The organism is Streptomyces sp. NPDC057280, from assembly GCF_042668605.1.
Lineage (GTDB): Bacteria > Actinomycetota > Actinomycetes > Streptomycetales > Streptomycetaceae > Streptomyces.
In genome coordinates this window covers 370,878-426,952 of record NZ_JBHUYR010000006.1, presented here as the reverse complement: position 1 = coordinate 426,952, position 56,075 = coordinate 370,878, and the positions used below count along the sequence as shown (strand labels likewise).

Genomic DNA, 56,075 nt, shown 5'->3' with positions numbered 1-56,075 from the left:
CCGGCGACTGGCACCGGTGCGCGTCACCCGCGTGCTGGAGGCGGTCCTGCTGAAGCAGCTGAGCAGGTCACGTCCCGCGCAGGCCCCGGTGCCCGACAAGCAGACCTAGGGGCAGCCCGCGGTGTCGGACGCGCCGTCGGGCCTTGCCGCGGACCGACAGGGCCGTTGTCCGGCACATCCGGGACTGACGGCCCTTCGCGCACGGCATCCGTTCGCCAACCATGGACGGACGACGTGCGGCGCACGCCTGCCGCTTCCGGCGAAAGACGGTCTGGCCATGTATCCCAACGACGGTTTCCGTGAACTCCCACGGCAGGAATGCCTGCGACTGCTGGCCGAGGTGCCCGTGGGCCGGATCGTCCACACGCGCCAGGCGCTGCCCGCGGTCCTGCCGGTCAACTTCACTCTGGACAGTGACGGCGCAGTGCTGCTGCGTACCGCGGCCGCGTCGGAGCTGGTGCGCGCCATCGACGGCACGATCGTGGCCTTCGAGGCCGACCAGGTCGACGCCGTCACGCACTCCGGCTGGAGCGTCGTCGTCACCGGCGCCGCCTCGGTCGTCACCGACCCGGCCGAGCACGAGCGTTTGATCCGCACCGGGCCGAGCTCCTGGGCGCCCTCGCCCGAGGAGGTCTTCGTCCGGATCGAGGCCGACCTGGTGACCGGCCGCGCACTCGTCGGCGGGCGCACGCTCTACGGCGTCCACCTCGCGGACTGACACCGGTCCCGCCGGTCGGTCCGTACGGCCCTGCGAAAGGGGCCGTCCGGCGCTCCACCGGGTGCGCGTGGCCCCTGCCGGAGGCATTGCGGGCGGACCAGCATCGGGAGCACAGAGCAGAGGAGGAGAGGACATGACTCCCCAGCAAGTAGTCGTGGGAACGGACGGATCACTGATCGCCGTACGGGCGCTGGACTGGGCCTCGGACGAGGCAGTGCGGCGCGGTGCCGAGCTGCGGATCGTCTATGCCGTGCCCGACCGCGACGAGGCCGGTCCCGTCCTCGACTCGGCCGTCGCACGCGTGCGGGAACGTCACCCGGACCTGACGGTCACCTCCCGGGCCGTCGCGGGCAGCCCCGTACGGGCGCTCGCACAGGAAAGCGAGGGCGCGGCCCTCACGGTCGTGGGCACCCGCGGCCACAACGGTGTCAGCGGCCTCATGGCCGGTTCCGTGAGCATGCGGCTGGCCGCACGGGTGCGGGGCCCGCTGCTCGTCGTGCGCGGTGACCACCCGTGCGACGGCGAACGGGAGGTGCTGCTGGGCCTGCACGACGACGCCGACGCCGAGGCCGCCGCCTACGCCTTCGACGAGGCGGAGCGGCGCGCCGTCCGGCTGCGCGTCCTGCACGCCCGCACTCACCGGCACATCACCCCCGAGCTGCCCTCGCCGATCCCCGCCACCAGCCCCGGGCAGCGGCGGCTGGACCGGGAGGACCGGGCGGAGGAGGCCGTACCGCGCTTCAGCCTGGCCCGGCTGGCGGAGCAGCACCCCGGCGTCGGCGTGGAGGCCCGCACCGTACGCACCGGACCGGCGCACGCCCTGCTGGCGGCCACGGGCGACTCGGCCGTCGTCGTCATCGGCGCCCACCGTCGCGCCAGCCGCCTCGGCCCCCAGCTCGGCCCGGTGGCCCACACCCTGCTGCACCGTTCGCACTGCCCGGTGGTGCTGGTGCCGACGGCCGGATGACCGCCTGGACGAAGTGAAGGGGGGTGAGGCCGGACCGGCCTCACCCCCCTTCACGCGCGTCGTTCAGCCGTCGGTCTCCGTGCCCGGCCCGCCGCGCCACGGCGGCGGCGTCGCCGCCTTGCGCGTCTCGTCGCCGCGATGGGCCACGCGGTCGGCGCGTCCGCGCAGCCGGTCCTGCAACCGGTCGGCCAGCTCGTGCGCGCTCGCCTCCTGCGCGTGTACGACCACGAGGGCGTCGCCCACCCGGATCTCGGCCGCCGCCGACCAGGGCTGCGCCACATGCTGTGCCGCCGCGTGGGCGATCCGCACCTCGCCGCTGACGGCCGGGAGCCCGGGCCGCTCGAAGGCCGCCGCGACCTTCGCCCGGACGTATCCGAGCGCCTCGGCGTCGACGTCGCCCGTCGCCCGCACCTGGATGCCGCTGAAAGCCATGTGCCCCATCTCCCTCTGATCCTCTGCCGACGCCTCCACCCTCCCGCCCCGCGGGCACCAGCTCCCAGGGCCGGGTGGCCCGGACCTCGTCCCCGTACGGCCCCTGCCGCGGCGGGCGCCCGGGCCGGAGGCTGGCAGTGCACCGCAACCACCGGACACCGATCGGGAGGACCACGGACATGAGCGTGCGCGTGGGCATCAACGGATTCGGCCGCATCGGCCGCAACTACCTGCGCCTCGTGCTGGAGCGCGCGGAGCAGGCGGCCGGTACGCCGGTGGAGGTCGTGGCGGTCAACGACATCACCTCGCCGGCGGCGCTGGCGCACCTGCTGGCGTACGACTCGACATACGGCCGGATCGGCCGCACCGTCGAACACGACGAGGACTCCCTCACGGTGGACGGGCAGCGGATCGCGGTGACCGCCGAGCGGGACCCGGCCGCGCTGGCCTGGGGCGACCTGGGCGTCGACATCGTCATCGAGTCCACCGGACGCTTCCGCACCCGGGAGGACGCCGGACTGCACCTGAAGTCGGGCGCCCGCAAGGTGCTGCTCTCCGTACCGGGCAAGGGCGTCGACGCCACCGTCGTCATGGGCGTCAACGAGGGGACGTACGACCCCGAGCGCGACCACGTCGTCTCCAACGCCTCCTGCACCACCAACTGCGTGGCCCCCATGGTGAAGGTGCTGGACGAGTCCTTCGGCATCGACAAGGGACTCATGACGACCATCCACGGCTACACCAACGACCAGGTCGTCCTCGACGGACCGCACAAGGACCTGCGTCGCGGCCGCAGCGCCGCCGTCAACATCATCCCGACCAGCACCGGGGCCGCCCGCGCCGTCGGCCTGGTGCTGCCGGAGCTGGCGGGCACCCTGGACGGCATCGCCGTGCGCGTGCCGGTGGAGGACGGCTCCCTGACCGACCTGGCCGTGGTGCTGGAGCGGCCGGTGACCGCGGACGAGGTCAACGCGGCGTTCCGGGAGGCAGCCGACGGGGCGCTGAAGGGCGTGCTGAGGGTCTCCGACGCGCCGATCGTGTCCCGCGACATCGTCGGCGATCCGGCCTCCTGCGTCCTGGACGCCCCGCTCACCCAGGCCCACGGTGAGCTGGTCAAGGTCTTCGGCTGGTACGACAACGAGTGGGGTTACACCAACCGCCTCCTGGACCTCACCGAGTACGTCGCCGCACGACTGCGGCGCGACTGACGGAGCTCCCCGGCCCACCTGCTCGGATCCTGTATCACTCCTCGCCCGGGACCATTACCGTGGCATTTGACCGCGATGGTCGGCCTGAACGTGCCGAGGAGACGTGGAGGAGCACGAGTGGGAAGCCATGAGCGGGCCGGGGAGGCCCGCGTCCGGCTGCCGCAGCTCAAGCTCGACGAGTTGCTGGAAGAGCTGCAGGCCCGGCTGGACGCGGCCCGTGGCACGCGCGACCGGGTGCACAGCCTCCTGGAGGCGGTGCTCTCGGTCGGCCGGGAGCTCGACCTCGAACAGGCGCTGCACAGCATCGTGGAGGCCGCCGCGGTGCTGGTGGACGCGCGGTACGCGGCGCTGGGTGTGATCGGCTCGGACGGCAAGCGGTTGTCGGCCTTCCACACGGTCGGCGTGGACGAGGAGCAGATCGCCCGGATCGGGCCGTATCCGGAAGGGCACGGCATCCTCGGTGAGCTCATCACCAATCCGGAGCCGCTGCGGCTGGTGAAGCTCTCCTCGCATCCTTCCTCCTACGGGTTCCCGGCCCACCATCCGCCGATGAACACGTTTCTCGGCGTCCCCATCCGGGTGCGCGACCAGGTGTTCGGCAACCTGTACCTGACGGAGAAGCGAGGCGGGGTGCAGTTCGACGAGGAGGACGAGTCGGTCCTGTCGACGCTCGCCGTCGCCGCCGGTGTCGCCATCGACAACGCCCGGCTCTACGAGGAGTCCCGGCTCAGGGAGCGCTGGCTGCGGGCCACCGCGGAGATCACCCAGAGCCTGATGTCCGGCAGCGAGCGCGGCGCGGCCCTCGCCCTGATCGCCGAGAGCGCCCGGGAGATCACCGGCGCGGCCCTGGCCGTGATCGCCATGCCCCTGGAAGGCACCGGCTCACTGCGGGTGGAACTGGCCGTCGGGACGGGCGCCGAGGCGCATCACGGGCTCGTCCTGCCCGTGGACGACAGTCTGATCGGTCAGGCCTTCGCCGACGGCTCCCCGGTGACCAGCCCGGACGTGTCCCGCGACGAGCGGGTGCCGAACGCCGAGCCGCGCTTCTCCGGTCTCGGCGCGGCCGTGGCCGTGCCCATCGGCACGGGGGAGGGGCTGCGAGGTGTGCTGCTGCTGGTGCGGGAGACGGGCCGGCCGGCGTTCTCCGAGAAGGAGACGGAACCCCTGCACGGTTTCGCCGCGCAGGCCGCGATCGCCCTGGAGCTGGCCGAGCGCCGGAAGGACGCCGAGCAGATCGCCTTGCTGAAGGACCGCGACCGGATCGCGCGTGACCTGCACGACCTCGCCATCCAGCGGCTCTTCGCCACCGGTATGACCCTGCAGAGCGCGGGCCGGTTCATCGATCACCGGGAGGCCTCCGAGCGGGTGGTCCGGGCCGTCGACGACCTGGACGAGACCATCAAGATCATCCGGTCGACCATCTTCGGCCTGCGGGCCCGTGACGGCGCCTCGGGCACCGGCCTGCGGGCCCGTGTCGTCCGGGCGGCGGGCGAAGCCGCCACCGTGCTGGGCTTCGCGCCCAGCGTCCGCATGGTCGGACTCGTCGACACCGACGTGCCGCGCGAGATCGCCGACCAGGTCGCGGCCGTCCTGACCGAGGCCCTGACCAACGTCGCCCGGCACGCCCACGCCGACCGTGCGGAGGTGTCGCTGGAGACCGACGGGCGCGAGGTGCGGCTGACGGTCACCGACAACGGGGTCGGTGTCCCGGCCGGCGGACGGCGCAGCGGCCTCGACAACATGGCCGAGAGGGCCCGGCAACTGGGCGGCGCGTTCGAGATCCGCACGCCGGAGGGCGGGGGGACCAGGCTGGAGTGGCGGGTGCCGGTGCCGAGCGAGGACGCGTAGGCCGCCCGCATGCCACGGCCTCATTCCTCCGGCACCATCTCCATGGACCCGGAAGGGCACTCCGCCACACACAGCCCGCACCCTTTGCAGTAGTCCAGGTCGATCGCGAACCCCTTCCCCGGGCCCAGCTTCGTGATCGCGTTGTCCGGGCAGACGCCGTAGCAGTTGTCGCACTCGAAGCAGTTCCCGCACGACATGCAGCGGCGCGCCTCGAAGAGCGCCGTGGACTCGTCGAGTCCCTGGACCACCTCGTCGAACGTCGATACGCGGCGGGCGAGTTCGAGCCGCGGGCGCACGGCGGCGGGGGCGTCGGAGTAGTACCAGGTGTTGAGCCGGTCGAAGGCGGCCGGACCGTGTTTCGGGCCCGGGCGGTACGACGTCCCGCGCAGGTAGGCGTCGATGTGCCGGGCCGCCTTCTTGCCGTGCCCCACGGCCACGGTCGCGGTGCGCTCGGCGGGCACCATGTCACCCCCGGCGAAGATGCCCGGTCGGCCCGTCATCAGTCCGTCGTGGACCTCGACCGTGCCGTGGTCCACGGTGAGGTCCGGGACGTCTTCCACCAGGGACAGGTCGGAGTCCTGGCCGAGGGCGAGCACCACCGTGTCGGCGTCCAGTTCCTCGAACTCGCCCGTGGGCTGCGGGAATCCGGTCTCGTCCAGCGTCATCCGCTCGATGGTGATCCGGCTGCCGTCGGCATGCTTGATGGTCGACAGCCACTTCATCCGCACGCCCTCCTCCAGGGCCTCCGTCACCTCCTCGTCGTGCGCCGGCATCCGGTCACGGGTGCGCCGGTAGACCACCACGGCGTCGGTCGCGCCGAGTCTGCGGGCGGTACGGGCCGCGTCCATCGCCGTGTTGCCGCCGCCGTAGACGGCGACCCTGCGGCCCAGCAGCGGCGGGCCTTCGTCCTCCATGCCGCCCAGCAGTGTCACGGCGTCGAGGATGCGGGCGCTGTCGCCCGCCGGAATGTAGGCGCGACGGCCGATGCCGGCGCCCACGGCCAGGAACACGGCGTCGAAACCGCCGTCTTGCTGCGCCGCGAGGACATCGTCCACGCGCGTGCCGAGTTCCAGGGTGATGCCGAGCGCCAGGACGCGGTCGGTCTCCGCGTCCAGCACCTCGCGCGGCAGGCGGTAGCGCGGGATGCCGTAGCGCATCATGCCGCCGGGCCGGTCCTGGGCCTCACGGATCGTCACCTCGTGGCCGAACAGGCGCAGATGGTAGGCGGCGGAGAGTCCGGCGGGGCCGGAGCCGACGACGAGGACACGCTTTCCGGAGGCGGCAGGCGGAGCCTCGACCGTCCAGCCGTGCCGGATCGCCTCGTCGCCCAGGAAGCGTTCGACGGCGTTGATGCCGACCGCGTCGTCGACCTGGACGCGGTTGCAGGCGGTCTCGCACGGGTGGTAGCAGATCCGGCCCATCACGGCGGGCAGCGGGTTGTCCCGCATCAACTCCCGCCACGCGGACTCGTAGTCGCCGCGCTCCGCGTGGAACAGCCACTGCTGGATGTTCTCGCCGGCCGGGCAGGCCCCGTTGCAGGGCGGCAACCGGTGGACGTACTCCGGGCGTTCGGTGCGCCAGGCGCCGGTCCGGTTGGCCAGACTGGAGCCCACGTCCAGGGTGATCGCGAACGGTTTCTCCTTCACGACACGACCTCCTCGGCCAGGTCGAAGCGCGCGATGTTGCAGTCGGCGGCCCGCTGGAGGCGGGCGATGACATCCGTGCGGACCTCCGGGGTGAAGAGGTGTCCGTACCGCTTCTGCGGGCGCAGGTACTCCTCGACCGGCACCCGCCGACGGATCTTCGTCACCTCGGTGACCTCACCGTCGACGGCCTCGAACACCGGGAACAGACCGCTCTGTTCGGCCAGCCGCGCGATCCGGACGGTGTCGCAGGACGCCGTGCCCCAGCCGAGCGGGCAGGGCACCAGGACGTGCAGATAGCGGGCGCCCCGCAGGCCCATCGCCCGGTGCACCTTGGCCTCCAGGTCGCGCAGCCCCGCGACGGTCGCCGTGGCGACGTACGGGATCTCGTGCGCCATCGCGATCAGCGGCAGGCTCTTGCCCTGGCCGAACGGGGCGCCGGGCGCCTCGCCGACCGCCTGGGTGGTCGCCGTGCGCGCGGCCGGGGGAGTGGCCCCGGAGCGCTGCACGCCCGTGTTCATGTACGCCTCGTTGTCGTAACACACGTACAGCACATCGTCGTTGCGCTCGAACATCCCGGACAGACAGCCCAGGCCGATGTCGACCGTGCCGCCGTCCCCGCCCTGCCCGACCACCCGGACGTCCGTCCGGCCCTTGGCGCGCAGTGCCGCCGCGACACCGGAGGCGACGGCCGGGGCGTTGCCGAACAGGGAGTGCAGCCAGGGCAGTTGCCAGGAGGTCTCCGGGTACGGCGTCGAGAACACTTCCAGGCAGCCGGTCGCGTTGACGGCGATCACCTTGCCGCCGCTCGCCCGCTGTGCCGCGTCCAGGACGTACCGGGCGCCCAGCGCCTCGCCGCAGCCCTGGCAGGCGCGGTGGCCGCAGGTGAGCGCGTTGGAACGGGCCGGGTCGGCCTGGTCGGAGCGCAACTCCGGGTCCAGCAGCCGGTTTCCGGCGGCGAGACTGCCCACCTGGTAGAACTTCACCTGCTGAGCGGCGTTCATCGGTTGCTCCCCACATCGCGCAGGATGTTCTCCGCCGACGGCCCCGACCTGCGGGACTGTGCCATCCGCGCCAACTCCCGCTCCACCAGGCCGGTGTCGAGGTCCAGGAACTCCAGATGGCCGAGCCGCCCCGCCACCGCGTCGGCGAACAGCCGGTGCAGCGACTCCTTGGTGATCGGGCGCCCGCCCAGCCCGGCGACCACCGTGTGCCCGTCGAGCCGGATACCGGACAGCGCGGTGCGCACGTTCTGCGAGACGATTCCGCCGACACCGACGGCGAGCGCGCGCTCCAGGACGACCACCCGGCGGGCATGGCCCAGCACCGTCCGTACCGCCTCCAGCGGGAACGGCCGGAAGGAGGTGATCCCCAGCGCCCCGATCCGCACCCCGTCCGCCCGCATCTCGTCGACCACGTCGCAGACCGTGCCCAGCACCGAGCCGAGGGCCACGACGATCGTGTCCGCGAACTCGCACGCGTACGGATGGATCAGCCCCCCGGAATCCCGGCCGAACGCCTGCCGGAACTCCCGCGCGATGTCCGGGATCGCCTCCAGCGCCTGCATCTGCTTGGCATGCGCGAGATACCTGACCTCGGTGAACGCCTCCGGGCCGACCATCGCGCCGATCGACACCGGCTCGTCGGGGTCAAGCACCTGACGGGGCTCGTACGGCGCCAGGAACGCGTCGACCTGCGCCTGCTCCGGCACCTCGATCCGCTCCCAGGCGTGCGTCAGCACGAAGCCGTCCATGCACACCATGACCGGCAGCGACAGCTCCTCCGCCAGCCGGAAGGCCTGCGGATGCAGATCGGCGGCCTCCTGGTTGTCGCGGGCGTACAGCTGGATCCAGCCGGAGTCGCGCTGGGACATGGAGTCGCTGTGGTCGTTCCAGATGTTGATGGGCGCGCCGATCGCCCGGTTGGCGACCGTCATCACGATCGGCAGCCCGAGCCCGGCGGCGTTGTAGAGGGCCTCCACCATGTACAACAGGCCCTGGCTCGCCGTCGCCGTGTAGGTGCGGGCGCCGGCCGCCGAGGCGCCGATGCACAGCGACATCGCCGCGAACTCCGACTCGACGTTGACGTACTCGCACGGCTTCAGCGCACCGGACTTCACCAGGCGGCTGAGCTCCTCGACGATGTGGGTCTGCGGGGAGATCGGGTAGGCGGCGATCACTTCCGGGCGGCAGTGCGCGACGGTCTCGGCGACCGCGCGCGAGCCCTCAGTCTGCTTCAGCATGAGCGCGCTCCTTGCACAGCACCTCGACGTAGTCGTACGCCTCACGCGCGGCGGCGGCGTTGTTCGTGCCCAGCACGCCCGGGAACCGGTCCCGGATCGCGGCCTCCAGCGAGTCGACGGTCACGCAGCCCGTCAGCGCGGCCAGCCCGCCGAGCAGGACGGCGCTCGGCACCGGGCGCCCGACGTGGCGCAGGGCGAGCGCGGTGGCGGGGACGGTGAGGACCGGGCCGGTGAGGGTCTCCAGGCCCAGAGCGTCCGCCCCGCGCGGGGAGTTGACCAGGACCGGGCCGCCGGGGCGCAGCCCCTCGAAGACGTTGACCTGGTGCAGCAGGGTCGCGTCCTGGATGACCAGGGCGTCGGGCCGGGTGACCGGCTCACGGACCCGGATCGGCCGGTCGTCGATCCGGCAGAACGCCATGACCGGCGCCCCCGTCCGCTCCGATCCGAAACTCGGGAAGGCCTGCGCGTGGCGGCCCTCGACGAACGCCGCGACCGACAGCAACTCCGCCGCCGTGACGGCTCCCTGGCCGCCTCGGCCGTGGATACGTACCTGGAACACGGCACCCTCCTCACGTACGGGCCTGAGATCCGTCGTAGCGCTCGAGCGGGTGGTCCTCGGAGGGGCCGAACGTCCCTCGGGCGAGGCCGAGGGGCTCCGGGAGCGGTCCTTCCGGTGCGGAGTGCGCTGGGCCGGGGGCGGCCCTTCGGGTGCGGACCCGGCCGCCGCGGGTGCTGTCTTTCCCGGTCCGGCCTCCTGCTGTCGGACCGGGAAGGACGGTCTCAGCCCCCTCGTGACTCACGCGTGGGGCACGACGGCGACCGGGCAGCGGACGTGGTGCATCACCGCGTGCGCCACGGGCCCGGTGTGCGTACCGATGCGGGCCGGCCGGACCTTGCGGCCGACGACCAGCAGACCGGCGTCCGCGGCAGCCTGCGTCAGCTGCACGGCCGGACGGCCTTCCAGCACCAGCTCGTGCACCACCACGGTGGGGAACTTCCCCCGCCACGGCTCCAGCACCGTCCGCAGAGCGTGCTCCGCATCTCGGCCCACGGCCTTGCGGGCCTTGGCCTCGGCCGCGGCGGGCATGTACGGCAGCCGCCAGGTGCACACCGCCCGCAGCGGGGCGGCACGCATCATCGCGCTCTCGAAGGCGAAGGCGAGCAACTCCTCACAGCGGTGCGCGGGATCGACGCCGACCATCACCTCGCGGTACGGCGTGCCGACCGAGGGCCGGCCGTCGGCGTCCGGCAAGTGCTCGGACTCCAGGCGCTGATGGGCCCGTACGAGCACCACCGGCCGGGTCGCCCTGGCCACCGTCGCCAGTGCCGCCGAGCCGGCCATGAAACCGCCGAAACCGCTGAAAGCGCGGCTGCCCAGCACCAGCAGCTCGGCCTCGTCGGCCGCTGCGACCAAGGCGTCGGGCGCCGAGTTCGGCACCTGATCGGCGCTCAGCCGCACCTGCGGATAGCTTTCGCCCAGCCGGTCCAGGCCACCGCGGAGAATCCGCTGTGACCAGTAGCGCGGCGCCGCCAGCTCGGGCAACCCCGGCTCGCCGGCCGAGGTCCCGCCCTCCCACGCATGCACCAGACGCAACGTCAGGCCGCGCCGCAGTGCTTCCCGGGCCGCCCAGTCGGCGGCGGCGAGACTCTCGCGCGATCCGTCCAGTCCTACGACAACGGGGCGAGGCACGGACCTCACCTCCCCGCATCAGTGTCCGCGCGCCGGTGCGCGGAGCCCTTCGTCACCAGCGTCGCCGGGCAGGCCCGGTGCGGGCAGGGGCTGACCCGGCCCGGCAGGGGGCCGAACGGCCCCTGTGGCAGTACCGGAGCGGCCACGCCGGGGAGATTGCCCTGTCGGGGCCCTTGACGAGGGCCGGTCGGCCCAAGCCCGCGGCGGGTCGCTCGCCCCAGTCTGGAGACAGACGCCGTCCCCGCGACGACGGCCGAGCACCGCCGGAGGCCCCCATGCACAGCACCCCCCGCCTCGTGAGCGACGTGATGACCCGCACCGTCGTCGCCCTCGGGAGCACCGCGACGTTCAAGGACATCGTGAAGGCCATGCGGCGCTGGCAGATCAGCGCGCTGCCCGTGGTGGACGACGAGCACCGGGTCGTGGGCGTGGTCTCCGAGGCCGACCTGCTGCCCAAGGAGGAGTTCCGTGCGCACGACCCCGACGCGGACGTCCGCCTGCGCCGTCCCGAAGCCCTCGCGCGGGCCCAGGCGCGCACCGCGGGCGAACTCATGACGGCACCGGCCGTCACCGTCGACGCCGACGCGAGCCTCGCCCGGGCCGCCCGGATCATGGCGCGGCACCAGGTGAAACGCCTGCCGGTCGTCGACGACACCGGTGTCCTGACGGGCATCGTCAGCCGCACCGACCTGCTCAAGGTCTTTCTGCGCACGGACGCGGACATCGTGGAGGAAGTGCGCCGCGAGGTCGTCGAGCCGCTCTTCCCCGACCCGCTGGAACCGGTCCGGGTGGACGTGCGCGACGGGGTCGTCACCCTGACCGGCCGCGTCTGGGACACCTGGCTCGTCCCTATCGCCGTACGGCTCGCCAGGGCTGTGGAGGGCGTGGTGGACGTGGACAGCGCGCTCATGGGCCCGCCGCGGCGGCCGGTCCTCGACCCGGATCTCGTGGAGGAGACCTGAGCACGACGAGGTGCAGAACACCGGAGCACGACAGAGCGGAAAGGACCCACCCGCTTCTCGCGGATCCAGATTGCGCGGTGCACGGCTCCGAGCCGCTTCCCCGCGTCCGTGTCGGGTCCTTTCCGTACCTCCAGCAGAGCACACCGCCCGGAGAGTCACCAGGGCCGATCGGCCCCAGTCCCGAAGGAGAGCGACCTCATGATCACCGTGGTGGCAGGACCGGAGGAGAACACCGCGACCCGCTCGCGGCCGGCGCTGCTGACGTTCCTGGGCGGAGTGGGAACGGTCACCGGCAGCAAGTTCCTGGTCGAGAGCGACCACGCCCGGGTTCTCGTCGACTGCGGGCTCTTCCAGGGCCTGGCCGATCTGCGCCGGCGCAACTGGCGCGAGCTGCCCTGCGACGGTGCCGACATCGAGGCGGTTGTCGTCACCCACGCCCACCTGGACCACTGCGGCTACCTGCCGCGGCTGGCCCGGCACGGCTTCCGCGGCCGGATCGTGACGACGGAGTTCACCGCCCGCCTGATGGAGATCGTGCTGCGCGACAGCGCCAAACTCCAGCTGGAGGCCGCGCACCACGCGAATGAGCACGGCTGGTCCAAGCACCACCCCGCGCAGCCCCTGTACGACGACTCGGACGTGGACCGCACGCTGAAGCTGATCGAGCCCGTCCCCGTGCACACCCCGGTCGACATCGCCACCGGCACTCGGCTGACCCTGCACCCCGCCGGGCACATCCTCGGCTCGGCCTGGGCCCACCTCACCCTGGAGGACGGGCACACCCTCGCCGTCAGTGGCGACCTCGGCCGTCCCGGCCATCCGCTGCTGCTGCCGCCGGAGCCGTTCTACGGGGCGGACGTCCTGCTCATGGAATCCACCTACGGCAACCGGTGGCACGAGGAGGAGGCGGGCCGGACGCGCTTCGCCGAGGTGCTGGGCCGCACCCTGGCCCGCGGCGGGACCGTCGTCATCCCGGCGTTCGCCCTGGACCGCACCGAGGTGCTCCTGCACGAACTCGCCGAGCTGCGACGGGCCGGGGCACTCCCGAGCGCCGTGCCGGTCTACGTTGACAGCCCGATGGCCCTGGCCGCCCTCGACGTCTACCGGGACGCCGTCCTCGCCAAGGCGCCCGAGCTCCGCCCCGAGGTGATCCTGGCGGGCGCGGCGGCGCTCGGCCCCGAGCCGTTCCGTCCGGTCCGCTCCCTCCAGGAATCCGTCGAGCTCAGCCGCACGGGCGGACCGGCCGTGATCGTCTCCGCGTCCGGTATGGCCACCGGCGGGCGGGTGCTGCACCATCTGCGGCGGCTGCTGCCCGACCCGCGCAACGCGGTCGTCGTGGTGGGCTTCGCCGCGCAGGGCACCCGGGCCAGAGACCTCGTCGAGGGCGCTCAGGTGCTGAAGATGTTCGGAGAGTACGTTCCGGTGCGGGCCCAGGTCGCGAACCTGCCGCATTTCTCGGCGCACGCCGATGCCGGGCAGATCGTCGACTGGCTGCGGGACGCTCCCGCACCCCACGCCACCTACCTGGTGCACGGGGAGCCGGACGCGGCCGCCGCCCTGCGGGACCGGATCGACCGGATGCTGGGCTGGACGGCGGTCGTACCCCGGTCGGGGGAGCGGGTGCTCGTCCGCTGACCCCGGGGGGCCTTCAGTAGGGCATGGGGCGCCCGGAGGGGGTGCGCAGGTCCTGCGGCTCCGGCCGGCGCGGAGTCCGGGGGCGCCTGGCCTCTTGTATCCGCTTCATGACCGTCGCCTCCTGGGACGTCATCCGCGATGTCCCGGCTGCGCCGGCACCGCGCGTACCAGGAATCCTCGTCGTCCTCCGGTGCGGGGACCATGAGGCCACCGACCCCCGCTCAGGGGCCGGGCGGTACCGGACGCAAGGGGCCGAACGGCCTTTCGGCACGCATCGTCCGGGAGCAAGGGACGCGCAGACCCCGGGTCCGGGCCGGTCGGCTCATGTGCCCGCTGTCGTGCCGGAGTTTGCTGGAGGCGTGAGGGATACGACGCCGACCGAGGAGGGGGCGAGGACAGTGGGTACGAGTCTGACACCGGAGTTCTGGGAGAGGTTCGCCCTGTTGCTGTTCGCGGCGATGGGCCTGACGTTCGCCCTCGCCGCGCTCTTGGACGAGCTGGCGCTGCGCTGGATCAAGCGCCACACGCACCGCCCGCCGACGGCGCCGCGGCCGACCCCGTCACGTACCGGCACGGACCACCGCACCTCAGTTTCCTGCTGAGCTACCGGGGCGCCGCACCCGCCTCGGCCCTCGCGGCCCCACTCAACGCCACTGCTCGGGGATGTTCGCCAGTTGGCTCAGCAGGTCCCAGCCCCGGCTCTTGTGCCGGCGTTCCGCGCTCGGACTGGCCCACGGGGCGCCCTGCCCGACCCAGTAACCGCGGTAGTTGCGCAGCCCCATGACGCTTTCGTCACCGACATCCGACTCGTTGCCGCAGCAGGAGCAGATCTCCGCCGTCGGCCGGCCGTCCGCCCAGAAGACGTCATCGTCGTCGTATCCGCACACCCTGCAGACGGTCTCCCAGGTCTCGGTGTTGTCCATGCCGGCGAGTCTATGGATCGGCCCGGGAGGCGACGAACGTATTTACGCCGCCCCGATGGCCCGTAGCCCCGGTTGCACGTCGGCGGCAGGGACGGCCACCACGGGGACGGTGGCGCCCCTCAGGCACGCACGGCCGATCGGCCCCGGTACGGGCCGCCCGTGCGCGGCGTCCCCCCGGTGGCCGATCGCGAGCAGGAGTGCTCCGCGTGCCTGCTCCAGCAGCACGCGCGCGGGCTGCCCTTCCACGACGACGGCACGCACCCGGTCCCCGATCCGCGGGCCGAACACCGTGCGCAACGCCGAGGCCAGCACCTGTGCGGCCTGCACCCGCTGCTCCGCAGGTGTCGGCCGGGCCGCCGGGGGAGCGTAGGGCGCGCGCCCGGCAGCGACCGGTTCCCAGGCGTGGACGGCGACGACGACCGCGTGCAGCGCCCGGGCCTGCCCGGCGGCCCAGCGCAGCGCGGCCATGGACGCGTCCGATCCGTCGACGCCCACGACGATGCTCTTCTCCGCGGCGCGTTCCGTCATGGCTGCCTCCCTCGGCGTTCCGTGTCTCCAGCGTGCCGGGAAGCCGGCACGCCCACGTTGAGCCGAGGGGGGCGGCACGGGTGCCCAACGGTCCCTTGCCGGGCTGCCGTGGGGCGGTCCCCCGCACAGCCGTCGGTGGTCACGCGTGGTAGTTGTGGTGGTCGTCGTGGTTGCCCATGTAGCGCCGCTCGACGACCGTTTCCCGATCGCCCGGGCGCCTGACCGCGCCCGGCGTGGACATGAAGGCCGTGAGGCCGATGAGGCCGGCGAGCATCAGAATCAGGCCGACGATGACGGAGCTGTAGCCGAAGACCATGCCCGCGCCCAGTACGACCGCGCCGATCAGGATGAGCGGAATCATGACCGTCCCCCTTGATGACCCGGACGAGTCTCCTCCCCCAGTGGAGAGCCTCTGGTCCGGTTCTCACTTGCAGTTTCTCGGGCCGGCGAAGCCCCGCCCAGGGGCCGATCGGCCCCGGCCAGGGCCGTTCCACCCCTGCTGTCGTGCGCCCGCGCATGGCACGGTGAGAGTGGAGTTCCGCGCTGCAACGGCGCGGCCCGACACAAGGCGGTGGAAGCCATGGAGCTGCCCCTGGTCGTGGGCGTCGACGGGTCGGAATCGAGTCTGCTGGCGGTCGACTGGGCCGTGGACGAGGCGGCCCGGCACGGCCTGCCGCTGCGCCTGGTCTACGCCTCCCTGTGGGAGCGCTACGAGGGCGCCCTGCCGTCGACGAGCCCGGACCGGCCGTCCGAACAGGTGATGGCCGACAACATCGTCGCCGGCGCGGCGGAGCGGGCCGGCCGACGCCACCCCGAGGTCAAGGTGTCCACCGAGGTGATCGCCGACGAGGCCGTCGAAGCGCTGCTGCGCGAGGGCTACGGCGCCTCCGCCCTGGTGACGGGCACCCGTGGCCGCGGCGAGCTCCAGGGCCTGCTCCTCGGCTCGGTCGGGCTGACCGTGGCGGCCCGCGCCCACTGCCCGGTGATCGTCGTTCGCGGCGACCGCGCGGGGCGGGAGGGCACCCACGAGCGGATCCTCCTCGGCGCCGGTGAACCCGCCACGTCCGGCGAGGCCGTCCGCTTCGCCTTCCGCGAGGCCGAGGCTCGCCGGTGCACCCTGGACGTCGTGCGTGCCTGGCGCTGCCCCGAGCACGAGACGGCCGACCACCCGCTGCTGGCCGGACACACGGCCCACGAGCACACCGAGCAGGCCTCCGCCCTGCTGGACGCGGTGCTCCACGATGCCGCCGCCGATCATCCGAAAGTCCCCGTGCGCAGGGCCACCGTGGAAGGGCCGGCCCGCAAGGTGCTGCTGAACCGTTCGGCCGCCGCGGATCTGGTGATCATCGGGGCGCGCCGCAGGACCGGTCACTTCGGACTCCAGCTGGGCCGTGTCGGGCATGCGTTGCTGCACCACGCGGACTGCCCCGTCGCCATCGTCCCGCAGCAGGTCTGACCGTGCGCCGCCCCGGCACCCCCGCGGACCTCGGCGAGGAACTCGCGCCCGCCCTGCGTGACATCCGGGCCGTCGTCTTCGACACCGACGGCGTGATCACCGACTCGGCCCGGGTGCACGCCGCGGCGTGGAAGACGGCCTTCGACGCCTTCCTGCGCGCCCACCCGCCCGAGGACCCCGCCCAGCGCCGCCCGTTCGACGGCCGCGACGACTACCTCCGTCACGTGGACGGAAAGTCCCGCCTGGACGGCGCCGCCGCGTTCCTCGCCTCCCGCGGCCTCGACACCTCGGACGACACCGTGCGGGCCGTCGCCGCCGACAAGGAGCGCCTGTTCACCGAGCGGCTGCGCGCGCACGGCGTCGACGCCTACCCGGGCACGGTCCGCCTGGTGCGCGCCCTGCGCCGGGCGGAGGTGCCGGTCGCGGCTGCCTCCGCGTCCCGTCACGCCGGTGAACTGCTCGACCACGCCGGGGTGTCGGACCTCTTCGACGTCCTCGTGGACGGCGGCGAGGCCGCGCGGCTCCGGCTGCCCGGCAAACCGCGGCCCGACCTGTTCCTGGAGGCGGTACGACGCCTCGGCGTCCCCGCCGCGCGCGCCGCCGTCGTGGAGGACGCCCTGGCCGGTGTGTCGGCGGGCCGCAACGGCGGATTCGCCCTCGTGGTCGGTGTGGACCGCGCCGCCACGGGGGACTCGGGGGACCGGCTGCTGCACAGCGGTGCCGACATCGTCGTACGGGATCTCGCGGAGCTGGTCGTGGCGGGGGAGCCGACGTGACGGGCTGGACCTGGGAGTACGAGGGCTACGCGCCCGCCGACGAACGGCTCCGCGAGTCGCTGTGCACGCTCGGCAACGGCTACTTCGCCACCCGGGGAGCGCTGCCGGAGTGCGCGGCGGACGACGTGCACTACCCGGGCACGTATGTCGCGGGCTGCTACAACCGGCTCACCTCCGAGGTGGCGGGCCGCAGCGTCGAGAACGAGGACATGGTCAACGTCCCCAACTGGCTTGTGCTGCGCTTCCGTCTCCCCGGCGGGCCATGGCTCACCCCGGACACCACGAAGGTGCTCGACCACCGGCTCACCCTGCATCCGGACTCCGGCATGTTGGAGCGGCGCACCCGTTACGACCTGGGCGGGGAACGGGAATTGATGGTGCGCCAGCAGCGGATCGTGCACATGGCCGATCCTCATCTGGCCGCCCTGCGCACCGAGTTCACGGCCGAGGGCTTCGCCGGGTCGCTGGAGGTCGAGGCCGGGCTCGACGGGGGCGTCACCAACGCGGGCGTGCCGCGCTACCGCGACCTGGACGGCCGCCATCTCACCCACGTGCACACGGGTACCGCCGCCCCCGACACGGTGTGGCTGCGCTGCCGCACCCGCACCTCCGACATCCGCATCGGCATGGCGGCCCGGCTGACCGCCGGCGCGCCCGTCGCCGTACGGCACGAATCGCCGTATGCCATCCAGCAGTTGAGCCTCGATCTGGAGGCCGGCCGGACCGCGACCGTCGACAAGACCGTCGCCCTGCACACCTCACGCGACCCGGCGATCAGCGACCCCCTCTACGCCGCGCTCGACCGGGTGGGCCGGGCCCCGGACTTCGACGAACTGCTGGAGTCACACCTCACGGCCTGGGACCAGTTGTGGCGCCGGGCCGCCCTGGACGTGGCGGGCGAGGCCGGCCGCATCCTGCGGCTGCACCTCTTCCACGTCCTGCAGACCCTCTCCCCGCACACCGCCGACCTCGACGTCGGCGTACCCGCCCGCGGGCTGCACGGCGAGGCCTACCGCGGCCATGTCTTCTGGGACGAGCTGTTCGTCCTGCCCTACCTCAACCTGCACTTCCCCGAGGTCTCCCGCGCTCTGCTGCGCTACCGCCACCGCCGCCTGGAACAGGCCTGCACGACCGCGCGGCAGGCGGGCCGCAAGGGGGCGATGTACCCCTGGCAGAGCGGCAGCGACGGACGCGAGGAGACCCAGCAGCTCCACCTCAACCCGCGCTCCGGGCGCTGGCTGTCCGACCACTCCCGGCTCCAGCACCACGTCGGCTCGGCCGTCGCCTACAACGTCTGGCAGTACTGCGAGGCCAGTGGCGACATGGAGTTCCTGCACACCAAGGGCGCCGAGATGCTGCTCCAGATCGCCCGCTTCTGGGCCGACTCGGCGGTCTACGACGACAGCCTCGGCCGGCACCGCATCAAGGGCGTGGTCGGCCCCGACGAGTACCACGAGGCCTACCCCGGCGCGAGCACACCCGGCCTCGACGACAACGCCTACACCAACGTCACCGCCGCCTGGGTCCTCACCCGCACCCTGGAACTGGTGCGTGCCCTGCCCGAACCCCGCCGCCGCGAACTCGTCGAGCGCACCGGCCTGGACGAGGGCGAGCTGGAGCTGTGGGAGGACGTCTCGCGCACCCTGCACGTGCCCTTCCACGCCGGTGTCATCAGCCAGTTCGAGGGCTACGGCGACCTCGCCGAGCTGGACTGGGACGGCTACCGCGGGCGCTACGGCGACATCCGGCGCCTGGACCGCATCCTGGAGGCGGAGGGCGACAGCGTCAACCGCTACCAGGCCTCCAAGCAGGCCGACGTGCTGATGCTCGGCTACCTCTTCTCGCCGGCCGAACTGCGCGGCCTGTTCGACCGGTTGGGGCTGCGGCTCGACGACGAGACATGGCGCCGTACCGTCGACCACTACCTGCACCGCACCAGCCACGGCTCCACCCTCAGCGGCCTGGTGCACGGCTGGGTGCTGGCCCGCGCGCGGCGGGCGGAGGCCTGGAAGTACTGCCAGGAGGCCCTCCAGGGCGACATCGCCGACATCCAGGGCGGCACCACCGGCGAGGGCATCCACCTCGGCGCGATGGCGGGCACCCTCGACCTGGTCCAGCGCGGCCTGACCGGCCTGGAGACGCGGGCCGGGGCCCTGTGGCTCGACCCGGTGCCGCTGCCGGAACTCTCCTCGTACGGGTTCAACCTGCGCTACCAGGGCCACTGGGGCGTACGGCTCCACCTGGAGCGGGGGCGGCTGGAGATCTCGGTGCCCTCGTCCGACGCCACGCCCATCGACGTACGGCTGCCGGACCGTGTGGTGCGTCTGGCGCCGGGGGAGACGGGGCAGTTGGACCTGCCGGGCTGAACATCCGCCGACCGGCACTGGGTGCGGGACGCTCGGCCTCTCCGGGCCGGTGGCGGTGGCGCGCAGACTGGAGACAGGAACGAGACGTGGCCCGCTCGCCCACTGGTCCACGGGGACCGACAGGGCAGTGGACGAGCCCGTTGGGGGCGCTCGGCGGCCTTGTGCCGTCGGCGTCGGTGCGCGAGAGCCGTCCTGCGGGAGCGTCCCTCGCGCGGGTGCCGTCCGGTCCTGACCGGACGTGCGGATGGCGGGAGCCGCAGTGTCGGCGCTGCGGCTCCCCTGGGTGTGTCGGGCTTCACGAGGCGATCCGGATACCGGAGATGAGCTGCGTCTCGAGGTCGGACCGGACCAGCAGCCGCATGTGGTGGACCTGGTTCCCGGCGTCCTCCCAGGTGAGTGTGACCCTGGTCCAGCAGTGGCCCATCCCGCTGTCGCTGCAGACGACCTTCCAGGCGGCCGGCACGCCCTTGGCGCGCAGGACGCCGTCCGTGTGGTGCGCCTTCTCCCAACGGGCGAGGTCGGCGCGGAGCCGCGCGGTCAGATAGTGCTCGCGCAGGGAATCGGCCAGCCGGCCGCGACCCGAGTCGTACAGCACGTCGATGTAGGCGCCGTAGAAGTCGGCCACCCGGTCGACCGTGGACCTCGGACTGCCGTCCCGGACCGGGGCGTTGACGGTCGAGACACTGGCCGTGTTGTGGGTGCGGACGCCGGTCGCGGACGTCGGCAGCGCGGCCCCGACGGCCGGCACCGCACCGATGAGCGCGATCCGCCGCAGTGTGCGTGACGTTGCCATGCCATGACTCCCTCCTGAGGGAGGAACCGCGTGTTCCCCAACTCCAGTACAGCGCGGGGCGGTTGACCGCCTCGGGGGCCGGCCGGCCCCAAGTGCGGGGCCGGTCGGGGGTCAACTGCCGGAGCTCGCCACGAGCCTGCGGCGCAGGGCCAGGGAGGCCAGCGTGACGAGCGCGACGGCGAAGCCGGCCAGGACGGTGAGGTCGCCCAGAATGGCGGGCAGGTTCCCGTCGCGGGACAGCAGTGTCGTCCACGCGTCGACGGCCCACGCCTGCGGCACCGCGTGTCCGGCGGTGCGCAGCCAGTCCGGCACCAGTGCCAGCGGCCACATGCAGCCGCCCAGCATGCCCATCCCGATACCGACGGCGGGACCGATGGCGTGCACCTGCTCCGGCGTGCGGAACAGGGCCCCGGCCAGCACCCCCGCCCCGGTGCCCACCAGCGCCCACACGGCGATCAGGACACCGGCGGCCAGCGGGTCGCCCCACGCGACGTCGAAGGCCAGTGCCCCGATCCCGACGATCAGCAGGGACTGCAGGACGGCCAGCAGGAAGTAGGCCAGCGTCTCGCCTAGAACGAGCGTGCGAGCGGGGACGGGCGCCGCCAGGGCCCGCGCGTACACGCCCGTGCGACGGGTCGCCACGATGGCCGCGCCGCCCGCCAGCGCGTTGATGAACACGAACAGCACCAGCATGGTCGGCGTGCTGTAGCTGTAGCCGAGCGGCAGGTAGTCGCTCTCCCCGTTGACGGTCTGCGTCCGTACGACGAGGGGCGAGGACGCCCGCTCGGCGCCGCGGGCCAGCGCGAGGTTCTCGTCGAAGGTCCCGCCCGCCTGATCGCCGGCGAAGGCGGCGGCCTGGAGCCGCGCCCCGTGCTCCGCCACCACGGCCGACACCGAGGACACGGCGCCGTGCCCGGCGCTCCCGGTCGGCTCCACCAGCACCCGCACGCCGACGGTGCGCCCGGCCCGCACTTCGGCGTCGAGACCCGCCGGCACCAGCACGACCGCGTCCAGTTCGGCGCGCCGCAGCGCGGTTCGGGCGTCCTGGGCGGACTCGTACGTACGGGTCCGCAGGCCGGGCGCGCTCCGGAGTTCCGTGGCCAGCTCCTGGGCCACGGGGCCGGTGCGGGCGGCGGGGACCAGCCCGATCCGGAACCGGTCGAAGCCACTGACGGTCACCCCGATGACGACGATGATGGCCACCGGCAGCAGCACCATGAAGAACAGGGCGGTCCGGTCGCGCAGGACGCGGGTCAGCGTCGCCCGGGTCACCGCGAGTGCGGTCATGGCGTCCTCCTGAGCCGGAGAAGCAGAGCGGTCACCGCGGCCACGGCCGCCGAGAACGCGGCGATGCCCAGCAGCGGGGCGCCGACCGCCGCCCACCCGCGCACCCCGGTGCCCAGGTCGGTGAAGCCGCGCAGGGCCCAGCCGTTGGGCGTGAACAGGGCGAGGCGGCGGATCAGCGGCGTGGTGCCGGAGGCGAAGACGAAGTTGCCGCCGAGCAGCACCAGCGCGAAGACCAGGATCGAGGCGAGCCCCTGCGCCTGCTGCTCCGTCCGCACCAGCGCGACGACCAGCGCGGTCAGACACACCACGCACACCGCCATGGCCACACTGAGCGCCGCCACGCCGAGCGGGTCCGCCCAGCTCGCCCCGAACGCCAGCCACGACACCAGCGTGACGGTGGCGAGCCCGGCCAGGCTGTACACGAACGTCGACACCGACTTGCCGAGCAGCAGCGCACCCCGCCCGACCGGTGCCGCCGCGATCCGGTCGAGGGTGCCCTGCTGCTGTTCGATGAAGTAGCCGCGGGCGCCGAAACCGACCGTGAACAACACGAAGAACATGCCCATGCTCGGCCCGAAGTAGCTGATCACCTTCAGCGCGTCGTCGGGCAGTCCCTCCGCTCGCACCTCTTCGGGCAGCCGCAACAAGGCCGCCTTGGCGGCGAGTTCAGGGACGTCCCGCTGCGGGGCGCCCGCGGCGACGGCCGTGGCGACGGACAGCCGGTCGGCGTTGACCTGGGCGACGTAGGACTCGGTGACCGCCCGGGCGAGCTGGGCCTGCAGTCCGAAGTCGACGCTGTCCAGGACCTTCACGGGCGCGGTGGTGCCACCGTGCAGGGCCTGGGTGAACCCCTTCGGCACGACGATCGCGGCGTGCACACTCCCGGCGTCCACCGCCCGGCGCGCGGCGCTCTCGTCGTCGTAGGACCGCACATGGACGGTGCCTTCGAGTTCCGGGCTCTTGAGTACCTGCGTCAGCCCGGTGGCGGCCGGGCCGTGGTCCAGGTCGACGACGCCGATGTCCGCCCGGAACTCGGAGTTGTTGTTGAACGCCAGGGCCATCAGTGCGGAGATGAGGACCGGCGCCAGGAACACGATCACCCAGGCCGACCGGTCCCGCAGCCGCTGCCGCAGGTCCTTGGCGGCGATGGCGAGAACGACACCCACGGCTCCTCACTCCCTCAGCGCGGTGCCGGTCAGATGGAGGAAGACCGCCTCCAGGTCGGGTTCGTCGATCTCCACGCTGCGGATGTCGACCTGCTGTTCGTGGGCGAGGTCGAGGAGGTCGGGCAACAGGCTGCGCGCGTCCTTGACGACCAGTTCCACCACCTCGTCGTGGTCGCCGGTGCGGGCCGCGCCCTCGACGCGGGCCAGGTTCCGGCAGGTCTCCGCGTACGCGGTCAGGTTGCCGGCGGCGGACAGGCGGATCCGGTCGCGTTCGGCGACCAGCGCCACGAGTTCGCGCGGGCTGCCCTCGGCGACGAGTCGGCCGCGGTCGATGATGCCGACCCGGTCGCAGAGCCGCTCGGCCTCCTCCATGTAGTGCGTGGTGTAGAGGACGGCCATGCCCTCCTCGCCGAACCGTGTGACGCTCTCCAGGATCGCGTGCCGGCTCTGCGGATCGACGCCGACGGTCGGCTCGTCCAGCACCAGCAGCGTCGGTGAATGCACAAGGCCGGCGCCGATGTTGAGGCGTCGGCGCATCCCGCCGGACAGCGAGTCCACCCGGTCGCCGGCGCGGTCGCGGAGTTCGATGAGGTCGAGGACCTCGTCGACGCGGCGCTCCAGGGCGCGGCGGGAGAGCCGGTACAGGCGGCCGAAGAAGCGCAGGTTCTCCCGGACGCTGAGGTCCGGGTAGAGGGCCACGTCCTGCGGGACGAAGCCGATGAGCTTCTTGGCCGGTCCGGCGGCCGTGGTCACCGCCAGGCCCGCGACGCGCACCGCCCCGGCGTCGGGGCGCAGCAGCCCGCAGGCCATCCTGATCGTCGTCGTCTTCCCCGCGCCGTTGGGGCCGAGCAGGCCGTACGTCTCGCCCGGCGCGATGCGCAGACTCACGTCGTCGACGGCGGTGCGGTCGCCGAACCGCCGCACCAGGTGCGCGCAGTCGAGCACGGCGTCCGGGGTGCCCACAGGGGCGTCCATGGCATCACCTCAGGGAGAGGGCGGAATGGGTCAGGGGGCGAGGGAGAAGTAGTTCTCCTCCTCTTGTTTGAAGTGCAGGCGCAGCACGGTGTGCAGGCCGTACAGACAGGCCCGCAGGTCGCCCAGCTGCTCCGGCGTCAGGCAGCCGTCGGGTTCCGCCAGGGCAAGATGCGTGGCGATGCGGTGGGCGAGGCGGTCGATCTCGGCGTGGGCACGGCTCATCGGGGCTATGACCTCCGGGCCGCCGAGCGTCGGTGCGAGCGCCGGGTAGAGCTGGTGCTCCTCGGCGTGCTCGTGCGGCAGCAGGCGCTCGGTGAGCAGCCGGTGCACCTCGGCCACCGGGGCCAGGGCCTGGGGGTCCGGGCCGTCGGAGAGACGGTCGGCGGCGGTGCGTACGGCCTCCAGCACGTCCTGGAGGTCGTCGTGTTCGGCGGCGAAGCGGTGGATGAGCGACTCCGCGGACGGGGTGAGCGCCGGCCCGGCCGACCTGTCGTCGCGCAGGGCGCGCAGCGCGTTGAGGATCACCACGGCGTCGATGCCCTCCTGGAGCAGCGCGCCGACGGCCGGCGCCAGCAGCCCGGCCGCGGCCGCGGCCATCGCGGCGAGCGACAGCAGCATGCCGCCGAGGGCGCTCTGCACGGCGATGCGCCGTGACCGTACGGCGATGGCGACCGCGTCGGCCAGCCGGTCGACCCGGTCCGTGGTCAGCACGATGTCCGCCGCCTCGGAGGACGCCGTGGAGCCGTACGCGCCCATGGCCACGCCGATGTCCGCGGCGGCCAGGGCGGGGGCGTCGTTGGCGCCGTCGCCGACCATCACGGTGACCGCGCGGCGGCGTTCGGCACGCACCGCGTCGACCTTGTCGGCCGGGGAGAGCCCGGCCCGCACGTCGTCGAGCCCGAGGACGGCACCGACCTCGCGGGCGGGCTCGGCACGGTCACCGGTGAGCATCACCAGCCGCCCGATGCCCGCGGCCCGCAGCCGGCGCAGGGTGCGCGGCGCGTCGTGGCGGAGCGGGTCGCGCAGCAGAACGGCGCCGACCGGACGGGAGTCGACGGTGAGCCAGACGACGGTCGCACCGTCGAGGAGGGCCCGGTTGTCGGCAGCGCGCGCCCAACCGGGCTGGTCGGCACGGCCGTCCAGCCGGCCCACGTTCATCCGCCGGCCCGCGACCGTGCCGACGGCGCCGCGGCCCGGCTCCTCCGACACGTCCGCAGGCACCGACAGCCGCAGCCCTCGCTCGCGGGCGGCGTCCACGACGGCCCGGGCGAGGACGTGCGGCGAGTACTGGTCGAGCGAGGCCGCGAGCCGCAGCACCTGGGACGGCTGCCAGCCGGGCGCCGCCACCACGTCGAGCACCCGCGGACGGCCCACGGTGAGGGTGCCGGTCTTGTCGAGCAGCAGGGTGCGGGCACGTCCGAGGTTCTCCAGCGCGCCGCCGTCGCGGACCACCACGCCGAGCCGGGAGGCCCGCGACAGCCCGGAGACGACGGCCACCGGCGCGGCCAGCAGCAGCGGACACGGCGTGGCGACCACCAGGACCGCCACCGCCCGCACCGCGGAACCGCTCACCAGCCACGCCAGCGCGGCCACCGCCAGCGTCAGCGGCAGGAAATAGGCCGCGTACCGGTCGGCCAGCCGCACCACGGGCGCCGACTCCGCCCCGGCGTGCCGGGCCAGCCGGACGATCTCGGCGTACGTGCTGTCCTGTGCGGTCGCCGTGGCGCGCAGTTCGAAGGCGCCGCCCGCGTTCACGACACCGCTGCGCACCGGATCGCCCGACGGCCGCTGCACCGTCAGGGGCTCGCCGGTGAGCATCGACTCGTCGAGCTCCGCCACGCCGCCCACCACACGTCCGTCCACGGGGACGACCTCACCGGGACCCACGACCAGCAGATCACCGACGGCGACCTCGGCGAGCTCCACCGTCCGCACGTCCGTGCCGGTGCGGAGCCGGGCGGTGCGCGGCGCATGCTCCAGCAGGGCGCGCAGATCGCGCGACGCCCGCTGCCGCGCCGCGGCCTCCAGGGTGCGGCCGGTGGCCAGCATCAGGGCGATCAGAGCACCGGCCAGGTACTCGCCCACGGCCAGGGTGCCGCCCAGGGCCAGCACCGCGATCAGGTCCACGCCCGCCCGGCCGCGACGCAGCGTCTCCAGGACCCAGCCCACCGCCGGCACGACGGCGACCACCGTGCCCAGCGCCCAGCACAGGTCGGCGAGTCGGTCGGCGCCCGCCAGCCGGAAGATCCCGCCGACCGTCAGCGCCACGGCCGTGTCGGCGAGCAGCATCGCCTCGACTGCCGGCACACGGGACAGGGCCGTTCGTAGCCGGAGCAGCCGGTCGCGCCAAGGGGTGCGGTCCATGACGGTCCTCCCCGAGTCCATCGGAGCTCAGTCGTGCGGCACCACGGCGACCGGGCACGGCATGTGGTGCAGGGCCGCGTGGGCGACGGGCCCGAGCTTCCACGGCAGGCGGGACGGGTGCCGACGTCGGCCCACCACCGTCAACCGGCTGCGGGCGGAGGCGGCGAGCAGCACCTGGGCCGGGGCACCCCGGGCGACCCGCTGCTCAAGCGTCACGTCCGGGAACTTCTCCCGCCACGGGGCGAGTTCGGCGGCGAGCCGGCCGTGCTCCGCCGCCTGCCAGGCCTCGTCGCCCGGTTCGGTCAGCGCGTGCGGATGCGTCATCAGCGAGGACATCGGCAGTGCCCGTGCCGCGAGCACGCGTGCTCCGTGGAGCTGGGCGGTGGTGAGGGCGAACTCCAGCAGGGGAGCGATGGTCGGTCCGTTGTGCTGCACCCCGACGACGATGTCGCCCCGGACGTCCACCGGTGGCCGCCATCCCTCGGGGACGGCGGGGTCACCGGCGCGGACGACCACGGTGGGGCACCGGGCCAGCCCCAGGACGTGCAGGCTGATCGAGCCGAGCAGGAAACTGGCCACCGAGCCGTGGCCGCGGGAGCCCAGCACCAGCAAGGACGCCGTCTCTCCGACGTCCAGCAGGGCCTGGGCCGCCGGCTCGGACACCAGCTCCGTGGTGACGGTGAGTCCGGGGTGGCGATGCAGCAGCTCCGCCTCCATGCGCTGCAGCACCAGACCGCCGTAGCGCTGCTTGCTCAACGCCTCCTGCGCGACGGGCACGTTCAGCGGCTGGGTGGTCCAGGAGTGGAGCAGCAGCAGCGGGAGGCGCCGGTCCACGGCCTCGCGGGCGGCCCACCACGCGGCGGTCACGCTCGCGGGCGATCCGTCCAGCCCTACGACGACAGGTCCGGTCATGACACACCTCCGGTTGTCGGCGCGGCGCCCCGTGCCGACGCTGCCGCGCGCGTGCTCCCCCTCCTCTCAGCGTCCGAGCACGGCACCGGGCGGGCGAGGGCCGGATGGGGCGCTCCGGAGGCCCGGACGGCCCTGTGCCCGGTGCGGGCCGCGGGACCAGCCTGGAAGCCGGACACGAGGCGAGGACCGCCCGGCGGTCACGGCCGGATGCCCGGCCGTGCGGTGCTGCCCGCGCCGGAGACTGCGCAGAGCACGGAGGAGGGAGCACGATGAACGGTCCTGTCGTGGTCGGCGTGGACGGTTCACCGTCCGGCCTGGCGGCCGTCGCGGTCGCGGCACGCGAGGCCGCGCTGCGCGGCGTGGGGCTCCGGCTGGTGCATGCCTTCGGCTGGCCCTCGGCCCATGTGCCGCCCGCCGTGGCGCCCTGGGACCCGGCTCCCGCCGGCGTGCGCGCGCTGGTCGACGGCACGCTCACCGAGGCCGAGCGCCGGGCCCGCAAGGCCGCGCCCGGGATCGACGTGCGGCGCGAAGTCGTCGTCGGCGAACCGGTGATGGTCCTGGAGAGCGAGTCCCGCACGGCGTCGCTGGCCGTCGTCGGCAGCCGGGGCCACAGCCGTTTGGGCAGCCTGCTCCTCGGCTCCACCGCGGGGCATCTCGCCGCGCACGCCGCCTGCCCCGTGCTGGTGGTGCGCGGCCGGCCCGAGCCGGCCGCGCCGGTCCTCCTCGCCGTCGACGGTTCCCCCGCGTCCCGCGGCGCCGTCGAGTTCGCCTTCGCGCAGGCCGCCCTGCACGGCGTCGACATGATCGCCCTGCACGTGTGGAACACGCACACCGAACGCGCCTACGACGGCTGCGGCGACCCGCCCTTCGTGACGTACGACGAGGACCGGCTCCGCGACGAGGAGCAGCGGGTGCTCGCCGAGGCCCTGGGCGGGCTGCGGGAGAAGTACCCCGACGTCGCCGTCCACCCCAGGCTGGTGCGCGGCCGGGTCCGGCACAGCCTCATCGAGGCGAGTGCGGAGGCGGGGCTCGTCGTGCTCGGTGCGCGGGGCCGCGGCGGCTTCGCCGGGCTGCTCCTCGGCTCGGTCAGCCAGGCCCTGCTCCACCACGCCGACTGCCCGGTCGCCGTCGTCCGAGGGGCGGAGGAGCGGCCGTGAGCGCCCCCTCGACCGTCCCGGCCCTTCCCGAGGTCCACCGACTGGACGCCGTGGAAGCGGCCGCCCGCCTGGGCGTGGACACGGCGAGGGGCCTGAGCACGCCGGAGGCAGCCGAACGCGCGGCCGTCTTCGGGCCGAACCGGCTGGCCGAACCGGCCCGGCGGCCCGAATGGCTGAAGTTCCTCGACCAGTTCCGCAACTGGCTCATCGGCATCCTGCTCATCGCCGCCGTCGTCGCCGGAGCCATCGGGGACATCAAGGACGCCCTCGTCATCACCGTCGTCCTGCAGATCAACGCCGTCCTGGGCTACCTCCAGGAACGGCGCGCCGAGCGCAGCCTTGAGGCGCTGCGCCGCATGCTCGTGCCCACCGCGCGGGTCCGCCGCGACGGTGCGGAACGGATCGTCGAGGCGCACACCCTCGTCCCCGGTGACGTGGTCCTGCTGGAGGCGGGCGACCGGGTACCGGCCGACGGACGGCTGACCGTCGCCGAGTCGGTCGAGGTCGCCGAGGCGGCCCTGACGGGCGAGTCCCAGCCGGTCGCCAAGAGCACCGCCGTGACCGGGCCGGTGCCCCTCGCGGAGCGCACCGGCATGCTCTTCATGAACACGGCCGTCACCCGGGGCCGCGCCGAGATGATCGTCACGGCCACCGGCATGCGCACCCAACTCGGCGCGATCGCCGAGGCGTTGCGCACCGGGCCCGAACCGGCGAGCCCGCTCCAGGTGCAACTGAACAGCCTGGGACGCCGTTTGGCGCTGCTCAGCGGCATCGCCGTCGCCCTCTACGCGCTCGTCGCCCTGGTCGAGGGCGAGTCGCTCGCCGACATCGCGCTGCGGGCCGTGGCCCTGGCCGTCGCCGCGATCCCCGAGGGCCTGCCCGCCGTGCTGGCGCTCACCCTCGCCCTCGGCGTCCACCGGATGGCCCGCCGCGGGGCCATCGTCAAACGCCTCGCGTCCGTGGAGTCGCTCGGCTCGGCGACGGTCGTGTGCAGCGACAAGACCGGCACGCTGACCCTCAACGAGATGACCGTACGGGCCCTGTGGACGGCCGGGCGGCTGCACGAGGTCACCGGCGAGGGATACGGCACCCAGGGCACCGTCCACGGTGCCGAGGGCCGCGGCGGCCGGCTGCTCGACGCGGTCCTGCCGTTCGCCCTCTGCAACGACGCCCGCCTCACCGGCGACGGCTACGTCGGCGACCCCACGGAGGCCGCGCTCGTCGTCCTCGCCGCGAAGGCGGGCATGGACGCGGACGGACTGCGGGCCGAGCTGCCGCGCACCGGTGAACTGCCCTTCGACGCGGCCACGAAGTTCATGGCCACCTTCCACACCGCCCCCGACGGCCGCACCCGTGTCCACGTCAAGGGCGCCGTGGACGTCCTGCTGGAGCGGTGCACCGAGATCCTCACCGGGGACGGCGTGCGCCCGCTGGACGCCGGCCGGCGGGCCGAGGTCCTGGCCGTCACCGCCGAGCTCGGCGGCTCGGGCCTGCGGGTGCTCGGCGCGGCCACCGCGGTCACCGACGGCCCGCCGGAAACGACGGTACTGCCGCCGCTGACCCTGGTGTCGGTCGCCGGGATCGCCGACCCGCCGCGCCCCCAGGCCCGGGACGCAATGGCGCTGTGCCGCTCGGCGGGCGTCGCCGTGAAGATGGTCACCGGCGATCACGCCGACACCGCGGCCGCGATCGCCCGCGAACTGGACATCACCGGGGAGGTCGTGACCGGCGCCGAACTGGACCGGATGACGCAGGAGGAGCTCGCCGCCCGCATCGACGGCATCGGCGTCTTCGCCCGGGTCGCCCCGGAGCACAAGGTCGTGATCGTGCGGGCCCTGTCGAGCCGCGGGCACATCGTGGCCATGACCGGCGACGGCGTCAACGACGCGGCCGCGCTGCGGGCCGCGCACATCGGCGTCGCGATGGGGCGCGCGGGCACCGACGTGGCCAAGGAGGCCGCCGACGTGGTCCTCACCGACGACGACTTCTCCACCATCGTGCGGGCCGTCCGCGAGGGACGGGCCATCTACGACAACATCGTCAAGTTCGTCCGCTTCCAGCTCGCCACCAACATCGGCGCCATCCTGACCCTGCTCGGCGCCTCGCTGGCGGGCCTGCCCGCCCCGCTGACCGCGGCCCAGCTGCTGTGGATCAACATCATCATGGACGGGCCGCCCGCGATGGCCCTGGCCGTCGACCCGGCCCGCGACGACGTGATGCGGCACCCGCCCCGCGACCCGGCCGAACGCATCCTGGACGCCCGTCGACTCACCGCCATCACCCGGGCCGGTGCCGTCATGGCCCTCGGCACGGTGGGGCTGCTCGCCCTGGCCCGCGACCGGGTCGGCACGGACACGGCGCTGACCATGGCCTTCACCACGTTCGTGCTGTTCCAGCTCTTCAACTCGCTGTGCGCTCGCGCGGACGACGGCCCCCTGCTGGGCCGCCACCAGCTGCGCAACCGCACCCTGTGGCTGTGCCTGGCCGGCATGCTCGCGATACAGGTGGTCGCCGTCCACGTGGCGTGGGCGCGCACGGTGTTCGGCACGGTTCCGCTGGACGCGGGGCAGTGGGCGCTGTGCCTGACGACGGCGGCGACCGTGGTGCCGGTGGAGCTGGCCGCGCGGGCGGCCCGGCGGCTGGTGGGGCGCGCCTGAGAGAACGGCCGGTCAGCGGGCCCAGTGGTCCTCCGCCGCCTCCGGATGCCCCAGATGCGTGGCGAGGACCGCCGCCTGTACCCGCCGCTGCACACCGAGCTTGGCCAGCAGCCGGGAGATGTGGTTCTTGACGGTCTTCTCCGACAGGTACAGCCGCTTGCCGATCTCCCGGTTGGTCAGACCGTCGCCGATCAGCGCGAGGATCTCCCGCTCGCGCAGGGACAGGCCCGCCAGTTCGGGTGCCTCCTCCGGGACCGCGACGGGCTCGGTGCGCAGTGAACGCATCAGGCGGGCCGTGGTCGCGGGATCGAGCATCGACTGGCCGGTGGCGACCGTGCGCACGGCGGACACCAGGTCCGAGCCCTTGATCTGCTTGAGGACATAGCCGGACGCGCCGGCCATGATCGCGTCGAGCAGGGCTTCCTCGTCGTCGAACGACGTCAGCATCAGCACCGCCAGCTCCGGCATCCGGCTGCGCAGCTCACGGCAGACGGTGACGCCGTCGCCGTCCGGCAGCCGGACGTCGAGAACGGCCACGTGCGGGCGTACGGCCGGGGCGCGGACCAGCGCGTGCTCGGCGTTCGCGGCGTCACCGACGACGGAGATGTCCGGCTCGGCGTCCAGCATGTCCGCCACGCCGCGCCGGACGACCTCGTGGTCGTCGAGCAGGAAGACACGGATCGGGTCCTGTGCCGAAAAGGTGCGTGTCTCGGTCATGTCGACCCCTGATTTCCCGGTGAGTGACGGACTGCGGGGTGTCCCGTGACACCGATCGTCACCCGCCGGGCCCGACTGCGCCAGGGCCGACCGGCCCCAGTCGCGCGCAGGATCAGTGAAGATCCGCTTGCTCGCCGTGGTCGAGCCGGAACTCGATGTCCACGACCCCCTCCACCGCCCGGGCCAGCCGCGCCGCCACCGGGACCAGGGACGTGTCACGGACCCGGCCGCCCAGCCGCACGACACCGTCGCGGACCTCGACGCGCACCGCGTCCGCCTGGGTCGGGAACAGATACGCGACGACCTCCCGCCGCACCTCCTCCGCGATGTCCTCGTCGCTGCGCAGGAACACCTTGAGCAGATCGGCCCGGCTGACGATCCCGGTCGGCCGGCCCTCGGCGTCGACGACGGGCAGCCGCTTGACCCTGGCCCGTGCCATCGTCCGCGCCGCCTGCGCCAGCGTCACGCCGGGCGTGACGGTCAGGGCGGGGGAGGTCATCAGCTCGCCGGCCGTCACCGAGCCGGCCTTCGCCAGGTCGGCCAGCCGGCGCAGCTGGGTGTACCGGTCGGGGTCGCTGTCGCGGAACTCCTCCTTCGGCAGCAGATCGGCCTCGGAGACCACCCCGACGATCCGGCCGCCGCCGTCCACCACGGGCAGCGCGCTGACCTTGCGGTCCTGCATGGTCCGCACGATGTCCTTGAAGGCGGCATCGCGGTCCACGCAGGCCACGTCGCGCGTCATGACGTCACTGACGATGTGCGGTGCTCCGGACACAATGACTCCTCGGTACGAGATCGGTGCGGGACGCAGGTCAGCGCAGTCCGCCGCTGCCGTAAGGGGCGTACAGGTCGAGCAGCCGGGTGCGGGCCGCCTGCAGGCGATGGGCGACGACCTCCCCGACCCACCGGGCGATGGTCCGGCCGAACTCGGGGTCGTCCTCGCACAGCCGGCGCACGGCGGCCGCGTCGAACTCGTAGGCCCGCAGCGGCGACGCGGTGCCGGCGCCCAGATGCCAGACGTACGGCGGGAACAGCCAGGACCAGCCGACGAGTTCGTTGTGTCCCAGGGACTCGATGACCGCGGCGCGGCGGCCCGGCACCCGGATGTCCAGGTCGACCGTTCCGGTGCGGACGATCCAGAACCGGTCGGCGTGGGAGCCCTCCTCGAAGAGCCGGACGCCCTCGGGGAAGGAGACCTCACGGCCGATCCCCATCAGGCGGTCGCGGTGTGCGGCAGGCAGCGCCCGCGGCATGCTCGTCGTTGCGGGTGCGTTCATGGCGTGCCTCCAGAGGGTCGTGTGCCGCACGGACCCGGGGACGGGGAGCCACGGGCGTCCGGGACGGCATACGGAGCTACCACCACCAGCGTGGCCGTCCGCGCACTCCCGGACCATGGGCCACCCGGCCCCGTCGCAGGGCCGGCCGGCGCTGCGTCGATGCCCTTCAGCACCCTGCGGACGGGGTACGGGACGCCGTTCGATGGGCACCAGCTCCAGCGGCCCCGGATCGAGGAGTCCAGCCATGCGCATCGTCGTCGCCCTGGGCGGCAACGCCCTGCTCCGCCGCGGCGACCTCCCCCACCGTCCCAAGGACGTGGGAGGGGTCCCCATCGACGCGGACGTCCAGCGGGCGAACGTCGTCCGCGTCGCGACCGCCATCGCGGCCCTCGCCCATGAACACGACCTCGTCATCACCCACGGCAACACCCCCCAGCTCGGCCTGCTGGCCAGCGAGAGCGTGGCGGACCGGTCGCTCGTCGAGCCCTACCCGGTGGACCTGCTCGGCGCGCAGACCCAGGGCCTGATCGGCACCCTCCTGGTGTGCGGCCTGCGGGACGCGCTGCCCGGGCGGCGGGTCGTCGCCCTGCTCACCCACACCCAGGTGCGGGGCGACGACCCGGCTTTCGAGCGGCCCTCGGAACCCGTCGGGCCGGTCTACCCGGACAAGGTCGCCGACTTCCTGGCGGCCAAGCACGGCTGGGCGATGGCCAGGACACGGGGCGGCCGGCGGCGGGTGGTCCCGGCACCGCAGCCCGAACGGGTGCTGGAGTGCGACACGGTCCGGGTGCTGCTGGAGACGGGCAGCGTGGTGGTGTGCGCGGGCGGGGGCGGCGTACCCGTCGTCTCCGACTGGGCCACCGGGGCGATGCGGGGCGTGGAGGCGGTCGTCGACAAGGACCTCGCCGCCGCCCGGCTCGCCGAGGACGTGAAGGCCGACTTCCTGCTCGTCCTCACCGACGTCCCCAACGTCTACGCCGGCTACGGCACCCCCGACCGGCGGCCGGTGCTCGACGTCACCCCCGCCGAACTCCGTGCCGCCGCCTACGACACCGCCTCCATGGGGCCGAAGGCGGAGGCCGCCGCCCGGTTCGTGGAGAACACCGGTCAACTGGCCGCGATCGGGGCGCTGGACGCGGCGTACGAGATCGTGCACGGGCGCTCGGGAACACTGGTGCGGCCCGATCTGCCGGGAGCCTGACCGGGGTTCAGCGCGCGGCCGCCCAGGTCCGGTAGGCCGCCACGGCCGTCGGCAGCGTCGGGAAGATCAGCTCCCGGCTCACCGACTCGACGAGCCCGTACGCCTCCAGGTCGTCCAGCAGATCCTGCTTCACCCGGGCCAGGGCGAACACGACGCCGCGGCGGGCGAGTTCGCGCCGCAGGTCGTCGACCGCGTCGAGGGCGGTGATGTCGACTTCGACGTTCGCCTCCGTGTTGAGGACGAACCAGTGGACGGGTTCGGTCTGTTCGTCGACGGCGGCCAGGGCCCGGCGGTGGAAGTCCTGGGCGTTGGCGAAGAACAGCGGGGAGTCGTAGCGGTAGATGAGCAGCCCCGGGATGGTGCGGGCCGAGGGGTAGTCGTCCACGTCGTGCATGCCGGCCAGCCCGGGCACCAGCCCCTCCACCGCGTCGTGCGGCCGGGCCACCCGGCTGAGCAGCTCGGCGACCGAGAGACCGACGGCGACCAGCACGCCGTACAGCAGATCCAGCGTGAGCACACCGGCCAGGCAGCCGAGCGCCAGCAGCAGTTCGCGGCGCCGGAAGGAGGCCAGGCGCGCGAAGCCCGCCAGGTCCATCATGCGGACCGCCGCGTACGCCACCAGCGCGCCGAGCACCGCCGACGGGGTGCGGGTCAGCAGCGGGCTGAGGAACAGCAGCACGGCGAGCACCGCCACCCCTGCGACCAGGGAGTACGCCGGGCTGCGGGCGCCCGCCGAGGAGGCGAGGGCGGTGCGGCTGGCGCTGCTGCTGACCGGGAAGCCCTGCAGAAAGCCGGAGCCGACGTTGACCGCGCCGAGCGCCAGGAACTCCTGGTCGGCGTCGAGGCCCGGGCCGGCCTCGTCGCGGGGGTCGAAGGCGCGGGCGGTGAGGATGAAGTCGGTGTAGGCGACCAGCAGGACACCCAGGGCGGGCAGCACCAGCCGCGGCAGCTCGGTGAGGTCGGGGGCCGCGACGGAGGGCAGGCCCGAGGGGACCTCGCCGATCACCTTCAGGCCGTGGGTGTCGTCGAGGTCGAAGACGGCCACGATCGCGGTGCCCAGGACCACCGCGAGCAGCGGACCGGGAACGGTGCGGAACAACCGGGCCACGGTGAACAGGAACGCGAGCGCGACGGCGGAGAAGATCGTGGTGGCCGGGTCGAGCTGCTGCGAGTCACCGAAGAAGGACCACAGTTTCGGGAAGAACCCCTCGCCCGACGTGTCGACGCCCGTCAGCTTCGGCAGCTGGTCCACGATCATGATCAGGGCCACGCCCGCCAAGTACCCGATGAGGACCGGGCGGGACAGCAGATCGGCGACGAAACCGAGGCGCAGCAGCCGGGCCGCCAGGCACAGCAGGCCGACCGTCACCGCGAGGGTCGCGGCCAGCGTGGCGTAACGGTCCGGGTCCGCGCCCGCGAGCGGTGCCACCACGGTCGCCGTCATCAGCGCCGTCGTCGACTCCGGGCCCACCGACAGCAGCCGCGACGAACCCAGTACCGCGTACAGGCCGAGCGCGGGCAGGATCGCCCACAGTCCGGCGACCGGCGGCAGCCCGGCCACGCCCGCGTACGCCATCACCTGAGGCACGAGATAGGCGGCCACGGTGACCCCGGCCAGCAGGTCCCCGCGCCACCAGGCCCGGCGGTAGCCCGTGAGGGCGGCCAGTCCGGGCGCGAGGCTGCGCCATCGCGGGGCGCGTCCGCCCGAGCCGTGTGACATGCGGTTCCCTTCGCCGGGTGCCTTCAGGTTCGGCGACAGTACGCCCTGCCGGAAAGGGACCTTCAGACCCTCGCCCGCAGGTGGGCCGTTCGGCCTCTCGCGGGGACCTGCGGCCCCTGCTGCACCGGTGTCACCCGGCGCGACGCTGAACACAGACACCGACAGGAGGCAGAACCATGGTGCGCACCGTTGTCGCAGGTCTCGACGGCTCCTCCGAGAGCCGGGCCGCCGCCGAATGGGCGGCCCGCGAGGCGAAGCTGCGCGGCCTGCCGTTGAAGATCGTCAATGTCTGGGAGCCCGTCCCGGACCCCATGGCCCAGGCCCCGCTCCTCGGCGCGGAGACCCAGCAGCACTGGAGCGAGCGCATTCCCCGCGAGGCCGCCGAGGGGCTGCGGCTGCGGCACCCCGGTGTCGAGGTGACCGTGGAGCAGCTGACCGGCAGTGCCGCCGAGGTCCTCACCAAGAGCGCCGAGGACGCCGAGCTGCTGGTCCTCGGCTCGCGCGGGCTGAGCGGGATCGGCGGATTCATGGTCGGCTCGGTCGGCCTGTCCGTCATCGCCCACTGCGAACGGCCCGTCGTCCTGGTCCGCGCCGGGGAACAGGCCGCTGACGAACACGAGGCGGACCCTGCCGGCATTCCGTCGGCCGCCACCCCCTTCAAGCCCGTCGTCCTCGGCCTGGACCCGCACAGCCCCGACGACACCGTCATCGGCTTCGCCTTCGAGACGGCCGCCCGGCGCGGCACCGGCCTGCGGGCGGTGTACGGCTGGAACCTGCCGCCGTACTACGTCTACGGCCTGTCCGCCGACCCGTACCTGCACGACGAGATCGCCCGGCAGCAGGCCACGGCCCTGACCGAGGCACTCAAGCCCTGGCGGCAGAAGTACCCGGACGTCGAGGTCGCCGAGGCACCCGCCTCCGGCAGCCCCGGCAACCGGCTGGTGGACGCCGCCCGCGACGCCTGCCTGGTCGTCGTCGGCCGCCGCATCCGGCGCAGCCCGGTCGGCGCACACATCGGGCCCGTCGCCCACGCCGTCCTGCACCACGCCACCGCGCCGGTCGCGGTCGTCGCCCACAACTGACCGCACGAACAGAGGAGTTGACCCCATGAAGGCAGCCGTCGTACGAGCCTTCGGCGAGCCCCTGGTCATCGAGGAGCGCCCCGACCCCGCACCCGGCCCCGGCCAGGTCCGCATCCGGGTCGAGGCCTCCGGGCTGTGCCACACCGACATCCACGCCGCGCACGGCGACTGGCCCGTGAAGCCCAGCCCTCCGTTCGTGCCCGGCCACGAGGGCGTCGGCATCGTCGAGGAACTCGGCGCCGGTGTCACCCACCTGAGCCTCGGGCAGCGGGTCGCGGTGCCGTGGCTCGGCAAGGCCTGCGGACGGTGCGAGCACTGTCTGTCCGGCTGGGAGACGCTGTGCGAGCAGCAGATCAACACCGGGTACGGCTGCGACGGCGGCTACGCCGAGAAGATGCTCGCCTGGGCCGACTTCGCGCAGCCGGTGCCCGACGGTGTCAGCGCGATCGACGCCGCCCCGCTGACCTGCGCGGGCGTCACGACGTACAAGGCGCTCAAGGTCGCGGGGGTGCGCCCGAGCCAGCTGGTCGCCATCTCCGGCGTCGGCGGGCTCGGTCATCTCGCCGTGCAGTACGCGAAGATCGCCGGTGCCACCGTCGCCGCGATCGACGTCACCGACGACAAGCTCGAACTCGCCGCGGAACTCGGCGCCGACCTCGTCATCGACGCCCGCAAACAGGACGTCGCCGAGGTCCTCAAGGCACACGGCGGCGCCCACGCGGCGATCGCCCTCGCCGTGAACGAGGCCGCCTTCGCGGCCGTCAACTCCGGGCTGCGGCGCGGCGGCAAGCTCGTCATGGTCGCGCTGCCCGCGCACGGCACGATCCAGGTCCCGATCTTCGACACCGTCCTGAACGGGACGAGCGTGATCGGCTCCATCGTCGGCACCCGGCAGGACCTCGCCGAGGTGTTCGACCTGCACGCGGCCGGCCGCACCAGGGTCATCAGCGAGACCCGGCCGCTGTCGTCCGTCAACGACTCGATCGAGGACGTCCTGCGCGGCCAGGTCAAGGCCCGCATCGTCTTCGACCTCGCCCTGGGAAGGTGAACGTGATGGAACTGCCCGTCGTCGTAGGCGTCGACGGCTCCGAACCGAGCCTGCGCGCCGCGGACTGGGCGGCCGACGAGGCCGCGCTGCGGGGTGTGCCGCTGCGGGTGGTGTACGCCTGCCGGTGGGACCGCTACGAGGGCGCCGCCCTCGCCCGGGACCTCGGCAAGCCCGACGCCGAGGTGCTGCCGCAGGACGTCGTCGCCGGCGCCACCCAGCGCGTCCGGACGCGGCATCCCGAACTGAAGGTGACCGGGGAGGTCGTCTTCGAAGAACCCGAGTACAGCCTCGTGCACGAGGGCCGCAACGCCTCCGTGCTGGTCGTGGGCACCCGCGGCCGCAGCGGCGTCGCCGAGGCGCTGCTGGGCTCGGTCAGCCTGACGGTCGCCGCGCACGCCGACTGCCCGGTCATCGTGCTGCGCGGCAACCACGACACCAAGGCCTCGCACGGCACCCAGGGCCGCGTCGTCGTGGGCGTCGGTGAGGACCCCGAAGAGGCGGCGGCCGTACGGCGGTTCGCCTACGAGGAGGCCCGGCGGCGCGAGGTCGTGCTGGACGCCGTGAAGGCCTGGCGGTGCCCCGCGCACGAGACCACCGACCACCCCCTGCTGGCCGACGCCCCCGCCCGGCTGCACGCGGAGGAGGCCGAGAAGTCCCTGGCCGAGGCCCTGCGCGACGCCCCGCCGGACGTCGAGATACGGCCCCGCACGCTGGAGGGCCCCGCCCGCCGCATCCTGGTGACCACGTCGTTCGGCGCCGACCTGCTGGTGGTGGGCGCGAAGCGGCGCAAGGGCCACCTGGGCCTGCAACTCGGCCGCGTCGCCCACGCCGCGCTGCACCACTCGGCGTGCCCGGTGGCGGTCGTACCGCACCCGGTGTGAACGGCACCCTTGCCGCGCGGCCCCGGGCTCCGTCCCGCGGACCGCGCGGCGGGCACCCGGCTCAGGAGGAGAGTTCGGCGCGCCACGGCCGTGGCCACTCGCCCGACGGGGGAGGAGCACCCGCGATGCCCAGATCACGCCGGGCGCACTCATAGAAGGCGTCCCGCGCGGTGCTCGCCCGCCTGAGGGCGAGAGTCCAGTCCTGCGGGGCCGCACACCCTTCCCGCACCAGCAACTCGATCGTCCACACCATCTCGTGCCAGCGCCGCGCCGCCGCGATGGTGGCGGCGTCCCCGATCAGCAGCACCGACTCCCACTCCGCCGTCCGCCGCGACTCCGCCTCCGCGAGCAACGGCAGCCCCTCGGCCGACGGCAGGGGATCGGCGACGTCGGGATACCCCAGGGCCGCCCCGATCCGCTGGGCGATGCGCAATTGCGCCTTCAGGACGTTGCCGTAGGAGCCGTAGATCTCGAAGCGCTTCTCGTCCCACCGTTCCTCGCGCTGCCGCTTCCACTTCCTGCGCTCGGTGAGGCTCTGCGCCGCGTACGACCCCACCGAGCCGACGACCACGCCGAGCAGTGCCGGCAGCTGATCCATGAGCGGCATCGTCCCCCCTGTCATTCACCCCGCCCGTGCTTGCCCCGGAGCCCCTACCCACCCCGCGGGCCGGTCCACCCCACGAGGGCCGACCGGCCCAGCGGAGCCGCCCGGGCGGCCCATGGGAGCGGCGCCGGATCCGCTGGACGCTCTAAGTGACGAGAAGATCTGTGAGGAGATCCGTCATGACGGACGACACACTCAGCCGGCCCCCGGTCCACGCCCTGCTCGCGGACGGCAGCACGGTCTGCATCCGCCCGGTACGGCGCGGTGATCACGACCAGCTCCAGGGGCTGTACGAGGAGATGTCCCCGGAGAACCTGCGGCTGCGGTTCTTCGCCGCCAGCCGTCGCTCCGCCGAGATGGCCGCCGACCGCGCCTGCGCCTCGCGCCCCGGCTACCGGGCCCTGCTGGTCGAGCGGGAGGGCCAGGTCCTCGGTCTGGCCGAGTACGACGCCGCCGGCGCGGACCAGGAGGCGCACACGGCCGAGATCTCCATCGCGGTCGCCGACGGACTGCACCACCGCGGCGTCGGCACCCTGCTCATCGAGCATCTCGTCTCCGCCGCCCGAGCCGAGGGCATCACGGCCTTCACCGCCGACGCGCTCAGCGAGAACCACGAGGTACTGCGGCTCTTCGCCGACCTCGGCCTGCGCACCGCCCGCCGCTTCGAGGGTCCTGAAGTGCGCTGCACCATCGCCCTCGACGACAGCGACAGCTACCTCAGCGCGGTCGAGGAACGCGGCCGGGCCGCCGACATCGCCAGCATGGAACCGCTGCTGCGCCCCCGCTCGGTCGCCGTCGTCGGCGCCGGACGCAAGCCCGGCTCGGTGGGCCGGGCCGTGCTGCACCAGCTGCGCACGGGCGGATACACCGGGCAGCTCTTCGCGGTGAACCCCGCCGCGCACGCCATCCTCGGCGTGCCGTGCCACCCTTCCGTCACCGCGCTGCCCAGGACACCGGACCTCGCGGTGCTCGCCGTACCGGCCGCCGCCGTCCCCGCGACCGCCGAGGAGTGCGGCAAGGCGGGCGTGCGCGCCCTCCTCGTCGTCACCGCGGGGCTGGCCGCCGACCAGGCCAAGGCCCTGCTGACGGCATGCCGTGAACACGGCATGCGCCTCGTCGGCCCCAACTGCCTCGGCCTCTCCAACACCGACCCCGCACTCCGCCTCGACGCCACCTTCGCCGCCGGCCACCCGCGCCCCGGCACCGCGGGCGTCGCCGTCCAGTCCGGCGGCGTCGGCATCGCCCTGCTCGACGGGATGTCCCGGCTCGGCATCGGCGTCTCCTCCTTCGTCTCCCTCGGCGACAAGTACGACGTCAGCGGCAACGACATGCTCCAGTGGTGGGAGAGCGACGGCCGCACCGACCTCGCCCTGCTGCACCTGGAGTCCTTCGGCAGCCCCCGGGCCTTCTCCCGCACCGCCCGCCGTGTCACCCGCCGGATGCCGGTCCTCACCGTCGACGCCGGCCGCACCGAGGCCGGCCGGCGCGCCGCCGCCTCGCACACCGCGGCCGCCGCCACCCGCACCATGACCCGCGGCGCCCTGTTCACCCAGGCCGGCATCACCGCCACCCGCTCGGTCGGTGAACTCCTCGAAGCCGCCGCCCTGTTGCACTCCCAGCCGCTGCCCGCCGGACCCCGCGTCCTGATCGTCACCAACGCGGGCGGCGCCGGCGTCCTGGCGGCCGACGCCTGCGCCGAGGCCGGGCTCACCCTCCCGACGCCCACCCCCGAACTCATCGACGAACTGCTCGCCGTCCTCCCCGAGGGCGCCGCCGTCGGCAACCCCGTCGACGCCACCGCCGCCGTCTCGGAGGGGCAGCTCATGGACTGTGTGGACCGGATCATGCGGTACGGCGGGATCGACGCCGTCCTCGTGGCCTTGGTCCCCACGGCGGTCGCCGCGGCGACCGGCGACGACCTGGTCCGGGCTCTTACCGGCGCCCCCGGACACCGGGCGAAGCCGGTCGCCGCGGTGCGACTGGAACAGGCCCTGCCCGTCGAGCTGTTGCCGACCACGGCGGGCGGCACCGTCCCGTCGTACGCCGAACCCCAGGCGGCGGCACGGGCGTTGGCCCACGCGGCCCGCCGTGCGGCCTGGCTCGCGCGCCCGGCCGGCACGGTCCCCGACCTCGACGGCGTGGAGACGGAACGCGCCCACGCCGTCGTGGAGGCCTGGCTCGACGCCCATCAGGACGGCGGCTGGCTCGGCCCGCGCGACTGCGCCGAACTCCTCGCCTGCTACGACATCCCCCAACTGGCCTGGGCCTGGGCCGACACCGAGGACAGCGCCGTCCTCGCCGCCCAACGGCTGCGCGGCGCCGACGGCCGGGTCGTGATGAAGGGTCACTGGCCGGGGCTGCTGCACAAGAGCGCCGAGCACGCGGTCCACCTCGACCTGCGCGGCGACGCCCAAGTGCGCGCCGCCTACCGAGACCTGGAGACCCGGTTCGCCGGACTGCTGACCGGAGTCGTCGTCCAGCCGCTCGCCGACCGCGGCACCGAGTTGTTCGCGGGGGTCGTGCAGGACCAGGTCTTCGGGCCGCTCGTCCTCTTCGGGCTCGGCGGCACCGCCACCGAGATCCTCGCCGACCACGCCGCCCGGCTAGCCCCGCTCACCGACCACGACGTGCACGACCTGATCACGGCACCGCGCTGCGCCCCGCTCCTCTTCGGCGCCGGCGGGGCCCGGCCGGTGGACCTCGAGGGCCTCGAACAACTGCTGCTGCGGCTGTCCCGCATGGCGAGCGACCTGCCGCAGCTCGCCGAGGCCGACTTCAACCCCGTTCTCGCGACACCGGGCGGAGTCAGCGTGCTCGATGCGCGCGTGCGCCTGCTGCCGCGCAGGCCCCAGGACCCGTATCTGCGCCGTCTCCGCTGAGGAGGGAGAACCATGAAGCACAACAAGGTCGGCTCCGTCATGACCACGGACGTCGTCCGCGCCCGGTACGGCGCGCCCTTCAAGGAAGTGGCCCGGCTGCTGGGCGAGCACCGCATCAGCGGACTGCCGGTGGTGGACGAGGACGAGAAGGTCGTCGGTGTCATCTCCGAGACCGATCTCATGATCCGGCAGGCCGACGCCCCGGACCCCTACGAACCGAAGAAGCGCTTCCGGTTCGCCGCGCTGACCCGCGGCGGCCGTGCGCGGGCCGTGAAGGCCAGGGCCCGTACGGCAGGCCAGTTGATGACGGCGCCACCCGTCACGGTCTTCGCCGACGACACCATCGTCGAGGCGGCCCGCACCATGGCCGCACACCACGTCGAGCGGCTGCCCGTCCTGGACGAGGAGCAGCGCCTGGTCGGCATCGTCACCCGCCGCGACCTGCTCCAGGTCTTCCTGCGGCCCGACGCCGGTATCCGCGCCGAGGTCATCGACGAGGTCCTGGTCCGCGCCCTGTGGCTGCCGCCGCGCAGTGTCGAGGTGACCGTGGTCGAGGGCGTCGTCACGCTCTCCGGACACATGGAGCGCAAGAGCGAGACGGAGATCGCCGTCTCGATGACCCGCCAGATCGACGGCGTGGTCGATGTCGTCAGCAAGCTCACCTACCGGCTCGACGACTCCCATGTGGAGCCCGCCCCCCAGGCGTTGCACGGCGTGGGCGACGACTGGCTCCGCAAGCTGTGACCTCACCGACCCAAGGCCCGAAAGGAGGTGGACCGTCATGTCGGGTGGCGTGCTGGTCGCCTACGGGACGACGAACGGATCCACCGCGCAGATCGCCGAGACCGTCGCCGAAGTGCTGAACAAGGCGGGCCTGCAGGCATGGGCCCGGCCGGCCGCCTCCGTCAGGAGCGTGGCCGACTACGACGCCGTGGTGGTGGGGGGAGGGCTCTACGCGGGGCGCTGGCACCGGCACGCGCGCCGCTTCGTCCGCCGCCATCACCGCGCACTCGCCCAGAAGCCACTGTGGCTGTTCAGCAGCGGACCGCTGGACGCCTCGGCGTCGGAGAAGGACATCCCGCCGGTGCCCGGTGTCCGGCGTGCCATGAACCGGCTCGACGCCCGCGGCCATGTCACCTTCGGCGGCTGCCTGGTGGAGGGCGCGAAGGGACGCATCGCCAAGATGCTCGTCCGCAACGGGAAGGGCGGCGACTTCCGGGACTTCGCCCGGATCGAGGAGTGGGCCCAGGGCATCGCCGACGAGCTGACCAAGGTCAAGTGAGGAGAGACGGGAATGATCGAGCTGCTGCACGGCCGGCCGGCCCTGCCCGACCTGTTCGGCTGGGTCGAGGCCGGTCACCCCGGGACGCACGGCGTCCCAGGACTGCACGCGATCCGTATCGAGGAGCACCTCACGGACGAGGCGTACGTGCTGCGGGCCGAACTCCCCGGCCTCGACCCCGCACGGGACGTCGAGATCACCGTCGAGGACGGGCTGCTGACGCTGCGCGCCGAGCGCGCCGCGGAGCTCACCGACAACCACCGCACCGAGATCCGGTACGGCACCTTCGCCCGCTGCGTCCGGCTGCCCGCCGGGGCGCAGGGCGACAAGGCGACCGCCGCGTACAAGGACGGCGTGCTGACGATCACGGTCCCGGTGCCCAGGGCGAAGTCGGGCACCACGACCATCCCGGTGCGGCACGGCTGATCGGGGCCCGTGCCGTCACGTCCGCGCACCCGGGCTGGGGAGACCGGGTGCGCGGACGGCCTCGCGGAGGCCCACGCTGGAGTTGTGGGGGGAGAAAGGCAGGCATCGTCATGAAGGGCTTCGTCTTCCACGGCCCCGGGCAGTCCTCCTGGGAGGACGTCCCGGACCCCGGCGTCAAGGAACCCACCGACGCGATCGTCCGCGTCGACACCGTCACCATCTGCGGCACGGACCTGCACATCCTCAAAGGCGACGTGCCCGAGGTCCGCCCCGGGACCGTCCTCGGGCACGAGGCGGTCGGCGAGATCGTCGAGGTCGGCGGCGACGTCCGCACGGTACGCCCGGGGGACCGCGTCCTCGTCTCCTGCATCACCTCCTGCGGCCGCTGCCGTTACTGCCGGGAGGGCGCCTACGGCCAATGCCGGGGAGGCGGGGGCTGGATCCTCGGCCATCTGATCGACGGCACCCAGGCCGAGTACGTCCGGGTCCCGTACGCCGACCTGTCCGTCCACCCGCTGCCCAGCACCCTGGACAGCCCGGACGCCGTGCTGCTGGCCGACATCTTCCCGACGGCCTACGAGGTCGGCGTGCTCAACGGCCGGGTCCGGCCCGGCGACACCGTCGCCGTCGTCGGTGCCGGCCCCATCGGGCTGGCGGCCGTCGCCACCGCCCGGCTGTTCGCCCCCGAGCGGATCGTCGTCGTGGACCTGGCCGCGTCCCGGCTGGACGCCGCCCGGTCGTTCGGCGCCGACGCGGTGGCCTTCGCCGGCGAGTCCCCCGAGCAGCTGATCGCCGACCTCACCGACGGACTCGGCGCGGACGTGGCCATCGAGGCCGTCGGCTTGCCGGAGACCTTCGAACTGTGCACCCGCGTGGTGCGGCCCGGCGGGCACGTGGCCAACGTCGGCGTGCACGGCAGGCCGGCCACCCTGCACCTCGAAGAACTGTGGATCAAGAACCTGACCATCACCACCGGTCTCGTCGACACCCACTCCACCCCCACCCTGCTGCGGATGGCCGCCGCCGGCCGACTGCCCACCTCGTCCCTGGTCACGCACACCTTCCCGCTGGACGCCATGGAGGAGGCATACGACGTCTTCGCCGGCGCCGCAGACACCGGCGCCCTGAAGGTGGTGCTCGGCGCGCCGCGGCACGACGTCGTCGCCGTGCCGGCGGCCTGACGGCCCAAGGGGCCCTGCCGCGGGGGCCGTTCGGCCTCTGCGGCAGGGCCCGGCGCGCGAGTGACGCTGACGGGGCCGACCATCGAGCAGGCACGTGGGAGGTGCCATGGACGCGTCCGCTCGGCCTTCGTCGTCCGCGCTGCGCGCCGCACACGAGCGGTACGTCACCGCACCCGGGGAGCCGCCTCAGGTGCGGTTGCTGGTGGCGGACTCGTGGCGGCGGTGCGCGGCGGGTGTGGTACGGCCCGACGGGAGCCGTTTGCCGCCCGTGCGCCGGACGGCCGGGGACCTGGCCGCCTACCGCCGTACGCATCCGCTGGCGGCCGTCCTGCCTCTGTTCCGGGATCTGCTCGGGTCCGGCGCCGCGGACGACGGGCACGTGTTCGCCGTCGGCGACCGTGACGGCACGCTGCTGTGGGTCGAGGGGGACACGGCGGCCGTCGGGCGGGCCGAGCGGATGCACTTCGCCGAGGGGGCCCTGTGGTCCGAGGCGCAGGCGGGGACCAACGCACCCGGCACGGCGCTGGCGGTGGGCCGGGCGGTGCAGATCGTGGCGGGCGAGCACTACAGCTCCGCCGCGCACGCCTGGTCCTGCGCGGCCGCGCCCGTGCGCGATCCCGGCACCGGCCGGGTCCTGGGCGTCGTCGACCTCACCGGCGGCGGCACGATCGCCACGCCCCCCGCCTTCGCCGCGGTGCGGGCGGCCGCCCTGGCCGCCGAGGCGGAACTGGCCCGCACCCTCTCCGCCCCGCCCGTCCTGCTCCGGCCGGACGCACCCGCGCCGAGCCTCCCGGAAAGCGGCGTACGACTGGCGGCACTCGGCCGGGACAACGCCCTGCTGGAGGGCGCCGGACGCACCCACCGGCTCAGCGCGCGGCACAGTGAGATCGTCGTGGCGCTCGCCCTCCGGGCCTGCGGCACGACCGGCGACCGGCTCGCGGTGGACCTCTCGGAGCGGGAGGTGCCGCCCTCGACGCTGCGCGCCGAGCTGACCCGGCTGCGTGCGGTGCTCGGCCCCGATCTGCTCGGCTCCCGCCCCTACGCCCTCCTGCTCCCGGTGCACGCCGACTTCGCCGAGGTGGCCGAACTCCTCGCCCAGGGACGCGTGGACCGCGCGCTGACCGCCTACCCGGGCCCGCTGCTGCCGCGCTCCGAGGCGCCCGTCGTCGTGGAGCACCGCCGGGCGCTGGAACAGCAGCTGCGCGGCGCCGTCCTCGGCAGCGGCGACGCGCGCCTGCTGCGCCGCTGGGTGGCCGCGGACTGGGGCGCCGACGACGTCTCCGCCTGGCGGCACCTCACCCGGAACCTGCCCGGCGGCTCACCGCAACGCGCCGCGGCGGCCGCTCGCGCGCATGCGCTGGACGCCGCTCTGGCCGTCCCTCCGCAGGCGGGCCGGCATGCAGCGTGGTTGCAGCGTTCCGGCGCCTAGCGTGCGGAGCATCACCACGATCGTCGTGACGTGATCGGAAAGGGGACGGTCATGAAGTACGAACCTCCGGGCAGGCCGGGCAGCGTCGTCGACGTCGCACCCCGGTACGAGAACTTCATCGGCGGCAAGTGGGAGGCACCCACCACCGGGCAGTACTCCACCAACCTGTGCCCCGCCACCGCCAAGCCGATCTGCGAGGTCCCCAAGTCCGGGCCCGAGGACATCGAACTCGCCCTGGACGCCGCGCACGCGGCCAAGGAGACGTGGGGCGAGGCCACCACGGCCCAGCGCGCCGCGGTGCTGAACCGGGTGGCCGACGCCATCGACGCCCACCGCGAGGAACTCGCCGTCGCCGAGAGCTGGGAGAACGGCAAGCCGGTCCGCGAGACCCTGGCCGCCGACATCCCGCTCGCCGCCGACCACTTCCGCTACTTCGCCGCCGCGGTCCGCGCCGAGGAGAGCGAGATCACCGAGATCGACAAGGAGACCATCGCCTACCACTTCCGCGAGCCGCTCGGCGTGGTCGGCCAGATCATCCCGTTCAACTTCCCGCTGCTGATGGCCGCGTGGAAGCTGGCCCCCGCGCTCGCCGCGGGCAACGCCACGGTGATCAAGCCCGCGTCGCCGACCCCGTGGTCGATCCTGAAGCTGATGGAGGTCATCGGCGACATCGTCCCGCCCGGTGTCCTCAACGTCGTCAACGGGCCCGGCGCCGAGATCGGCAAGGCGCTGGCCACCAACAAGCGCATCGCGAAGGTCGCCTTCACCGGCGAGACCACGACCGGCCGGCTGATCATGCAGTACGCGTCCCAGAACATCATCCCGGTCACGCTGGAACTGGGCGGCAAGTCGCCGAACATCTTCTTCGACGACGTGGCCGCGGCCGACGACGACTTCCTGAACAAGGCCGTCGAGGGACTCGTGCTCTACGCCTTCAACAAGGGCGAGGTGTGCACCTGCCCCTCCCGCGCGCTCGTCCAGGAGGACATCTACGAGGAGTTCATGGGCCGCTGCCTGGAGCGCATCCGCGCCATCGAGCAGGGCGACCCGCTCGACACCGCCACCATGATCGGCCCCCAGGTGTCGAAGCAGCAGATCGAGAAGATCGCCTCCTACGTCGACATCGGCGTCAAGGAAGGCGCCGAACTGCTCACCGGAGGCCACCGGCCCACCCTCGAAGGGGAGTTCGCGGAGGGGTACTTCTACGAGCCGACGGTCCTCAAGGGCCACAACAGGATGCGGGTCTTCCAGGAGGAGATCTTCGGACCCGTCCTCGCCGTCACCACCTTCAAGGACGAGGCCGAGGCCCTCGCCATCGCCAACGACACGCTCTACGGCCTCGGCGCCGGCGTGTGGAGTCGCGACAGCGCCCGCGCCTACCGGATGGGCCGCGCCATCAAGGCGGGCCGCGTCTGGACGAACTGCTACCACCTGTACCCGGCCGGCGCCGCGTTCGGTGGCTACAAGGTCTCCGGCATCGGCCGCGAGACCCACAAGATGATGCTGGACCACTACAGCCAGACCAAGAACCTCCTGGTCAGCTACGGCGACAAGTCGCTCGGGCTGTTCTAGGCGACCAGGGGACAGGGCAACGGCAGGAGGTGCAGCGACATGCCGGAGAACGGCACCGTCGGGCGCGTCACCGCCACGGGGGAGGGCGACATGCTCGTCGGCGTGGTGGCCGACTGCACCTTCCCCATGAACGGGCTGCGTTTCGTCACACGCGTCAAGGCGCCACGGCGCCACACCAGTTGAGGAGTGGAACATGAAGGCAGCAGTCGTCACCGACTTCGGCAAGCCGCTGGACATCCAGGACCGGCCGATACCCGAGCCCGGCCCCGGTCAGGTGCTCGTCCGCATGGAGGCCTCCGGGCTCTGCCACACCGACATCCACGCCGCGCACGGCGACTGGCCCGTCAAGCCGCAGCCGCCCTTCGTCCCCGGCCACGAGGGCGTCGGCCCCGTCACGGTCCTCGGCGCGGGCGTGCCGAGGTCGCTCCTCGGCAAGCGGGTCGCCGTCCCGTGGCTCGGCTCGTCCTGCGGCACCTGCCGCTACTGCGTCTCCGGCTGGGAGACGCTGTGCGAGTCCCAGGTCAACTCCGGCTACTCCGTGGACGGTTGCTACGCCGAGTACGCCGTCGCGAACGCCGGCGCGGCCGTGCCGGTCCCCGACGGGGTGAGCTCCCTCGACGCGGCTCCGCTGACCTGCGCGGGCGTCACCACGTACAAGGCGATCAAGGTCGCCCGCGTGGTACCGGCCGAACGCGTCGCCGTGTTCGGCGTCGGCGGCCTCGGCCACCTCGCCCTGCAGTACGCACGACTCGTCGGCGGCTTCGTCACCGCCGTCGACCTCGAACCCGACAAGCTCGGCCTCGCCCACCGGCTCGGCGCCGACCAGACCGTCAACGCGCGCACCCACGACCCGGTCGAGGAGATCAGGAAGGCGGGCGGCGCCGACGTCGCCGTCGTGCTCGCCGCCGCACCCAAGGCGTTCGAGCAGGCCTACAAGTCCCTCAACCGCGGCGGACGCCTCGTCATGGTCGCCCTGCCCGCCGACGGCGCCTCCATCGACGTACCCATCTTCGAGACCGTGCTCGGCGGGATCTCCGTCATCGGCTCCATCGTCGGCACCCGCCAGGACCTCGCCGAGGTCTTCGCCCTGCACGCCGCCGGACGCACCCAGGTCATCGCCGAACCGCGGCGCCTGGACCAGGTCAACGACTCCTTCGACGAGGTGCTGGGCGGCCGGGCCGAGGCACGGCTCGTCTTCCAGTTCTGACAGTTCTGACCAGTTCCGTGGGCCCGGCGACCCCGGGCCCCCGGGGAGAGGCAGCGGATCATGGCCACCGTCACCGTGGGAGCCGTACGGGAAAGGGCGCCCGGCGAACGCCGCGTCGCCCTCGTCCCCGAGACCGTCACCCTGCTGCGCCGGGCCGGCCTCGACGTCCTCGTCGAGACCGGGGCGGGATCGGGCGCCTGGTTCACCGACGCCGACTACACCGCCACCGGCGCCGAGGCCGTGCCGGCCGACGACCTGTACGCACGGGCCGACGTCGTGCTGTGCGTGGGGCCGCCGGACGCGGCGACCGCCGCATCCCTGCGCGCCGGGCAGACCTTGGCCGGGCTGCTGGAGCCGCTGCGCCACCCCGACCTGGTGGCGGACCTCCACCGCCGCGGCGTCCGCACGCTGAGCCTGGACCTGCTGCCCCGCACCCTCAGTCGCGCCCAGTCCATGGACGCGCTGACCTCGCAGGCCAGTGTCGCCGGGTACAGGGCGGCGCTGCTGGCCGCCGAGTCCTACGACCGGTTCTTCCCGATGCTGACCACCGCGGCGGGCACCATGCGCCCCGCCCAGGTGCTGGTCCTCGGCGCCGGAGTGGCCGGGCTCCAGGCGATCGCCACCGCCCGCCGCCTCGGCGCCGTCGTCACGGCGTACGACGTACGCCCCGAGTCACGAGGGGAGGTGGAATCGCTGGGCGCCCGGTTCCTCGATGTCAAGAGCCCTCCGCACACAGGGCCGGGCGCCGGACCGGGAGGTTACGCACGGGAGTTGACGGACCAGGAGCAGCGGGACCAGCGCGAGGCGACGGACGCGCACATCGCGCGCTCCGACGTCGTGATCACCACCGCCCAGGTCCCCGGCCGCCGGCCCCCGCTGCTGGTGAGCGCGGCGGCCCTGGAGCGGATGAAGCCGGGCTCGGTCGTCGTCGACCTGGCGGCGGGCGAACTCGGCGGGAACGTCGAGGGCTCCGAGCCCGACAAGACCGACGTCCTCGACAACGGGGTCACCGTGATCGGGGCCGGCCGGCTGCCGTCCGCGATGGCCACCGCCGCGTCCACCGCGTACGCCCGCAACCTCGTCGCGCTCCTGCGCCACCTGCTGCGCGACGGCGAGCTGGTCCTCGACCCGGCCGACGAGATCACGGGAGCCCTGATGGGAGGCGGAGCGTCATGAACGACCTCGACCTGCTCACCGCGATCACCGTGTTCGTGCTGAGCGTGCTGGTCGGCATCGAAGTCATCAGCAAGGTCCCCGCGACCCTGCACACCCCGCTGATGTCCGGCTCCAACGCTGTGCACGGCATCGTCGTCGTCGGCGCCATGCTGATCGCGGCCGAGGCGCACACCTGGGCCGGCTACACCCTGGCCTTCGTGGCGATGGTGTTCGGCGCCATGAACGTCGTCGGCGGATATGTCGTCACGGACCGGATGCTGCGGATGTTCAAGGCCAAGCCCCGCACCGACGACCGTACGGAGGTGTGATCCGCCATGAACGTCTCCGACACCGTGCACTACGTCTTCCTGGCCGCGGCCGCCTGCTTCGTGCTCGGCCTGCACCTGATGAACCATCCGCGCACCGCCCGCCGCGGCAACACCCTGTCCGGCGCGGCCATGACCGTCGTCGTCGCCGCCACCGTGTGGCTGGTGGCCGACGAGGGCGCCATCAGCCGCACCGGCTGGCTGGTGCTGGCCAGTGGAGGGCTCCTCGGCGCGGCGCTCGGCCTGTGGGCCGCGCGTGAGGTGCGGATGACCGCCATGCCCCAACTGGTCAGCCTCTTCAACGCCGTCGGCGGCGGGGCCGCCGCGCTGATCGCGGTCGACGACCTGCTCCAGACCGACACCCCGGCCGCGATCGGAGCCCGGGTCGCGCTCCCCGCGGCACTCGACATCGTCATCGGCGCGGTCACGTTCTCCGGCTCGCTGATCGCCGCGGGCAAGCTCCAGGGCGTCGTCTCCGGCGCGCCGGTGGTGTTCCCGGGGGCGCGGCTGCTGAACGTGCTGCTGCCCGCCTCGTTCGTCGCCGGCACGGCCTGGCTGGTGCTGGCCCCGGAGTCCCGCACCGCGCTGTACGGGCTCACCGCGGCGGCGCTGCTGTTCGGCGTGACGATGGTGCTGCCGATCGGCGGCGCCGACATGCCCGTCGTCATCGCCCTGCTGAACGCCTTCACCGGTTCGGCGGTCGCGATGGCGGGCTTCGTCCTCGACGAGACCGCGCTCATCATCGCCGGCATGCTCGTCAGCTCCTCCGGCGGCATCCTCACCAAGCTGATGGCCGACGCCATGAACCGGTCCGTCGCCGGCATCGTCGTCGGCGGCTTCGGCACCGGCGACAGCACACCCGCGGGGGCCGGCTCCGGCGCACCGGCCCAGGTGCGGTCGGTCTCCGCCGACGACGTGGCGATCCAACTGGCCTACGCGAGCAAGGTCGTCCTGGTCCCCGGCTACGGTCTCGCCGCCGCCCAGGCCCAGCACGAACTGGGCGATCTGGCCAAGTTGTTGACCGACCACGGCATCGACGTCAGCTACGCCGTCCACCCGGTGGCCGGCCGGATGCCGGGCCACATGAACGTGCTGCTGGCCGAGGCGAACGTGCCGTACACCCAGCTCAAGGAGATGGACGAGATCAACCCGGAGTTCCCGCAGGCGGACGTCGCCCTCGTCATCGGCGCCAACGACGTGACCAACCCGATCGCCCGCCGCCCCGGCAACGCGATCTCCGGGATGCCGATCCTCGACGTGGACAAGGCCAAGAGCGTCGTCGTCATCAAACGCTCCATGGGCCACGGCTACGCGGGCGTCGACAACGAGCTCTACACCGACCCGAAGACCGGCATGTTCTTCACCGACGCGAAGCAGGGACTGGCCGCGCTGAAGGCGGCGGTCGCCGAGTTCGTCACCTGAGCGGAACGCCAGGGCCGAGCGGCTCCCTGACGGGACTGGTCGGCCCACGCGGAGCATGGGCCGGCGCGCGACGCTGGAAGTGACGGGAAGGCAAGAACGAAGAAGGAAGAAGGAGGCAGACATGAGCGGCATGATCGAGCGGCTGCCCCTCTGGCCCACGCTGCCCGACCTGTTCGGCTGGGTCGAGGGCGGGTTGCCCGGGGCGCACACCGCCGCCGGCTCGCACGGCATCCGCATCGAGGAGCACATCGAGGGCGAGACGTACCTGCTGCGGGCGGAGTTGCCGGGGATCGACCCCGCCAAGGACGTCGAGATCACCGTCACCGAAGGCGTCCTGACACTGCGGGCCGAGCGCAGTGAGAAGACCGAGGAGAAGCACCGCACGGAGTTCCGTTACGGCACCTTCACCCGTTCCGTCCGGCTCCCGGCCGGCGCCAAGGGCGACGAGGCGACCGCGGAGTACAAGGACGGCGTCCTGACCATCACGGTCCCGGTGCCCGAGGCGAAGGCAGGCACCCGGACCATCCCGGTGCGGCACGGCTGAGCGCGTCCCCCCGAGCCGCACCTTGTGCGCAGCCGGCGCGGTTGGCCGGCTGCGCACATGTCTTTCCCGATCGGCCGGCGGATGCCGAACGGCGACCGCAGGAGTGAGGTTCGCGATGCGCTTGACCGCGACCGCGACCGCGACCGCGACCGCGACCGCAACCGGGACCGGTACCCACCGGACACCGGAGCTCGTCCCTTGCGGCACGGGCGCGGCGCCCTCCGGACGGGCGCGTGGCATCGACGCCGGGCGCTTCCCGGCGAGTCGGCGGCTGGTCGTCGCCGCAGCACGGGCCGGCCAGCGCCGCGCTGCGATGCACAGCCTCGTCGAGCTCGACGTCACCACCGCGCGCGGGCAGATCGCCGCGGGGGACCTGCCGGTGTCGTTCACCGCGTGCGTCGTGGCGTCCGTCGCCCGGACCGCGGCCGCCCATCCGGAGGCGCACGCCTACCGGGACTGGCGCGGCCGGCTCGTCCGCCACCGCCATGTCGACGTGACCGCACTGGTGGAGGTGGAGACCGGGCAGGGGCTCTTCGCGCTCCCGCACGTCCTGAGGGACGCCGACGTGCGGGACGTCCACGACCTGACGTCCGAACTGCGCGAGGCGAAGGCCGACCCGACGACCGGCACGGGCAGGCTGCTCGAACGCTTCGGCGTCAGGCGGCTTCGGAACGCCGCCCGCTTCATGGCGGACCTGCGCCGAAGGGTCGAGTCCGCCGAGGTGCTGCGCACGGCCGCAGCACCTCGCGCACGGCCGAACCCGCCGCCCAGGAGTCGGAACAACACCTCTCCAGAAAGCGGGAGTTGGGTTCGTGTGATGACATCGGAGAACAAACTCGTGGCTCCGGTAGGACAGTTCCGCGGGCAGCGCCCGGAGAATCACCGGGATCTCCTTCGGTGCCGGCCGCCGCCACGGTCCGCGCAGCGCGCCCGGCATGCCGACGCTGAACAGCCGGACCGGACGGCGTCGTCCACCAGCGTCCTCCGACGTGGCGTCAAGTGCGGCCGGGCGGCCCTGGAACCGGTGCCGGACGGCCCATCCGACCGGACCCGTACGGCACTTGGGGCTTCTCGACGGACGGAGTTGGCTGGAAGTGTCGTAGGAGGCTGCCATGAGTGCCGAGAACACGACCATGCCCAGGCCGTACCGACTGCGCCGCACCCTCGTCCTCGCCACAGCCGTCGTACTGGCGTCGTCCCTGGCCACCGCATGTGGACAGGACGACGGCAGCGCGGGCACGTCCCCCGGCCCCGACCGGCCGATCACCCCGAGCACCCCGAGTGCACCGAGCACCGGCGGCACCACGGGAGGGACGGGCAACGGCGGTGACACCACCACACCGGGCACACCCGACACCCCGACCGTGCCGTCGACGCCGACGACCCCCGGGCGGGGGCAGCGCCAGATCCGCACCTCGGTGTACTTCCTGCACGGCGAGCAGGTCTCACCCGCACCGCGCACGGTGACCGCGCCGACCACCGCGGCCGGGGCCCTGCGCGCCCTGCTGGCCGGCCCCAACCGGTACGAAGCCCGCAACGGCCGCACCACGGCCATTCCCTCGGGAACGACCTTGCGCTCGATCGTGGTCCGCCGGAACGTGGCGACGATCGACCTGTCAGAGCGCTACGACGACGGCGGCGGAAGCCTGTCGATGCAGGCCCGGCTCGCGCAGGTCGTCTTCACCGCGACCCGGTTCCCGTCCATCCAGAAGGTGCGGTTCGAACTGGACGGCAAGCCGGTGACGTCCTTCGGTGGCGAGGGCATCGTCCTCAACCACCCTGTGGGCCGCGCCGACTTCGAGGACCTCGCCCCGCAGATCCTCGTCGAGTCCCCCCTGATCGGCGACACCGTCCGGGGCCCGCTCAGGGTCTGGGGCAGCGCCAACACGTTCGAGGCGACCTTCAAGCTGAAGATCACCGACGCGGCCGGACGCACCGCGGCGGACGTCTACGTCACGGCCACCTCGGGCACCGGTACCCGCGGCACGTTCGACGTCACGATCCCCTACCGGGCGACCCGGTCCGGGGCGGGCCTGCTCACCGCGTACTGGAACTCGCCGGAGGACGGTCACGCGGTGGTCGAGGACACGGTGCCGCTGACGGTCCAGCGGTGACGGGAGGAGCCACGACGAGCGGATGCCGACGGGTGGACGACGACGGCAAGAGGCGGGGCACGGTCGGGATTCCGTGCCCCGCCTCTCCGCGTCCGTGCGTTCGCGTGGTCCGGCCCGCCCGGCGTCACGCCTGGATCCACGCCTGGACCGGCCCGGCCATGTCCACGATGTCGTCGGCGGCGACGTCGTGCAGACGGATGGCGAGGTCCTCCAGGGCGCGGCTCACGGCGAGCTCGTCGCCGATCTCCGGGATGGGCCGGTCGATCGGGTTGCGGCGGGCCAGCCCTCGGCCGGTGAGCTCAGACGTGTCCCGCGTGGCCAGGACGGCCCGCGCATGCGTCTCGTCGCCTTCCTCGCTGATGTAGATGTGAACCGTCCACTGCTTCGCTTCCATCGAGATCACTTCCGTCCCGCTTCTCGTCCTCCATCTCCAGCCTGCGCCCGCTCCGGCAGCCGGTCCAGGAGCCGAACGGCCCTCACCGCGGGGTATCGGTCAGGGCTCCAGCTCCATGCTGACCTCGGGCGGCTCGTGCAGCGTGTTGTGGACGGTGCAGCGGGAGGCGACGGCGAGCAGGGCGGCCCGGCGCTGCTCGGACAGGGCGGGCGGCAGCGAGATGACGACCCGGACGGAACCGACGCGGGCCGGCCGGTCGGTGGCCATGGTGAACTCCGTGTGCACCCGAAGACCCGTGTGCCGGAGGCCGTGCCGCTTCAGGTACCGGCCCGCGTAGAAGGCCACGCAGGTGGCCAGGGAGGCGGCGAAGAGCTCGGTCGGCGTGGGCGCGGTGTCCGTGCCGCCGTCTTCGGTGGGCTGGTCGACCAGGAGCCGGTGACCGCGGACCTCCACCGTGTACGCGTCCCCGTGGACGTGCGCGACGTCCAGGCTGTGCACCTCCGTCTCCGCCGGCCGGGCCGTGGAGAGAGTCTGTTGCGCCGTACCGGTCATGACCGAACCCTTCCGCCTGGTGCGCTGTGTCGGCACTTCCAGTGCAGCGCGCCCGGACGGCCGGGAGAGGGGCCGACCGGGCGAAGGTATACCCGGGTGGGCACCCGCACCGGGGACCTGCGGCCCGTGCCCGGCCCGGTCGCCGGTACGACAGTGAAGGCATGCTGGGCGGCCTTCTGGCTGACAAGGGCGTCGAACTGGTCACCGAGTTCACCCTAGGAGAAGTGGACGGCCCGGGCGGGCGGCTGGGTGTCGTACGACGACCGTGAGATCCCCTTCGACCTGGGCGTCGTCGTGCCGCTCCACGGCGGCGCGGCCTACGTGGACCGCTCCCCGGGCCTCGGCGACGAACGCGGC

Annotated in this window: 54 protein-coding genes (2 of these 54 cut by a window edge); 32 read left to right on the top strand and 22 right to left on the bottom strand. The window is 73.3% G+C overall.

Features of this window, described 5'->3' with window-relative positions; genetic code table 11:
* The 3 genes from ACFUO4_RS32000 to ACFUO4_RS31990 form a co-directional block, all read left to right on the top strand.
* Positions 1-109, top strand: partial view of an SDR family NAD(P)-dependent oxidoreductase gene (locus ACFUO4_RS32000; protein WP_383491425.1) — the end only. 737 nt of this gene lie to the left of the window's left edge; only the last 109 of its 846 coding nucleotides appear in the window; its start codon lies beyond the left edge, outside the window; it ends in the stop codon at positions 107-109.
* A 168-nt stretch (positions 110-277) separates the two neighbouring features.
* A complete protein-coding gene (locus ACFUO4_RS31995; RefSeq protein ID WP_383491423.1) occupies positions 278-718 on the top strand; it encodes a pyridoxamine 5'-phosphate oxidase family protein in 441 nt (146 codons plus the stop codon).
* Positions 719-851: 133 nt separating this feature from the next.
* Positions 852-1,685: a universal stress protein gene (locus ACFUO4_RS31990; protein WP_383491421.1), complete on the top strand. Its 834-nt coding sequence runs from the start codon at positions 852-854 to the stop codon at positions 1,683-1,685.
* Positions 1,686-1,748: 63 nt separating this feature from the next.
* On the opposite strand, the gene ACFUO4_RS31985 is transcribed toward ACFUO4_RS31990, so the two are convergent.
* A complete protein-coding gene (locus tag ACFUO4_RS31985) occupies positions 1,749-2,117 on the bottom strand; it encodes a hypothetical protein (protein WP_383491419.1) in 369 nt (122 codons plus the stop codon).
* 179 nt (positions 2,118-2,296) lie between these two features.
* On the opposite strand from ACFUO4_RS31985, the gene gap reads away from it, so the two are divergent.
* On the top strand, positions 2,297-3,325 hold the full coding sequence (gap, locus tag ACFUO4_RS31980) for a type I glyceraldehyde-3-phosphate dehydrogenase (RefSeq protein WP_383491417.1): 1,029 nt from the start codon (positions 2,297-2,299) through the stop codon (positions 3,323-3,325).
* A gap of 117 nt (positions 3,326-3,442) precedes the next feature.
* Positions 3,443-5,173 (top strand): GAF domain-containing protein, encoded by a 1,731-nt coding sequence (locus ACFUO4_RS31975; protein ID WP_383491415.1) that lies wholly within the window; start codon positions 3,443-3,445, stop codon positions 5,171-5,173.
* Between the two features lie 20 nt (positions 5,174-5,193).
* Here ACFUO4_RS31975 and ACFUO4_RS31970 read toward each other — a convergent pair whose 3' ends face one another.
* From ACFUO4_RS31970 to ACFUO4_RS31950, 5 genes are all read right to left on the bottom strand, one after another.
* The gene (locus ACFUO4_RS31970) at positions 5,194-6,819 is read right to left on the bottom strand and encodes an NAD(P)-binding protein (protein ID WP_383491413.1); all 1,626 of its coding nucleotides are present in this window, start codon (positions 6,817-6,819) and stop codon (positions 5,194-5,196) included.
* Positions 6,816-7,820 (bottom strand): thiamine pyrophosphate-dependent enzyme, encoded by a 1,005-nt coding sequence (locus ACFUO4_RS31965; RefSeq protein WP_383491411.1) that lies wholly within the window; start codon positions 7,818-7,820, stop codon positions 6,816-6,818. Before ACFUO4_RS31965 ends, ACFUO4_RS31970 begins: the two co-directional genes overlap by 4 nt.
* Positions 7,817-9,058: a pyruvate ferredoxin oxidoreductase gene (gene porA, locus ACFUO4_RS31960; protein ID WP_383491409.1), complete on the bottom strand. Its 1,242-nt coding sequence runs from the start codon at positions 9,056-9,058 to the stop codon at positions 7,817-7,819. Before porA ends, ACFUO4_RS31965 begins: the two co-directional genes overlap by 4 nt.
* On the bottom strand, positions 9,042-9,617 hold the full coding sequence (locus ACFUO4_RS31955) for a 2-oxoacid:acceptor oxidoreductase family protein (protein WP_383491407.1): 576 nt from the start codon (positions 9,615-9,617) through the stop codon (positions 9,042-9,044). The genes porA and ACFUO4_RS31955 overlap by 17 nt, the downstream gene beginning before the upstream one ends.
* Before the next feature lie 237 nt (positions 9,618-9,854).
* On the bottom strand, positions 9,855-10,748 hold the full coding sequence (locus tag ACFUO4_RS31950) for a universal stress protein (RefSeq protein WP_383491405.1): 894 nt from the start codon (positions 10,746-10,748) through the stop codon (positions 9,855-9,857).
* 275 nt (positions 10,749-11,023) lie between these two features.
* Between ACFUO4_RS31950 and ACFUO4_RS31945 the strand changes: the two genes are divergently transcribed.
* The 3 genes from ACFUO4_RS31945 to ACFUO4_RS31935 all read left to right on the top strand — a co-directional run bounded on the left by ACFUO4_RS31945 (position 11,024) and on the right by ACFUO4_RS31935 (position 13,947).
* The gene (locus tag ACFUO4_RS31945; RefSeq protein ID WP_383491403.1) at positions 11,024-11,710 is read left to right on the top strand and encodes a CBS domain-containing protein; all 687 of its coding nucleotides are present in this window, start codon (positions 11,024-11,026) and stop codon (positions 11,708-11,710) included.
* Positions 11,711-11,908: 198 nt separating this feature from the next.
* Positions 11,909-13,345, top strand: a complete 1,437-nt coding sequence (locus ACFUO4_RS31940; RefSeq protein WP_383491401.1) for an MBL fold metallo-hydrolase RNA specificity domain-containing protein — start codon at positions 11,909-11,911, stop codon at positions 13,343-13,345.
* A gap of 398 nt (positions 13,346-13,743) precedes the next feature.
* Positions 13,744-13,947, top strand: a complete 204-nt coding sequence (locus tag ACFUO4_RS31935; RefSeq protein ID WP_383491399.1) for a hypothetical protein — start codon at positions 13,744-13,746, stop codon at positions 13,945-13,947.
* Positions 13,948-13,989: 42 nt separating this feature from the next.
* On the opposite strand, the gene ACFUO4_RS31930 is transcribed toward ACFUO4_RS31935, so the two are convergent.
* From ACFUO4_RS31930 to ACFUO4_RS31920, 3 genes are all read right to left on the bottom strand, one after another.
* The gene (locus tag ACFUO4_RS31930) at positions 13,990-14,268 is read right to left on the bottom strand and encodes a hypothetical protein (RefSeq protein WP_383491397.1); all 279 of its coding nucleotides are present in this window, start codon (positions 14,266-14,268) and stop codon (positions 13,990-13,992) included.
* Between the two features lie 42 nt (positions 14,269-14,310).
* Complete coding sequence (locus tag ACFUO4_RS31925; protein WP_383491395.1) at positions 14,311-14,796, bottom strand: universal stress protein; 486 nt, start codon at positions 14,794-14,796, stop codon at positions 14,311-14,313.
* Between the two features lie 139 nt (positions 14,797-14,935).
* Complete coding sequence (locus ACFUO4_RS31920; RefSeq protein WP_383491393.1) at positions 14,936-15,157, bottom strand: hypothetical protein; 222 nt, start codon at positions 15,155-15,157, stop codon at positions 14,936-14,938.
* Between the two features lie 219 nt (positions 15,158-15,376).
* Between ACFUO4_RS31920 and ACFUO4_RS31915 the strand changes: the two genes are divergently transcribed.
* Genes ACFUO4_RS31915 through ACFUO4_RS31905 form a run of 3 tightly spaced genes read left to right on the top strand, consistent with a single transcriptional unit; the run spans position 15,377 to position 19,394 of the window.
* Positions 15,377-16,252, top strand: a complete 876-nt coding sequence (locus tag ACFUO4_RS31915; protein ID WP_383491391.1) for a universal stress protein — start codon at positions 15,377-15,379, stop codon at positions 16,250-16,252.
* A gap of 2 nt (positions 16,253-16,254) precedes the next feature.
* Complete coding sequence (locus tag ACFUO4_RS31910) at positions 16,255-17,028, top strand: HAD family hydrolase (RefSeq protein ID WP_383491389.1); 774 nt, start codon at positions 16,255-16,257, stop codon at positions 17,026-17,028.
* A complete protein-coding gene (locus tag ACFUO4_RS31905; protein ID WP_383491387.1) occupies positions 17,025-19,394 on the top strand; it encodes a glycoside hydrolase family 65 protein in 2,370 nt (789 codons plus the stop codon). Before ACFUO4_RS31910 ends, ACFUO4_RS31905 begins: the two co-directional genes overlap by 4 nt.
* Before the next feature lie 295 nt (positions 19,395-19,689).
* Here ACFUO4_RS31905 and ACFUO4_RS31900 read toward each other — a convergent pair whose 3' ends face one another.
* The 6 genes from ACFUO4_RS31900 to ACFUO4_RS31875 all read right to left on the bottom strand — a co-directional run bounded on the left by ACFUO4_RS31900 (position 19,690) and on the right by ACFUO4_RS31875 (position 26,891).
* Complete coding sequence (locus ACFUO4_RS31900) at positions 19,690-20,187, bottom strand: hypothetical protein (protein ID WP_383491385.1); 498 nt, start codon at positions 20,185-20,187, stop codon at positions 19,690-19,692.
* 111 nt (positions 20,188-20,298) lie between these two features.
* Complete coding sequence (locus ACFUO4_RS31895; RefSeq protein ID WP_383491384.1) at positions 20,299-21,474, bottom strand: ABC transporter permease; 1,176 nt, start codon at positions 21,472-21,474, stop codon at positions 20,299-20,301.
* Positions 21,471-22,640, bottom strand: a complete 1,170-nt coding sequence (locus tag ACFUO4_RS31890) for an ABC transporter permease (RefSeq protein WP_383491382.1) — start codon at positions 22,638-22,640, stop codon at positions 21,471-21,473. The genes ACFUO4_RS31895 and ACFUO4_RS31890 overlap by 4 nt, the downstream gene beginning before the upstream one ends.
* 6 nt (positions 22,641-22,646) lie before the next feature.
* Entirely contained in the window at positions 22,647-23,615 is a 969-nt protein-coding gene (locus tag ACFUO4_RS31885) for an ABC transporter ATP-binding protein (protein ID WP_383491380.1), read from the bottom strand.
* A 30-nt stretch (positions 23,616-23,645) separates the two neighbouring features.
* Positions 23,646-25,979 (bottom strand): heavy metal translocating P-type ATPase, encoded by a 2,334-nt coding sequence (locus tag ACFUO4_RS31880; RefSeq protein ID WP_383491378.1) that lies wholly within the window; start codon positions 25,977-25,979, stop codon positions 23,646-23,648.
* A gap of 27 nt (positions 25,980-26,006) precedes the next feature.
* Entirely contained in the window at positions 26,007-26,891 is an 885-nt protein-coding gene (locus ACFUO4_RS31875; RefSeq protein ID WP_383491376.1) for a universal stress protein, read from the bottom strand.
* 269 nt (positions 26,892-27,160) lie between these two features.
* Between ACFUO4_RS31875 and ACFUO4_RS31870 the strand changes: the two genes are divergently transcribed.
* Both ACFUO4_RS31870 and ACFUO4_RS31865 read left to right on the top strand, forming a co-directional pair.
* Entirely contained in the window at positions 27,161-28,048 is an 888-nt protein-coding gene (locus ACFUO4_RS31870) for a universal stress protein (protein ID WP_383491374.1), read from the top strand.
* Positions 28,045-30,705 carry a cation-translocating P-type ATPase gene (locus ACFUO4_RS31865; protein ID WP_383491372.1) on the top strand — a complete coding sequence of 887 codons (2,661 nt, stop codon included), beginning with the start codon at positions 28,045-28,047 and terminating at the stop codon, positions 30,703-30,705. The genes ACFUO4_RS31870 and ACFUO4_RS31865 overlap by 4 nt, the downstream gene beginning before the upstream one ends.
* A gap of 12 nt (positions 30,706-30,717) precedes the next feature.
* Here the strand turns inward: ACFUO4_RS31865 and ACFUO4_RS31860 are convergent, their stop codons facing one another.
* The 3 genes from ACFUO4_RS31860 to ACFUO4_RS31850 form a co-directional block, all read right to left on the bottom strand.
* Positions 30,718-31,422, bottom strand: coding sequence for a response regulator (locus tag ACFUO4_RS31860; protein ID WP_383491370.1), 705 nt, complete (start codon positions 31,420-31,422; stop codon positions 30,718-30,720).
* Between the two features lie 112 nt (positions 31,423-31,534).
* Positions 31,535-32,197 (bottom strand): CBS domain-containing protein, encoded by a 663-nt coding sequence (locus ACFUO4_RS31855; RefSeq protein WP_383491368.1) that lies wholly within the window; start codon positions 32,195-32,197, stop codon positions 31,535-31,537.
* Between the two features lie 37 nt (positions 32,198-32,234).
* On the bottom strand, positions 32,235-32,699 hold the full coding sequence (locus ACFUO4_RS31850; protein WP_383491366.1) for a cyclic nucleotide-binding domain-containing protein: 465 nt from the start codon (positions 32,697-32,699) through the stop codon (positions 32,235-32,237).
* Positions 32,700-32,943: 244 nt separating this feature from the next.
* Here ACFUO4_RS31850 and ACFUO4_RS31845 point away from each other — a divergent pair, with 244 nt between their 5' ends.
* Positions 32,944-33,900 (top strand): carbamate kinase, encoded by a 957-nt coding sequence (locus ACFUO4_RS31845; protein ID WP_383491364.1) that lies wholly within the window; start codon positions 32,944-32,946, stop codon positions 33,898-33,900.
* A 7-nt stretch (positions 33,901-33,907) separates the two neighbouring features.
* Here the strand turns inward: ACFUO4_RS31845 and ACFUO4_RS31840 are convergent, their stop codons facing one another.
* A complete protein-coding gene (locus ACFUO4_RS31840) occupies positions 33,908-35,620 on the bottom strand; it encodes a SulP family inorganic anion transporter (RefSeq protein ID WP_383491362.1) in 1,713 nt (570 codons plus the stop codon).
* Positions 35,621-35,796: 176 nt separating this feature from the next.
* Between ACFUO4_RS31840 and ACFUO4_RS31835 the strand changes: the two genes are divergently transcribed.
* Genes ACFUO4_RS31835 through ACFUO4_RS31825 form a run of 3 tightly spaced genes read left to right on the top strand, consistent with a single transcriptional unit; the run spans position 35,797 to position 38,631 of the window.
* Entirely contained in the window at positions 35,797-36,702 is a 906-nt protein-coding gene (locus tag ACFUO4_RS31835) for a universal stress protein (RefSeq protein WP_383491360.1), read from the top strand.
* 25 nt (positions 36,703-36,727) lie between these two features.
* The gene (locus ACFUO4_RS31830; protein ID WP_383491358.1) at positions 36,728-37,750 is read left to right on the top strand and encodes a zinc-dependent alcohol dehydrogenase; all 1,023 of its coding nucleotides are present in this window, start codon (positions 36,728-36,730) and stop codon (positions 37,748-37,750) included.
* Positions 37,751-37,755: 5 nt separating this feature from the next.
* Complete coding sequence (locus ACFUO4_RS31825; protein ID WP_383491357.1) at positions 37,756-38,631, top strand: universal stress protein; 876 nt, start codon at positions 37,756-37,758, stop codon at positions 38,629-38,631.
* 61 nt (positions 38,632-38,692) lie between these two features.
* Here the strand turns inward: ACFUO4_RS31825 and ACFUO4_RS31820 are convergent, their stop codons facing one another.
* On the bottom strand, positions 38,693-39,229 hold the full coding sequence (locus ACFUO4_RS31820; RefSeq protein ID WP_383491355.1) for a hypothetical protein: 537 nt from the start codon (positions 39,227-39,229) through the stop codon (positions 38,693-38,695).
* 185 nt (positions 39,230-39,414) lie between these two features.
* Here ACFUO4_RS31820 and ACFUO4_RS31815 point away from each other — a divergent pair, with 185 nt between their 5' ends.
* From ACFUO4_RS31815 to ACFUO4_RS31750, 14 genes are all read left to right on the top strand, one after another.
* The gene (locus tag ACFUO4_RS31815) at positions 39,415-42,114 is read left to right on the top strand and encodes a GNAT family N-acetyltransferase (RefSeq protein ID WP_383491353.1); all 2,700 of its coding nucleotides are present in this window, start codon (positions 39,415-39,417) and stop codon (positions 42,112-42,114) included.
* Between the two features lie 12 nt (positions 42,115-42,126).
* Complete coding sequence (locus ACFUO4_RS31810) at positions 42,127-42,858, top strand: CBS domain-containing protein (protein ID WP_383491351.1); 732 nt, start codon at positions 42,127-42,129, stop codon at positions 42,856-42,858.
* Positions 42,859-42,895: 37 nt separating this feature from the next.
* A complete protein-coding gene (locus ACFUO4_RS31805; RefSeq protein ID WP_383491349.1) occupies positions 42,896-43,396 on the top strand; it encodes a flavodoxin domain-containing protein in 501 nt (166 codons plus the stop codon).
* 12 nt (positions 43,397-43,408) lie between these two features.
* Positions 43,409-43,822: an Hsp20/alpha crystallin family protein gene (locus ACFUO4_RS31800; protein WP_383491347.1), complete on the top strand. Its 414-nt coding sequence runs from the start codon at positions 43,409-43,411 to the stop codon at positions 43,820-43,822.
* A gap of 110 nt (positions 43,823-43,932) precedes the next feature.
* Positions 43,933-45,003 carry a zinc-dependent alcohol dehydrogenase family protein gene (locus tag ACFUO4_RS31795; protein WP_383491345.1) on the top strand — a complete coding sequence of 357 codons (1,071 nt, stop codon included), beginning with the start codon at positions 43,933-43,935 and terminating at the stop codon, positions 45,001-45,003.
* A 106-nt stretch (positions 45,004-45,109) separates the two neighbouring features.
* The gene (locus ACFUO4_RS31790; RefSeq protein ID WP_383491343.1) at positions 45,110-46,432 is read left to right on the top strand and encodes a transcriptional regulator; all 1,323 of its coding nucleotides are present in this window, start codon (positions 45,110-45,112) and stop codon (positions 46,430-46,432) included.
* A 51-nt stretch (positions 46,433-46,483) separates the two neighbouring features.
* Positions 46,484-48,004, top strand: coding sequence for an aldehyde dehydrogenase family protein (locus ACFUO4_RS31785; protein ID WP_383491341.1), 1,521 nt, complete (start codon positions 46,484-46,486; stop codon positions 48,002-48,004).
* 39 nt (positions 48,005-48,043) lie between these two features.
* Positions 48,044-48,187 carry a hypothetical protein gene (locus ACFUO4_RS31780; protein ID WP_383491339.1) on the top strand — a complete coding sequence of 48 codons (144 nt, stop codon included), beginning with the start codon at positions 48,044-48,046 and terminating at the stop codon, positions 48,185-48,187.
* A 10-nt stretch (positions 48,188-48,197) separates the two neighbouring features.
* Positions 48,198-49,211 carry a zinc-dependent alcohol dehydrogenase gene (locus ACFUO4_RS31775; RefSeq protein WP_383491338.1) on the top strand — a complete coding sequence of 338 codons (1,014 nt, stop codon included), beginning with the start codon at positions 48,198-48,200 and terminating at the stop codon, positions 49,209-49,211.
* Between the two features lie 60 nt (positions 49,212-49,271).
* Positions 49,272-50,387: an NAD(P) transhydrogenase subunit alpha gene (locus ACFUO4_RS31770; protein ID WP_383491336.1), complete on the top strand. Its 1,116-nt coding sequence runs from the start codon at positions 49,272-49,274 to the stop codon at positions 50,385-50,387.
* Entirely contained in the window at positions 50,384-50,695 is a 312-nt protein-coding gene (locus tag ACFUO4_RS31765; RefSeq protein ID WP_383491334.1) for an NAD(P) transhydrogenase subunit alpha, read from the top strand. The genes ACFUO4_RS31770 and ACFUO4_RS31765 overlap by 4 nt, the downstream gene beginning before the upstream one ends.
* A gap of 6 nt (positions 50,696-50,701) precedes the next feature.
* Positions 50,702-52,114, top strand: a complete 1,413-nt coding sequence (locus ACFUO4_RS31760; RefSeq protein WP_383491332.1) for an NAD(P)(+) transhydrogenase (Re/Si-specific) subunit beta — start codon at positions 50,702-50,704, stop codon at positions 52,112-52,114.
* A gap of 121 nt (positions 52,115-52,235) precedes the next feature.
* Complete coding sequence (locus ACFUO4_RS31755) at positions 52,236-52,658, top strand: Hsp20/alpha crystallin family protein (protein WP_383491330.1); 423 nt, start codon at positions 52,236-52,238, stop codon at positions 52,656-52,658.
* A gap of 1,112 nt (positions 52,659-53,770) precedes the next feature.
* Positions 53,771-54,772: a GerMN domain-containing protein gene (locus tag ACFUO4_RS31750; protein ID WP_383491328.1), complete on the top strand. Its 1,002-nt coding sequence runs from the start codon at positions 53,771-53,773 to the stop codon at positions 54,770-54,772.
* Positions 54,773-54,896: 124 nt separating this feature from the next.
* Here ACFUO4_RS31750 and ACFUO4_RS31745 read toward each other — a convergent pair whose 3' ends face one another.
* Both ACFUO4_RS31745 and ACFUO4_RS31740 read right to left on the bottom strand, forming a co-directional pair.
* Positions 54,897-55,166, bottom strand: coding sequence for a DUF1876 domain-containing protein (locus ACFUO4_RS31745; RefSeq protein ID WP_383491326.1), 270 nt, complete (start codon positions 55,164-55,166; stop codon positions 54,897-54,899).
* A 99-nt stretch (positions 55,167-55,265) separates the two neighbouring features.
* Positions 55,266-55,718 (bottom strand): OsmC family protein, encoded by a 453-nt coding sequence (locus tag ACFUO4_RS31740; RefSeq protein ID WP_383491324.1) that lies wholly within the window; start codon positions 55,716-55,718, stop codon positions 55,266-55,268.
* 249 nt (positions 55,719-55,967) lie between these two features.
* Between ACFUO4_RS31740 and ACFUO4_RS31735 the strand changes: the two genes are divergently transcribed.
* A protein-coding gene (locus ACFUO4_RS31735; protein ID WP_383491322.1) for a hypothetical protein crosses the window boundary here: on the top strand, positions 55,968-56,075 show its 5' portion. Its footprint extends 327 nt past the window's final position; the window shows 108 of its 435 coding nt (coding positions 1-108); it begins with the start codon at positions 55,968-55,970; its stop codon lies off the right edge, out of view.

Coding starts and splice junctions, on each gene's coding strand:
- ACFUO4_RS31995 (WP_383491423.1), top strand. CDS start 278: ATGTATCCCAACGACGGTTTCCGTGAACTCCCACGGCAGGAATGCCTG.
- ACFUO4_RS31990 (WP_383491421.1), top strand. CDS start 852: ATGACTCCCCAGCAAGTAGTCGTGGGAACGGACGGATCACTGATCGCC.
- ACFUO4_RS31985 (WP_383491419.1), bottom strand. CDS start 2,117: ATGGCTTTCAGCGGCATCCAGGTGCGGGCGACGGGCGACGTCGACGCC.
- gap (WP_383491417.1), top strand. CDS start 2,297: ATGAGCGTGCGCGTGGGCATCAACGGATTCGGCCGCATCGGCCGCAAC.
- ACFUO4_RS31965 (WP_383491411.1), bottom strand. CDS start 7,820: ATGAACGCCGCTCAGCAGGTGAAGTTCTACCAGGTGGGCAGTCTCGCC.
- porA (WP_383491409.1), bottom strand. CDS start 9,058: ATGCTGAAGCAGACTGAGGGCTCGCGCGCGGTCGCCGAGACCGTCGCG.
- ACFUO4_RS31945 (WP_383491403.1), top strand. CDS start 11,024: ATGCACAGCACCCCCCGCCTCGTGAGCGACGTGATGACCCGCACCGTC.
- ACFUO4_RS31940 (WP_383491401.1), top strand. CDS start 11,909: ATGATCACCGTGGTGGCAGGACCGGAGGAGAACACCGCGACCCGCTCG.
- ACFUO4_RS31930 (WP_383491397.1), bottom strand. CDS start 14,268: ATGGACAACACCGAGACCTGGGAGACCGTCTGCAGGGTGTGCGGATAC.
- ACFUO4_RS31925 (WP_383491395.1), bottom strand. CDS start 14,796: ATGACGGAACGCGCCGCGGAGAAGAGCATCGTCGTGGGCGTCGACGGA.
- ACFUO4_RS31920 (WP_383491393.1), bottom strand. CDS start 15,157: ATGATTCCGCTCATCCTGATCGGCGCGGTCGTACTGGGCGCGGGCATG.
- ACFUO4_RS31915 (WP_383491391.1), top strand. CDS start 15,377: ATGGAGCTGCCCCTGGTCGTGGGCGTCGACGGGTCGGAATCGAGTCTG.
- ACFUO4_RS31900 (WP_383491385.1), bottom strand. CDS start 20,187: ATGGCAACGTCACGCACACTGCGGCGGATCGCGCTCATCGGTGCGGTG.
- ACFUO4_RS31895 (WP_383491384.1), bottom strand. CDS start 21,474: ATGACCGCACTCGCGGTGACCCGGGCGACGCTGACCCGCGTCCTGCGC.
- ACFUO4_RS31885 (WP_383491380.1), bottom strand. CDS start 23,615: ATGGACGCCCCTGTGGGCACCCCGGACGCCGTGCTCGACTGCGCGCAC.
- ACFUO4_RS31880 (WP_383491378.1), bottom strand. CDS start 25,979: ATGGACCGCACCCCTTGGCGCGACCGGCTGCTCCGGCTACGAACGGCC.
- ACFUO4_RS31875 (WP_383491376.1), bottom strand. CDS start 26,891: ATGACCGGACCTGTCGTCGTAGGGCTGGACGGATCGCCCGCGAGCGTG.
- ACFUO4_RS31870 (WP_383491374.1), top strand. CDS start 27,161: ATGAACGGTCCTGTCGTGGTCGGCGTGGACGGTTCACCGTCCGGCCTG.
- ACFUO4_RS31860 (WP_383491370.1), bottom strand. CDS start 31,422: ATGACCGAGACACGCACCTTTTCGGCACAGGACCCGATCCGTGTCTTC.
- ACFUO4_RS31850 (WP_383491366.1), bottom strand. CDS start 32,699: ATGAACGCACCCGCAACGACGAGCATGCCGCGGGCGCTGCCTGCCGCA.
- ACFUO4_RS31845 (WP_383491364.1), top strand. CDS start 32,944: ATGCGCATCGTCGTCGCCCTGGGCGGCAACGCCCTGCTCCGCCGCGGC.
- ACFUO4_RS31840 (WP_383491362.1), bottom strand. CDS start 35,620: ATGTCACACGGCTCGGGCGGACGCGCCCCGCGATGGCGCAGCCTCGCG.
- ACFUO4_RS31835 (WP_383491360.1), top strand. CDS start 35,797: ATGGTGCGCACCGTTGTCGCAGGTCTCGACGGCTCCTCCGAGAGCCGG.
- ACFUO4_RS31830 (WP_383491358.1), top strand. CDS start 36,728: ATGAAGGCAGCCGTCGTACGAGCCTTCGGCGAGCCCCTGGTCATCGAG.
- ACFUO4_RS31825 (WP_383491357.1), top strand. CDS start 37,756: ATGGAACTGCCCGTCGTCGTAGGCGTCGACGGCTCCGAACCGAGCCTG.
- ACFUO4_RS31820 (WP_383491355.1), bottom strand. CDS start 39,229: ATGGATCAGCTGCCGGCACTGCTCGGCGTGGTCGTCGGCTCGGTGGGG.
- ACFUO4_RS31815 (WP_383491353.1), top strand. CDS start 39,415: ATGACGGACGACACACTCAGCCGGCCCCCGGTCCACGCCCTGCTCGCG.
- ACFUO4_RS31810 (WP_383491351.1), top strand. CDS start 42,127: ATGAAGCACAACAAGGTCGGCTCCGTCATGACCACGGACGTCGTCCGC.
- ACFUO4_RS31805 (WP_383491349.1), top strand. CDS start 42,896: ATGTCGGGTGGCGTGCTGGTCGCCTACGGGACGACGAACGGATCCACC.
- ACFUO4_RS31800 (WP_383491347.1), top strand. CDS start 43,409: ATGATCGAGCTGCTGCACGGCCGGCCGGCCCTGCCCGACCTGTTCGGC.
- ACFUO4_RS31795 (WP_383491345.1), top strand. CDS start 43,933: ATGAAGGGCTTCGTCTTCCACGGCCCCGGGCAGTCCTCCTGGGAGGAC.
- ACFUO4_RS31790 (WP_383491343.1), top strand. CDS start 45,110: ATGGACGCGTCCGCTCGGCCTTCGTCGTCCGCGCTGCGCGCCGCACAC.
- ACFUO4_RS31785 (WP_383491341.1), top strand. CDS start 46,484: ATGAAGTACGAACCTCCGGGCAGGCCGGGCAGCGTCGTCGACGTCGCA.
- ACFUO4_RS31780 (WP_383491339.1), top strand. CDS start 48,044: ATGCCGGAGAACGGCACCGTCGGGCGCGTCACCGCCACGGGGGAGGGC.
- ACFUO4_RS31775 (WP_383491338.1), top strand. CDS start 48,198: ATGAAGGCAGCAGTCGTCACCGACTTCGGCAAGCCGCTGGACATCCAG.
- ACFUO4_RS31770 (WP_383491336.1), top strand. CDS start 49,272: ATGGCCACCGTCACCGTGGGAGCCGTACGGGAAAGGGCGCCCGGCGAA.
- ACFUO4_RS31765 (WP_383491334.1), top strand. CDS start 50,384: ATGAACGACCTCGACCTGCTCACCGCGATCACCGTGTTCGTGCTGAGC.
- ACFUO4_RS31760 (WP_383491332.1), top strand. CDS start 50,702: ATGAACGTCTCCGACACCGTGCACTACGTCTTCCTGGCCGCGGCCGCC.
- ACFUO4_RS31755 (WP_383491330.1), top strand. CDS start 52,236: ATGAGCGGCATGATCGAGCGGCTGCCCCTCTGGCCCACGCTGCCCGAC.
- ACFUO4_RS31750 (WP_383491328.1), top strand. CDS start 53,771: ATGAGTGCCGAGAACACGACCATGCCCAGGCCGTACCGACTGCGCCGC.
- ACFUO4_RS31745 (WP_383491326.1), bottom strand. CDS start 55,166: ATGGAAGCGAAGCAGTGGACGGTTCACATCTACATCAGCGAGGAAGGC.
- ACFUO4_RS31740 (WP_383491324.1), bottom strand. CDS start 55,718: ATGACCGGTACGGCGCAACAGACTCTCTCCACGGCCCGGCCGGCGGAG.